This window comes from Streptomyces sp. SLBN-8D4 (assembly GCF_049739545.1).
Lineage (GTDB): Bacteria > Actinomycetota > Actinomycetes > Streptomycetales > Streptomycetaceae > Streptomyces > Streptomyces canus_C.
Genome location: NZ_JBMGQC010000001.1, coordinates 286363 through 344033, shown reverse-complemented (window position 1 = coordinate 344033; position 57671 = coordinate 286363). Strand labels below are relative to the sequence as shown.

General features: G+C 69.4%; 47 protein-coding genes and 6 pseudogenes (1 of these 53 running past the window's edge). 36 read left to right on the top strand and 17 right to left on the bottom strand.

Going from position 1 to position 57671, the window contains the following annotated elements:
- Positions 1-195: 195 nt before the first annotated feature.
- Positions 196-669 (bottom strand): winged helix-turn-helix transcriptional regulator, encoded by a 474-nt coding sequence (locus tag RKD20_RS01565; protein WP_424883118.1) that lies wholly within the window; start codon positions 667-669, stop codon positions 196-198.
- Positions 670-831: 162 nt separating this feature from the next.
- Between RKD20_RS01565 and RKD20_RS01560 the strand changes: the two genes are divergently transcribed.
- The 5 genes from RKD20_RS01560 (at position 832) to RKD20_RS01540 (ending at position 8074) form a co-directional block, all read left to right on the top strand.
- Positions 832-1743 carry an alpha/beta hydrolase gene (locus RKD20_RS01560; protein WP_424876014.1) on the top strand — a complete coding sequence of 304 codons (912 nt, stop codon included), beginning with the start codon at positions 832-834 and terminating at the stop codon, positions 1741-1743.
- Between the two features lie 75 nt (positions 1744-1818).
- Entirely contained in the window at positions 1819-2832 is a 1014-nt protein-coding gene (locus tag RKD20_RS01555) for an NADP-dependent oxidoreductase (RefSeq protein ID WP_424876013.1), read from the top strand.
- Between the two features lie 574 nt (positions 2833-3406).
- Positions 3407-4126: a beta-glucanase gene (locus RKD20_RS01550; protein WP_424876012.1), complete on the top strand. Its 720-nt coding sequence runs from the start codon at positions 3407-3409 to the stop codon at positions 4124-4126.
- Between the two features lie 1597 nt (positions 4127-5723).
- The gene (locus RKD20_RS01545; RefSeq protein WP_424876011.1) at positions 5724-7154 is read left to right on the top strand and encodes an endo-1,4-beta-xylanase; all 1431 of its coding nucleotides are present in this window, start codon (positions 5724-5726) and stop codon (positions 7152-7154) included.
- A 431-nt stretch (positions 7155-7585) separates the two neighbouring features.
- Positions 7586-8074: a hypothetical protein gene (locus RKD20_RS01540; RefSeq protein ID WP_424876010.1), complete on the top strand. Its 489-nt coding sequence runs from the start codon at positions 7586-7588 to the stop codon at positions 8072-8074.
- A 35-nt stretch (positions 8075-8109) separates the two neighbouring features.
- On the opposite strand, the gene RKD20_RS01535 is transcribed toward RKD20_RS01540, so the two are convergent.
- Positions 8110-9156 (bottom strand): LacI family DNA-binding transcriptional regulator, encoded by a 1047-nt coding sequence (locus RKD20_RS01535; RefSeq protein WP_424876009.1) that lies wholly within the window; start codon positions 9154-9156, stop codon positions 8110-8112.
- Positions 9157-9255: 99 nt separating this feature from the next.
- Here RKD20_RS01535 and RKD20_RS01530 point away from each other — a divergent pair, with 99 nt between their 5' ends.
- The 7 genes from RKD20_RS01530 to RKD20_RS01500 all read left to right on the top strand — a co-directional run bounded on the left by RKD20_RS01530 (position 9256) and on the right by RKD20_RS01500 (position 20317).
- Positions 9256-10554, top strand: a complete 1299-nt coding sequence (locus RKD20_RS01530; RefSeq protein WP_424876008.1) for an extracellular solute-binding protein — start codon at positions 9256-9258, stop codon at positions 10552-10554.
- A complete protein-coding gene (locus RKD20_RS01525; RefSeq protein WP_424876007.1) occupies positions 10551-11498 on the top strand; it encodes a carbohydrate ABC transporter permease in 948 nt (315 codons plus the stop codon). Before RKD20_RS01530 ends, RKD20_RS01525 begins: the two co-directional genes overlap by 4 nt.
- 26 nt (positions 11499-11524) lie before the next feature.
- Positions 11525-12391 carry a carbohydrate ABC transporter permease gene (locus tag RKD20_RS01520; protein WP_424876006.1) on the top strand — a complete coding sequence of 289 codons (867 nt, stop codon included), beginning with the start codon at positions 11525-11527 and terminating at the stop codon, positions 12389-12391.
- Entirely contained in the window at positions 12391-14478 is a 2088-nt protein-coding gene (locus tag RKD20_RS01515) for a DUF2264 domain-containing protein (RefSeq protein WP_424876005.1), read from the top strand. Before RKD20_RS01520 ends, RKD20_RS01515 begins: the two co-directional genes overlap by 1 nt.
- Positions 14475-17129 carry a discoidin domain-containing protein gene (locus RKD20_RS01510; protein WP_424883117.1) on the top strand — a complete coding sequence of 885 codons (2655 nt, stop codon included), beginning with the start codon at positions 14475-14477 and terminating at the stop codon, positions 17127-17129. The genes RKD20_RS01515 and RKD20_RS01510 overlap by 4 nt, the downstream gene beginning before the upstream one ends.
- A gap of 246 nt (positions 17130-17375) precedes the next feature.
- Positions 17376-19553, top strand: coding sequence for a glycosyl hydrolase family 95 catalytic domain-containing protein (locus tag RKD20_RS01505; protein WP_424876004.1), 2178 nt, complete (start codon positions 17376-17378; stop codon positions 19551-19553).
- A 74-nt stretch (positions 19554-19627) separates the two neighbouring features.
- Entirely contained in the window at positions 19628-20317 is a 690-nt protein-coding gene (locus tag RKD20_RS01500) for a polysaccharide lyase family 7 protein (RefSeq protein ID WP_424876003.1), read from the top strand.
- 14 nt (positions 20318-20331) lie between these two features.
- Here RKD20_RS01500 and RKD20_RS01495 read toward each other — a convergent pair whose 3' ends face one another.
- Positions 20332-22368 carry an ATP-binding protein gene (locus RKD20_RS01495; protein ID WP_424883116.1) on the bottom strand — a complete coding sequence of 679 codons (2037 nt, stop codon included), beginning with the start codon at positions 22366-22368 and terminating at the stop codon, positions 20332-20334.
- Positions 22369-22684: 316 nt separating this feature from the next.
- On the bottom strand, positions 22685-23188 hold the full coding sequence (locus tag RKD20_RS01490) for a MarR family winged helix-turn-helix transcriptional regulator (RefSeq protein WP_424876002.1): 504 nt from the start codon (positions 23186-23188) through the stop codon (positions 22685-22687).
- 235 nt (positions 23189-23423) lie between these two features.
- Between RKD20_RS01490 and RKD20_RS01485 the strand changes: the two genes are divergently transcribed.
- The 6 genes and pseudogenes from RKD20_RS01485 to RKD20_RS01460 all read left to right on the top strand — a co-directional run bounded on the left by RKD20_RS01485 (position 23424) and on the right by RKD20_RS01460 (position 28503).
- Positions 23424-23891, top strand: coding sequence for a cupin domain-containing protein (locus RKD20_RS01485; protein ID WP_424876001.1), 468 nt, complete (start codon positions 23424-23426; stop codon positions 23889-23891).
- 49 nt (positions 23892-23940) lie between these two features.
- Complete coding sequence (locus RKD20_RS01480) at positions 23941-24315, top strand: hypothetical protein (protein ID WP_424876000.1); 375 nt, start codon at positions 23941-23943, stop codon at positions 24313-24315.
- A 245-nt stretch (positions 24316-24560) separates the two neighbouring features.
- A complete protein-coding gene (locus RKD20_RS01475) occupies positions 24561-25505 on the top strand; it encodes an NADP-dependent oxidoreductase (RefSeq protein WP_424875999.1) in 945 nt (314 codons plus the stop codon).
- Positions 25506-26197: 692 nt separating this feature from the next.
- Positions 26198-27199, top strand: coding sequence for a DUF6192 family protein (locus tag RKD20_RS01470; RefSeq protein ID WP_424875998.1), 1002 nt, complete (start codon positions 26198-26200; stop codon positions 27197-27199).
- A gap of 3 nt (positions 27200-27202) precedes the next feature.
- Positions 27203-27616, top strand: coding sequence for a hypothetical protein (locus RKD20_RS01465; protein WP_424875997.1), 414 nt, complete (start codon positions 27203-27205; stop codon positions 27614-27616).
- 9 nt (positions 27617-27625) lie between these two features.
- A pseudogene (locus tag RKD20_RS01460) lies at positions 27626-28503 on the top strand (IS5 family transposase).
- Positions 28504-28506: 3 nt separating this feature from the next.
- On the opposite strand, the gene RKD20_RS01455 reads toward RKD20_RS01460, so the two are convergent.
- Both RKD20_RS01455 and RKD20_RS01450 read right to left on the bottom strand, forming a co-directional pair.
- Positions 28507-29484, bottom strand: coding sequence for a phosphotransferase family protein (locus RKD20_RS01455; RefSeq protein WP_424883115.1), 978 nt, complete (start codon positions 29482-29484; stop codon positions 28507-28509).
- 174 nt (positions 29485-29658) lie between these two features.
- Complete coding sequence (locus tag RKD20_RS01450; RefSeq protein WP_424875996.1) at positions 29659-30642, bottom strand: L,D-transpeptidase; 984 nt, start codon at positions 30640-30642, stop codon at positions 29659-29661.
- A gap of 237 nt (positions 30643-30879) precedes the next feature.
- On the opposite strand from RKD20_RS01450, the gene RKD20_RS01445 reads away from it, so the two are divergent.
- Entirely contained in the window at positions 30880-31485 is a 606-nt protein-coding gene (locus RKD20_RS01445; RefSeq protein ID WP_424875995.1) for a TIGR03086 family metal-binding protein, read from the top strand.
- Positions 31486-31582: 97 nt separating this feature from the next.
- Positions 31583-32116 carry a hypothetical protein gene (locus RKD20_RS01440; protein WP_424875994.1) on the top strand — a complete coding sequence of 178 codons (534 nt, stop codon included), beginning with the start codon at positions 31583-31585 and terminating at the stop codon, positions 32114-32116.
- Positions 32117-32132: 16 nt separating this feature from the next.
- On the opposite strand, the gene RKD20_RS01435 is transcribed toward RKD20_RS01440, so the two are convergent.
- The 6 genes and pseudogenes from RKD20_RS01435 to RKD20_RS01410 all read right to left on the bottom strand — a co-directional run bounded on the left by RKD20_RS01435 (position 32133) and on the right by RKD20_RS01410 (position 38987).
- The gene (locus RKD20_RS01435; RefSeq protein ID WP_424875993.1) at positions 32133-32969 is read right to left on the bottom strand and encodes a hypothetical protein; all 837 of its coding nucleotides are present in this window, start codon (positions 32967-32969) and stop codon (positions 32133-32135) included.
- 150 nt (positions 32970-33119) lie between these two features.
- Positions 33120-33578, bottom strand: a pseudogene (locus tag RKD20_RS01430) (transposase); the annotation flags it as partial.
- Positions 33579-33826: 248 nt separating this feature from the next.
- Positions 33827-34597 carry an NPP1 family protein gene (locus tag RKD20_RS01425; RefSeq protein ID WP_424875992.1) on the bottom strand — a complete coding sequence of 257 codons (771 nt, stop codon included), beginning with the start codon at positions 34595-34597 and terminating at the stop codon, positions 33827-33829.
- A gap of 581 nt (positions 34598-35178) precedes the next feature.
- On the bottom strand, positions 35179-36489 hold the full coding sequence (locus RKD20_RS01420) for a ThuA domain-containing protein (protein WP_424875991.1): 1311 nt from the start codon (positions 36487-36489) through the stop codon (positions 35179-35181).
- 79 nt (positions 36490-36568) lie between these two features.
- Positions 36569-37942, bottom strand: coding sequence for a ricin-type beta-trefoil lectin domain protein (locus tag RKD20_RS01415; protein ID WP_424875990.1), 1374 nt, complete (start codon positions 37940-37942; stop codon positions 36569-36571).
- Between the two features lie 514 nt (positions 37943-38456).
- Positions 38457-38987: a hypothetical protein gene (locus tag RKD20_RS01410; RefSeq protein WP_424875989.1), complete on the bottom strand. Its 531-nt coding sequence runs from the start codon at positions 38985-38987 to the stop codon at positions 38457-38459.
- Between the two features lie 285 nt (positions 38988-39272).
- Between RKD20_RS01410 and RKD20_RS01405 the strand changes: the two are divergent.
- Positions 39273-40116 (top strand): annotated as a pseudogene (locus RKD20_RS01405) (IS701 family transposase); the annotation flags it as partial.
- On the opposite strand, the gene RKD20_RS01400 reads toward RKD20_RS01405, so the two are convergent.
- Positions 40081-40236, bottom strand: coding sequence for a hypothetical protein (locus tag RKD20_RS01400; protein WP_424883114.1), 156 nt, complete (start codon positions 40234-40236; stop codon positions 40081-40083). The pseudogene RKD20_RS01405 and the gene RKD20_RS01400 overlap by 36 nt on opposite strands.
- 268 nt (positions 40237-40504) lie before the next feature.
- On the opposite strand from RKD20_RS01400, the gene RKD20_RS01395 reads away from it, so the two are divergent.
- From RKD20_RS01395 to RKD20_RS01385, 3 genes are all read left to right on the top strand, one after another.
- Entirely contained in the window at positions 40505-41941 is a 1437-nt protein-coding gene (locus RKD20_RS01395) for a carboxylesterase family protein (RefSeq protein ID WP_424875988.1), read from the top strand.
- Positions 41942-42010: 69 nt separating this feature from the next.
- Positions 42011-42394 (top strand): alcohol dehydrogenase catalytic domain-containing protein, encoded by a 384-nt coding sequence (locus RKD20_RS01390; protein ID WP_424875987.1) that lies wholly within the window; start codon positions 42011-42013, stop codon positions 42392-42394.
- Between the two features lie 21 nt (positions 42395-42415).
- Positions 42416-43336 (top strand): aldo/keto reductase, encoded by a 921-nt coding sequence (locus RKD20_RS01385; RefSeq protein WP_424883113.1) that lies wholly within the window; start codon positions 42416-42418, stop codon positions 43334-43336.
- 98 nt (positions 43337-43434) lie between these two features.
- On the opposite strand, the gene RKD20_RS01380 is transcribed toward RKD20_RS01385, so the two are convergent.
- Positions 43435-44370: a helix-turn-helix domain-containing protein gene (locus RKD20_RS01380; RefSeq protein ID WP_424883112.1), complete on the bottom strand. Its 936-nt coding sequence runs from the start codon at positions 44368-44370 to the stop codon at positions 43435-43437.
- Positions 44371-44499: 129 nt separating this feature from the next.
- On the opposite strand from RKD20_RS01380, the gene RKD20_RS01375 reads away from it, so the two are divergent.
- The 6 genes and pseudogenes from RKD20_RS01375 (at position 44500) to ykgO (ending at position 46379) form a co-directional block, all read left to right on the top strand.
- A complete protein-coding gene (locus RKD20_RS01375) occupies positions 44500-44787 on the top strand; it encodes an MmcQ/YjbR family DNA-binding protein (protein ID WP_424875986.1) in 288 nt (95 codons plus the stop codon).
- Complete coding sequence (locus RKD20_RS01370) at positions 44784-45047, top strand: MmcQ/YjbR family DNA-binding protein (protein ID WP_424875985.1); 264 nt, start codon at positions 44784-44786, stop codon at positions 45045-45047. The genes RKD20_RS01375 and RKD20_RS01370 overlap by 4 nt, the downstream gene beginning before the upstream one ends.
- Positions 44980-45561, top strand: a pseudogene (locus RKD20_RS01365) (oxidoreductase); the annotation flags it as partial. The gene RKD20_RS01370 and the pseudogene RKD20_RS01365, both read left to right, overlap by 68 nt.
- Positions 45562-45738: 177 nt before the next feature.
- The gene (gene rpmG / locus RKD20_RS01360; protein ID WP_424875984.1) at positions 45739-45903 is read left to right on the top strand and encodes a 50S ribosomal protein L33; all 165 of its coding nucleotides are present in this window, start codon (positions 45739-45741) and stop codon (positions 45901-45903) included.
- A 46-nt stretch (positions 45904-45949) separates the two neighbouring features.
- Positions 45950-46210, top strand: coding sequence for a type B 50S ribosomal protein L31 (locus tag RKD20_RS01355; protein ID WP_424875983.1), 261 nt, complete (start codon positions 45950-45952; stop codon positions 46208-46210).
- Between the two features lie 46 nt (positions 46211-46256).
- Positions 46257-46379, top strand: coding sequence for a type B 50S ribosomal protein L36 (gene ykgO / locus RKD20_RS01350; RefSeq protein ID WP_006130958.1), 123 nt, complete (start codon positions 46257-46259; stop codon positions 46377-46379).
- 208 nt (positions 46380-46587) lie between these two features.
- On the opposite strand, the gene RKD20_RS01345 is transcribed toward ykgO, so the two are convergent.
- Complete coding sequence (locus RKD20_RS01345; protein WP_424875982.1) at positions 46588-47559, bottom strand: helix-turn-helix transcriptional regulator; 972 nt, start codon at positions 47557-47559, stop codon at positions 46588-46590.
- 123 nt (positions 47560-47682) lie between these two features.
- Here RKD20_RS01345 and RKD20_RS01340 point away from each other — a divergent pair, with 123 nt between their 5' ends.
- The 3 genes and pseudogenes from RKD20_RS01340 (at position 47683) to RKD20_RS01330 (ending at position 50429) form a co-directional block, all read left to right on the top strand.
- Positions 47683-48369: an alpha/beta fold hydrolase gene (locus RKD20_RS01340; RefSeq protein WP_424875981.1), complete on the top strand. Its 687-nt coding sequence runs from the start codon at positions 47683-47685 to the stop codon at positions 48367-48369.
- Positions 48362-48940 (top strand): N-acetyltransferase family protein, encoded by a 579-nt coding sequence (locus RKD20_RS01335; RefSeq protein WP_424875980.1) that lies wholly within the window; start codon positions 48362-48364, stop codon positions 48938-48940. Before RKD20_RS01340 ends, RKD20_RS01335 begins: the two co-directional genes overlap by 8 nt.
- A gap of 191 nt (positions 48941-49131) precedes the next feature.
- Positions 49132-50429: pseudogene (locus RKD20_RS01330) on the top strand (LLM class flavin-dependent oxidoreductase).
- Positions 50430-50946: 517 nt separating this feature from the next.
- Here the strand turns inward: RKD20_RS01330 and RKD20_RS01325 are convergent.
- Positions 50947-52065: a fatty acid desaturase family protein gene (locus RKD20_RS01325; protein ID WP_424875979.1), complete on the bottom strand. Its 1119-nt coding sequence runs from the start codon at positions 52063-52065 to the stop codon at positions 50947-50949.
- Between the two features lie 7 nt (positions 52066-52072).
- Entirely contained in the window at positions 52073-53128 is a 1056-nt protein-coding gene (locus RKD20_RS01320; protein ID WP_424875978.1) for a ferredoxin reductase, read from the bottom strand.
- A gap of 87 nt (positions 53129-53215) precedes the next feature.
- Between RKD20_RS01320 and RKD20_RS01315 the strand changes: the two are divergent.
- From RKD20_RS01315 to pntB, 3 genes and pseudogenes are all read left to right on the top strand, one after another.
- Positions 53216-54357, top strand: a pseudogene (locus RKD20_RS01315) (PucR family transcriptional regulator).
- Positions 54358-54938: 581 nt separating this feature from the next.
- On the top strand, positions 54939-56495 hold the full coding sequence (locus tag RKD20_RS01310) for a Re/Si-specific NAD(P)(+) transhydrogenase subunit alpha (protein WP_424875977.1): 1557 nt from the start codon (positions 54939-54941) through the stop codon (positions 56493-56495).
- 6 nt (positions 56496-56501) lie between these two features.
- Positions 56502-57671: the 5' portion of a Re/Si-specific NAD(P)(+) transhydrogenase subunit beta gene (gene pntB, locus RKD20_RS01305; RefSeq protein ID WP_424875976.1), read on the top strand. Its footprint extends 297 nt past the window's final position; 1170 of the gene's 1467 nt are visible here — the first part of the coding sequence; the start codon lies at positions 56502-56504; its stop codon lies off the right edge, out of view.

Sequence of the window (57671 nt, the reverse complement as noted above, 5' to 3'; positions counted from 1 at the left end):
CTCGAAACGGTCCGAAGCAGCTGTGGCGGCGTGTCGGTGCCCCGGCCGTGAGCCCCGTGCAGCAACCCGCGGGTCATGACACCACCGGCACCGCCCCGGGTGGACGAAGGACCGCCGGGCAGCTGCTGTGCGCCGGTGAGCACCGCTAGCCCGCTTGGGTACCTAGCCCTGACGCTGCGGCAGTTGGCCTAGATCTCACTGCGCGGGTTTCATGCGGAACCCGGGCCCGGGGATGCTTTCGATGTCGTCGGCCTGGACGGGGTGGCCTTCTGAGCAGTGGATCTGGGCCTGGACGTGCCCGCCGCATCCGCGGTGCCGTGCCTCGACAGCCGGGCCTTCCGGATCGGCCCGGTAGCGGTCGCCCCACTGCAGGAGCCCCATCACGGCCGGCACCAGGTCCATGCCCTTGGGCGTGATCACGTACTTGGGCCGGCTGCGCGCGCCGGGTTCCTTGTAGGTCTCGGCGGCCAGGATCCCCTCCTTCACCAGCAGGCGAAGCCGCGTGGCGAGGAGGTTGCGGGGGCAGCCCAGGACCCGTTCGAAGTCGCTGAAGCGGGAGGAGCCGTACCAGACCTCGCGCAGGATGAGGATCGTCCACTTCTCGCCCACGATCTCCAGGGTCCGCGCGATCGAGCAGTTCGACGTGTCGCGGTCGAGGCGGGGGTCCAGGCCGGTGTCTGCCAGTGCATCGCTCAACGCATCCATGCAGTGATACTAACCGCATCTGAGTTTACTTTTCTATACTCAGACTCTAGTGTCGTCATCATCAGCACGCCACCATCAGCCACATCCGGCCCTCCCGGCCCGCCTAACAACTTACGGAGTGCCACCATGGCAGTCAGCCAGCAGGCGCACGAGTTCGCGGAGTTCCTCGCCGGCGTCAGCGCCAAGTCGGCCACGCCCGGTCTCGACCTGGCCGTGATCCGCGACATCGTCGACTCGAACCACAAGGCGTCCACGGAGCCGGAAGGCGTCACCTACGCCGAGGTCGACGCAGGCGGTGTGCCCGCCCTGTGGGCCATCCCCGACGGCGCCGACCCCGACAAGGCACTGCTCCACTTCCACTTCGGCGGCTCGGTCACCGCCTCGATGCACTCCGACCGCAAGGCCGCCGGCCACATCGCCAAGGCGGCCGGGGTCCGCTCCCTCGTCGTCGACTTCCGCCTCGCCCCCGAGCACCCTTACCCCGCGCAGCTCGACGACGCCGAGACCGCCTACCGGTGGCTGCTCTCCCAGGGCTACGAGCCCCGCAACATCGGCAGCACCGGCCACTCCATCGGTGGCACCCTCGCCGTCATGCTGCCGCTGCGCCTCCTCGCCAAGGGCGAGGCCACCCCCGGCGCGATCATCAGCGTCTCGCCATGGACCGACCTCACCCTCCAGAACCCGTCGGTCGACGAGAACGAGCACCACGACAAGATGCTCAGCCGGGCCACACTCGAACTGTTCCGCAGCGCCTGGCTGCAGGAACCCGGCGTCGACTTCGACGACCCCCGCATCAGCATCGCCGGCGCAGACCTCACCGGCCTGCCGCCCACCGCCGTCCACTACGGCCGGTTCGAGACCCTCGCCGACGACGGCGCCGCACTCGGCCGCCGACTCGCGGACTTCAAGGTCACCTCCGAAGTCCACGCCATGCCTGAGGGGCAGCACTCCTTCATCCTGGGTGCGGGGCGCGTGCCCGAGGTGGACCAGGCGATACAGCAGATGGGTCAGTGGCTCAGCCGGCACCTCGGCAACTGAACGCACCCGCTGCCCGCACCAACGCACCCACCGTGAAGAAACCCCTCAAGAAGATCACGCAGAAGGCTGACTGACATGAAGGCATTCGTCGTCGAGAAGTACGGCAAGGACGGCGCACGCGCCGCAGAGGTACCCGAGCCCGTCGTCGGGGACCGTGAGGTGCTGGTCAAAGTGAGCGCCGGCAGTGTCAACCCGCTGGACAAGATGGTCCGCAACGGGGAGTTCAAGCAGCTCCTGAAGTACAAGACGCCGTTCGTCCTGGGCCACGACGTGGCCGGCGTCGTCACGCGGGTCGGCTCAGCCGTACGCGGCTTCAAAGCCGGCGACGAGGTCTATGCCCGTCCGCGCGACCTGCGGATCGGCGCCTTCGCCGAGTACATCGCGATCGATCAGGACGACGTCGCACCCAAACCGGCCTCGCTGACCCTCCAGGAGGCGGCCGCGGTGCCGCTGGTGGCCCTGGCCGCCTGGCAGGTTCTCGTCGACCGTGCCCATGTGCAGCCCGGGCAGAAGGTGCTCATCCACGCCGGTGCCGGCGGCCTCGGATCCACGGTCATCCAACTCGCCAAGCACCTCGGCGCCACCGTGGCGACGACCGCCCGCACCGACTCCGAGGAGCTGGTCAGGAGCCTCGGCGCCGACGTCGTAGTCGACTACACCAAGGAGGACTTCTCGAAGGTGCTCTCCGGCTACGACCTGGTGCTGGACTCCGTGGGCGGGACGAACCTGGAGAAGTCGCTGACCGTCCTGAAGCCCGGCGGCCTGGCCGTCAGCGTCGTCGGCCCGCCGGACGCCGGTTTCGCCAAGCAGCTCGGCGCCCCCTCGTTCATGGGCTTGGTGATGAGCACCCTCAGCCGCAAGGTCCGCAAGCGGGCCAAGTCCCTGGGCGTCCGCTACCAGTTCTTCTTCATGCGGGCCAACGGCTCACAACTGCGCAAGCTCGCCGCTCTCTACGACAGCGGGAAGCTCCGACCTGTCATCGATCGCACCTTCCCGTTCGACCGGACGCTTGAGGCGATGGCGTACGTCGAGCAGGGCCGCACCAAGGCCGGCAAGGTCGTGGTGTCGATGGGGCCCGGCAACGACTGAGTGTGCCGCCATTCCGCACAGCGGCCGAACCGCTGCCCGTACGGCATGAGTTGGCAGACAGGTGTTCGCCGCGGCGATCGGCCTGTACCGGGCCGTCTCCGATGACCAGAGGGCGACGGTCGAGGCGGGCAAGCGGTTGGGGCGCATCATCCGCGGCCACCTCGGCGAGGCCCCCCTCACGGCGTCGTCGACTACATCGGCAAGGCCGCCTTCGGGCTGATCGGCGCGAGGTTCCCGATCGCAAGGTCCGCACCTGTCGCGTGGCTGCCGCGCCTGACCCGTGCGTCGGCCACCGGAACGGCAGCTGAACGCCGGCAACAACCCCTGCTTGAGGACCTCGGGCGCGGGCGTCCTCCCTCGTCTGAGTCCCGTCCGTCGCCACCGGCACCGTCCGGCAATGAGACCCGCGCAGGCGCGCAGCGGAGGGCGCTGGATTTGAGCCGCCGACTCGAACAGCGGCTCGTCACCCGGGAGGCTGAATTGCACGTCGAGTGCGGGCGGATGGCGCATGAGGGCGGACGGGTCAGGAGATGCAACGGGAGCGGGGGTGTTCCTGACAGCAAGGAGAGCGCATGTGAGTTCCGTCGTGTTCAGCGCCGATTTCTCCTCGGAACGCCAGTGGGTCGCGGGCCGGTCCTGGGCCTATCCGGACGGAGGGCCCACCAACCAGGACGACAACAAACTCGATCACCTCACGCCGGACCCCGCCTACTCCCGGCTGGGGACGTTCAGGGCCCGGCGCAGGGCGGACGGCTTGTGGGACGCCGGTCTGCTGACCACCGAGGGCAGCGCCGAGGGATTCATGGTGCGCACCGGGGATCACCTGGAGACCACGGTACGGCTGCCTACCGAGCTGGGTGCCTGGCCTGCCGTCTGGACCTGGCGGGACGGCGGCAACGAGGTCGACGTCTTTGAGTACCACCCCGACAACCCTGACCTTCTGGAGCTGACCAACCATGTACGCAGGGTCCAGAGGTATGTCCGTCACGACGTGGTGCGTCCGGGGGCCGTCCTCGATCTGGGAGTGACCTTCGGCCGGCGCAGTGTGGTGTGGACCCTCGACGGCGAGCGGATCTTCGCCGACGGACGGGGCGTGGGCTCCGGCTGGCAGGCCTACCTCATCGTCAACCTGTCGGTGTGCGCGGGCCGTTACCATCCCGCCCCTGAACCCGAGACTGCCGAGATGTCCTACGAGGTGCGCCGTCTCGTGGTCACCAGGCCGATCGGGGGTTATCCGTCGGACGTCCCGTCCGAGGTGGACCGGCCCGTGGACGGCCCAGCAGAGGAAGCCTGACCCGGATCACGCCCAGATGGTCAAGGCTTCCGAGTCCCTGAGCACTAAACGATCAATTCCAGGAGGTGCCTGCGGAGGGCGTGGGGGTGGGCGGTCAGGCGTCGAGGATCCGCCGACCGGCCACCTCTCCGGCGTGGGCCGGCGGTTTACGCCTCGGCGGAGCTCGCGTGCTCTTGGTGCTCGTTGGAAATCACGGTGCGGAGACGTGTGCCGCGTCCGTTCGGTTCCTGGTCGCATCCGACCGTCGTCACAGCCTTGAAGACCCGGCAAGCCACTAGCCCAGGCCACCCGGTAGGCGCGGAGAACGGGAGGTTGGAGCCGAGGTGGTGCGACGCCCAGTTTCCTGGGACGTCGCCGTCCTGGCAGGCTGGCGACGATCTCGGGGATGTGGGTACGTACGGATGTGAGCCAATAGGGGACCGGCTGCACCATGACCGACCGCCCCCGCGCCGCGACCCACCGCTCACGCGGGTCCTCTCGACGATAGGTCAACTGGGCAGGCGGCGCCCGGCGAAGGCCACACTGATGAGGAGGGCCCGTCCGCTCTGGCGTGCAGCTGGCCGAGATGGTGGGCGAAACCCTCAACTGCCGTCCCGGAAACCTCTGGTGATGCGGCTGTGGACCACGACGAATACCGCCGGCTCCTACGGCGGCGCGGGATGCGCCCCCGCGATCGCCCAGCGATCCGAAACGACGCGACGACCATCTGCTCGATCCCGCGCCCGCACGTACAGAGGCTTTGTGAGAGCCAGCAAACGTATCCGAGGGCCTCCTTGGGGTGGGGCGGGGTGGGGCGGCGCGAGGGTGGCGTTGGCGAGCTGTGGAACGGCCGAGCCAAGCAGGGAGGGCTTCTCGAAACATTCGAGAAGTTCATGGATCCTTCGACGCACAAGCTAGGAAGGTGGGGTCCCTCGGTCAAGGGGTCGCAATTCTGCCTGCAAACGGTTCTCCTCTTTGGGGTGTGGCCGGCTGTCACATCGATCGGCAGCGCCCGGGAAGGAAGCGGTATCTCCGCTATGGCCCAAGGGGCTTGAGCAGGGCTGGATAGGCGAGGTGGCGGCGTTCGCGCGCTTGCCCTGGTCGCTGGATTGGGCCTTGCGGTGTCTGTCGGCGGTGGCGCCGGGGGGCCCGTTGTCCGGCCTGACGCGTCTTCGAATGTTTCGAACAGGAGGATGAAAGTTTCTCCGTCGAATCCATTGACGATCCACCGTCAATGCATCAATCATCCCTCAACGAGAGCCGACCGCGGTCCGAAATTTCGAACCGCATTGGCCGTGCGCGAACTGTGCTGCACCACGGCGCCACGCACAACTGCACGGCATATCCACGCACCACAGCACCTGCGCCACCCCGTTTCGTTCCGGTGAGGTCCGCACCGGCGCAGCTGGCTCTTCGTGCAGTTGGAGGAGGTACGCGACGCCGAGTGACGGCCCCGGCTGAGCCGCGATGGAGTACCCCCGTGCCCATGTCCGTGCCAAAGCGTTCCGTGCCGCCCAGGTTCCGGCCGGCCCCGTCCGTCCATCCGCCGAGGGGGAGCGGTCCACCCTTTCCCCCTGCGCTTCAGTCATTCCGTGATGTCTGTTTTGGAGGCACAGCCATGGGTTTGTTTGCCCTTCCCGGACATGGTGTCCGCTGGAGAATCCGCAGTCTGCTGCTTGCGGTGCTCGTCGGCGTCGTCAGCGCAGTCGCCGCACTGGTTACGCCGCCCACCGCGCACGCTGCCGAGAGCACCCTCGGCGCAGCGGCGGCGCAGAGCGGCCGCTACTTCGGCACCGCCATCGCGTCGGGCAGGCTGGGCGATTCGGCCTACACCGGGATCGCGGGACGTGAGTTCAACATGGTGACGCCCGAGAACGAGATGAAGATAGACGCCACCGAGCCGCAGCGGGGCCAGTTCAACTTCAGTGCCGGTGACCGTGTCTACAACTGGGCCGTGCAGAACGGCAAGCAGGTCCGCGGACACACCCTGGCCTGGCACTCTCAGCAGCCCGGCTGGATGCAGAGCCTCAGCGGCAGCACACTCCGCCAGGCGATGATCGACCACATCAACGGCGTGATGAGCCACTACAAGGGCAAGATCGCCCAGTGGGACGTCGTGAACGAGGCGTTCGCCGACGGTAGTTCGGGCGCTCGGCGGGACTCCAATCTGCAACGCACCGGCAATGACTGGATCGAGGTCGCCTTCCGCACCGCGCGCGCCGCCGACCCGGCGGCGAAGCTCTGCTACAACGACTACAACGTCGAGGACTGGACCTGGGCCAAGACCCAGGCCATGTACTCCATGGTCCGAGACTTCAAGCAGCGCGGCGTGCCGATCGACTGCGTCGGCTTCCAGTCGCACTTCAACAGTGGCAGCCCCTACAACAGCAACTTCCGCACCACCCTGCAGAACTTCGCCGCCCTCGGCGTCGACGTGGCCATCACCGAACTCGACATCCAGGGCGCCCCGGCCTCGACGTACGCCAACGTGACCAACGACTGTCTGGCCGTCTCGCGCTGCCTCGGCATCACCGTCTGGGGTGTGCGCGACACCGACTCCTGGCGATCGGACCAGACGCCGCTGCTGTTCAACGGCGACGGCAGCAAGAAGCCCGCCTACACCGCCGTCCTCAACGCACTCAACGGTGGCACGACCACGCCTCCTGCGGATGGCGGACAGATCAAGGGCGTCGGTTCGGGCCGCTGCCTTGACGTTCCCAACTCCAGCACCACCGACGGCACCCAGCTCCAGCTGTGGGACTGCCACAACGGCACCAACCAGCAGTGGACGTACACCGCCGCCGGCGAGCTCAAGGTCTACGGCAACAAGTGCCTGGACGCCGCCGGCACCGGCAGCGGCACCAAAGTCCAGATCTACAGCTGCTGGGGCGGCGACAACCAGAAATGGCGCCTCAACTCCGACGGGTCGATCGTCGGCGTCCAGTCAGGCCTCTGCCTCGACGCCGTCGGAAGCAGCACCGCCAACGGCACCCTGATCCAGCTCTATTCCTGCTCGAACGGCAGCAACCAACACTGGACCCGCACCTGATGAGCCCTGCGACAAGCGGAAGGGTGGATCGATGACGGCCTGACGTGAGGCTTTCGTCGTTCCTTCAGGAAGACATGGCAGGTCGTCCCGGGTCACCGTCGTGCTGGCGGCGACCCGGGCGACCGGCATGGTTGCCGCCAACGGCAGGGCACCGAACGCCTCTCGGCAGGGCACCGAACGCCTCTGGCCCGTGCACCGCGGCCGCCGTCAGCGAAGTCATGCCCGAGTCGAAGCCGAGGTTCTGCGCCGGCTACTCCCACCGGAGCGCAGCACGCACGTACGGGATCCCGCCCAGCACCCCCGCTGGGGCCACCGCTCGCGACCCGGATACCGAAAGAAACTGCTCGCGCTGCGGCAGTAGCGGATTGGCCCGGGACACGGCCAACGGTTCGGATACCGTCCGAGCGAGAGGTCTTCACCCGGGGGATGGAATGAACGCAGAGACCGTCACCGCGATATGCGCGGTCGTGATCGCCGTCGCGTCGCTGGTCGTCTCGGTCTACCAGACGCACGCCACGCGGCAACACAACCGCCACTCGGTGCGCCCGGTACTCCAACTCCATCGTGGCTGGCCGGTGGGAGGCAGGGCAGGGATCCGCCTCGTCAACTCCGGCCTTGGGCCGGCGATCATCGTCGAGACCACGCTCACCGTCGATGACGAAGTGATCGGCGCCTGGGACGCACCGAGTGCCGACCGTGTCCGCGACCGCTTGTCGGTGCGCCCGTCCGCTGTGACCTTCAACCGCGGCGAGGTCATCGCCACCGACTACGAGCGGTACTTGTTGAGTGTCGCGAGCTACGACCCTCAGGACCACACCGAAGTCGAGAACCTGATCAATCGGCGGCTCACACTCACCATCCATTACGAGTCCCTGTACGGCGGAGAGAACTACACAGCCGTACTGCGCCCCATCCCGTGACCGAGGCCGCCGAGTCAGTGGTGTCATCGGCGAGCTCAGCGTGGGGGAGGACCGCTGCTCTCCCGCACCACCAGTTGGGTCGCCACCTCCACCCGTGTCGTTTCCGGCTGTTCCCCGGCAAGGAGCCTGAGCACCATCCGGGCCGCGAGCGCGGTCATGTCGGCCAGGGGAGTGCGGATCGTCGTCAGTCGCGGGGTCACCCAGTCCGCGAAGGGCAGGTCGTCGAAGCCGACCACACTGACGTCTGAAGGGATGCGCAGGCCCAGTTCGGCCGCGGCCCGGTACGTGCCCAGCGCCTGGTGGTCGCTGCCCGCGAAGACGGCGGTCGGGCGCTCGGGCAGGCTCAGGATCTCCAGGGCGTGCTGATGGGCGAGGCCGTGGGTGAAGTCGCCGTAGCGCACCAGATCCGGGTCGAAGGGCAGGCCCGCCTCCGCCAGTGCCGAGCGGTAGCCGTCGACCCGGGCCCGTGAGGTGAGCCGGCGCTCCGGGCCGCTGATGATCGCGATCCGCCGGTGTCCCAGTTCGAGGAGGTGGCGGGTCGCGGCCAGGCCTCCGGGCCAGTTGGTCGCGCCCACCCACGGTGTGCCGGGCGGGGGTTCGTCGATCGGTGCCACCAGCGCGTACGGGATGCCGAGCCGACCCAGCTCCTCCTGCTGCTCGGGTGTCAGTTCGGGCACCACCAGGATCGCTCCGCGCGTGGAGCGGGTGGCCAGCGAGTCCAGCCACTGGCGGGCGCGCCTGGTCCGGCCATGGGTGGAGGAGACCACCAGGCCCATGCCCGCGTCGTGCAGCACGTCCTCCGCGCCCCTGATGAGCTCGACCGCCCAGGGGCTGTCCAGCTCGTTGATGACGAAGTCGATCAGCCCGCCGGGCGGGGCCGCGGTGGCCGCCGGACGGTGTTTCGCCAGGTAGCCGTGCTGCTCAAGCAGTCGCTGCACCTTGGCCCGCGTCTCCGCCGATACATCGGATCTATGGTGCAACACCTTGGAGACGGTGGACACCGATACGCCCGCCTGCTCAGCTATTTCGGCCAGAGTGCGCGGTCTTCTCTGATCGGATCCTGTCCGAACCGTTGACGTCATCGGATGTATCTCCTACGTTTCCGGGCGGTCGGCACATTGCGAAAACTATCGCAATCCGTGTCCTGCGAGTAAGGCTCCTCGGCGCAAAGGTGGGACTCGATGAAGAGATGGCACGCCGTTTCCCTGGCCGCGGCCGTGGCTCTGGTGCTCTCCGGCTGCGGGGGGACCGGAGGTGGCGGCAGCAGCTCGGGCGGTGGGAAGGGTGAGTTACTGGTCTGGGTGGACAACACCCGCATGCCCGCGGCCCAGCAGTACAAGAAGGCCCACCCCGACCTGAAGATGCGCATCGTCACCATCCCGCCGGACGCGGGCTACGTCCCCACCAAGATCTCGCTCGCCAACCGGACCAAGAGCGGCTGGCCCGATGTCGTCTTCCTCACCAACCCGGCCGAAGCGGCGACGCTGACCAGCCAGAAGTTCGGCTTCGCGGCCCCGCTCGACGACCTCGTACCGGTATCGGTCCGCGACGGGTTCGCCCCCGGCGCCCTGGACACCTGCACCTTCGACGGCAAGACGTACTGCCTGCGCAACGACATCGCCCCCACCGTGCTCTGGTACGACGCGACGCTGATGAACAGGTACGGCTACCAGGTCCCCAAGACCTGGGCGGAGTACCAGCGGACCGGGCTGAAGGCGGCCAAGGAGCACCCGGGCGTCATCGTCGGGGCGGTCAACGGCAAGTACGGCGCCGGTGCCTACTTCGGCAGCAGCGGTTGCCCCACCCGCGACACGCTCAGTCTCACCAAGGTCCACATCGACCTCTCGCAGCCGGACTGCACCCGGGTCACCGACCTGCTCCAGCCCCTGGCCGAGAAGAAGGCCATCACCACCGTCGGACCCATCGATCCCGCGTTCTCCAAGTTCGGCAAGGGCGACAAGATCCTGATGCTGCCGGGTCCCGCCTGGTTCGGCGACTTCATGTTCGCCCCCGCCTTCAAGGTGCCCGAGGGGCGAATCGCGGCCGCTGCCATGCCCACCTGGCCCGGCGAGTCGAAACCGTATGCCGGACAGGTCGGCGGCGGCGCCTTCCTCGTCTCCGCGCACGCCGGCGACCGGACCAAGGACGCGACGGACCTGGTGCGCTGGATGACCACAGACATCGGCCTCCAGGCCAAGCAGCCCACCTACCCCGCCTTCACGGCAGCCGCGAAGAAGTGGGGCGAGGCCAAGTCGAAGGACCCGTACTACGCCTCCGACCCGATGCCCGCCCTCACCGCGGCGGCAGGCGCGCTGCGCCCGGGATTCGGCGCGGTCCGCTACGAAGCCGACTGGCAGACCAGCTTCAACGACACCCTGGGCAAGGCGGTGGACTCCGGCGGCAACCTGCGTACAGCGCTGGCTGGTTGGCAGGACAAGCTGGAGGCCGCGGCCAGGACCAGCGGGTACACCGTCGGATGAAGACGCTGACGACCCCCCGTCCGCCCACGGTCAGGGCCGTGCCCCCGGCGCGGCTCCGCCGCGGGCGCCGCCCCGCCCGTGCCGCCGTCGTCTGGATCCTCGTCGGCCCCTACGCCCTGTTCCTCGCGGTGTTCGGACTGGCACCCGCCGGATACGCCCTGTGGACCTCCTTCGTCCACGACGGCTCCTTCTCGGGCGCCCGCAACTGGTCGGCCGTCTTCGACGACTACCGGCTCGGTGACGCGGCCACGCATGTGACGACGTATCTGCTGCTGTGGCTGCCGATCCTGCTGCTGACCGTCCTGTCGCTCGCCTTCACCCTTCACGCCCGTCCCGGCCGCACGACGCGCGCCCTCCAGCTCGTCTACTACCTGCCCGGCGCGGTCACCGGTTCGGCCGCCGCCCTGCTGTGGCTGTTCATGATCAGCCCGGACAGCAGCCCTTTCTCACCCCTGCTCAAGCTGATGGACATCGAGAGCGCCACGGACGCGCTGTCCGGGGGCAGCCTGATCGCCCTGCTGACCGTCATGGGTGTCGCGGTGCACGCCGGCGGCTGGATCGTCGTCCTGTACGGCGCGCTCAACGCCCTCCCCAAGGACGTACTGGAGGCCGCGCAGGTCGACGGCGCCTCGGCCTGGCGGACCATGTGGCACGTCAAGCTCCCGATGGTCCGCACGTACGTCGCCTTCGTGCTGATCTCCAGCTTCGCCTCCGGCAGCCAGGTCTTCGTCGAACCGACCGTGCTGACCACCGCGGCCCCCGGCCAGATCAGCCCCACCTGGTCCGTCAACCAGCTCGCCTACGTCTACGCCACCCAGGACGGCGACTTCGGCAAGGCCGCCGGGCTCTCCCTGGCCATGCTCGCGATCGGGCTGCTGGCCGCCTGGATCGTGATCACCCGCACCCGCATGTACGCAACGAACTCCACGGCTCCCGGTGAGTGAGGCGATGACCGTTCATGAGTGAGGCGATGACCGCTGTGTCGCGCGGCGCCCGCGCCCTGTTCCTGCTCGGCGCGGCCGCCTTCTTCGGACTGCCCCTGCTGTGGCTGCTGCTCGCTCCCACGCGCACGGCCGACGACCTGACCACCGGCTCGCCGCTCGACTTCGGCTCGCTGGGCCAGGTCGGCGAGGCCTGGTCGCACCTGACGTCGTACAACGACGGCGAGATCACCCTGTGGATCGGCAACTCCGTCATCTACGCGGCGTCCAGTGTGGCGCTCGCCCTGCTGCTCTGTGTGCCCGCGGGCTATGTGCTCGCCAAACGCGACTTCGCAGGCCGCCGTGTGCTGCTCACCCTCTCGGTGGTGACGATGATCATGCCCCCGGCGGCGCTGGTCCTGCCGCTCTACCTGGAGATGTCGGCCCTCGGCCTCACCGGCACGGTCTGGTCGGTGATCCTTCCGCTGTCCTTCTACCCCTTCGGCGTCTACCTCGCCTTCCTGCACTTCCAGGCGAACCTGCCCGACAGCCTGCTGGACGCCGCACGCGTGGACGGGGCGAGCGAGCTGCGCCTCTTCTGGTCGGTCGCGCTGCCCCTGGCCCGGCCGGCGATCGCGCTGATCGCCTTCTTCGGCTTCGTCCGCTGCTGGACCGACTTCTTCCTGCCCTTCGTAATGCTCTCCGACGACCGCACCTTCACCCTCCAGCTTGGTCTGATGTCCCTGCTGCAGTCCACGGGCGCGGTCAACAACTCCAGCGGCTTCGCCGACCTGGACATCCACCAGCCGGAGGCGGCACTGGCCGGACTCGTGGCGTGCGCGCCGCTGCTGATCGGATTCATCCTCGCCCAGCGCTTCCTGCGGACCGGGCTGCTGGCCGGGGCGGAGAAAGGCTGATGGATCCCCTGACCGAAGCAGACGCGTACACGGAACTCGCCGCGCAGGTACGGGATTTGGTGCGACCTCTCATCCCGCACTTCAGCGTCGGCCGAGCTCGCGTACGACTCGGCGTGAACACCGCCATCCACGACGACACCGCGGCCGAACTGGAGGCGTTCGCCCGGCCGTTGTGGGGCCTGGCCCCACTCGCGGCAGGCGGGAATGCCGTACCGGACGGGGAACTATGGGCCCGGGGCCTCGCGCACGGCAGCGACCCCGCGCACCCCGAGTACTGGGGCGAGCCGGGCGACCGCGACCAGCGCATCGTGGAGATGGCAGCGATCGGATTCGCGCTGGCGCTCGCCCCCGAGCAGTGGTGGGACCCGCTGAGCGGCCGCGAACGGGACCGGCTCGCCCGGTGGTTGCGCAGCGCGCTGCCCCGCGAGACCCCCGACAACAACTGGCACTTCTTCCCCGTGCTGGTCAGCCTCGGTCTCGACCGGGTCCAAGCGTCCTACGACCACTCGCTGATCACCGCACGCCTCGAACGCCTGCACTCGTTCTGGCTCGGCGACGGCTGGTACGCCGACGGCCCCACCGAGCGACGCGACTACTACGTGCCCTGGGCGATGCACTTCTACGGGCTGCTGTACGAAACGCTCACCGGAGGTGACCGCTTCAAGGAGCGGGCCGCAGGCTTCGCCGGCGACTTCGTGCACTGGTTCGCGGACGACGGCGCCGCCGTCCCGTACGGCCGCAGCCTCACCTACCGCTGGGCCCAGGCCGCCTTCTGGGGCGCGCTGCCCTTCGCGGGAGTCGACCTGCTGCCCTGGGGTGTCGTCAAGGGATATCTGCTGCGCCATCTGCGTTGGTGGCGCGACCGGTCCGTGACCGGACCGGACGGGCTGCTGTCCATCGGCTACGGCTATCCGCAGCCCGCCCTCGCCGAGCAGTACAACGCGCCGGGTTCGCCGTACTGGTCACTGAAGGCGTTCCAGCCCCTCGCGCTGCCCAGGGACCACGCGTTCTGGACGGCGGCCGAGGAGCCCCCGCCCGCGTCGCCCGCCGTCAGTACCCAGCCGCACGCGGGGGCGGTGCTGATGCGCGCGTCCGGTGACGTCACCCTGCTCGCCGGCCGCCAGCACCATCCCTGGGTGCGGCACGGGGCCGAGAAGTACGCCAAGTTCGCCTACTCGACCCGCTTCGGCTTCAGTCTCCCAGGCGGCACGCTCGGCCTGGAACAGGGCGCTCACGACTCCATGCTGGCACTGAGCGACGACGGGGGAGCGCATTACCGGGTGCGCGAGGAGCCCGTCGCCCCGCAGACCACCGCCGACACGATCGGCAGCACCTGGCGACCCTGGCCCGACGTCGAGATCACCACCTGGCTTACGGCCGCCCCGCCCTGGCACCTGCGCACCCACCGCATCCGCACCGGCCGCACGCTGCACACCGCCGAGGGCGCCTTCGCCGTCGACCGGGACGCCGGCACGGAACCCGAGACGGGGCCCGGCCACGCCAAGGTGTCGGCCCCGGCCGGACTCACCGGCCTCCGCGACCTGGACGGCCTGCGCGAGGGCGAGGTCGTCGACTGCCTGCCCGGCACGAACGTCCTGGCCCGGCGCACCGCGCTGCCCATGCTGACCGGACACCTCCCGCCGGGCGAGCACTGGTTGCGCTGCGCCGTGCTGGGCGCGCCCGCGGGACCCGAGGCCGAGACGGCCTGGCGGCAACCCCCGACAGCCCCGGCGCTTTCGGCGCCCTCGACGCCTGCGGGACCCGGGGCGCTTTCCGTTTCTGCTCCCTTGACGTCTGCGGGGTCCGGGTCGCTGTGCGCATCCCCGGCAGCTCCCTCGACGTCTGCGGCACCCGGGGCACTTTCCCCACCCCCGACGGATCCCTCGACGCCTCCGACACCCCGGTCGCGCTCCGCACCCCCGGTGCCGTCGGCATCCCGGACGTCCTCGGCATCCCCCACGCCTTCGTCGCCCCCGGCACCCTCGTCACGCCTGACGCCCTCGTCACCCCCGGCGGCTTCGAGGCCCCCGGCACCTCCAAGACCCCCAACACCTCCGGCACCCCCGACGACTGGAGACGGGACATGAGACTCAGACACCTGTCCGCACTGGCCGCCGTGACCGCGCTGCTGACCTTCCCGGTCCAGGCGCAGGCGGCGCAGCCAGGCCACACGTACCACGTCGCCCCCCAGGGCAACGACCACGCGCACGGCACGCAGGCGAGCCCGCTGCGTACGATCGGCGCCTGCCTCGAACGCGTACGCCCCGGCGACACCTGCCTGATCCACCGCGGCACCTACCGCGAACAGCTCACCCCGCCCTCCGGCGACGAGGGCGCCCCGATCACCCTCGCGGCCTACGGCGACGGCCCGGTGACTGTCGACGGGACAGAGCGGGTGACCGGCTGGAAGGACGTCGGAGACGGACTGATCTCCGCTGACACCGACCTGCCGCCCGACCCCGACTTCAACGCGGTGTTCCTCGACAACTCCCGTGCGGCAGAGGGCCGTTGGCCCAACTCGGGACCCGATCCGCTGAACACCACCTGGGCCGAGGCCGATACCACCTCCACCGATCAGCACATCGACGACACCGACCTGCCCGACGCCGACTGGACCGGCGCCACCGTGCACCTGTGGGCCGGCTCCAACCCCTGGGCCCAGCAGACCGGCACGGTCACCGCCACCGCACCGGGTCAAATGGACTTCAAGGGCGGCAACTACCGCTGCCCTCCGCTGTGCATGGGCAACCAGACCTACCGCAACTACTACCTCGTCGGGTCGAAGGCCGCCCTCGACCAGCCGGGGGAGTGGTACTACGACGAGACCGCGCACCGGCTCTACCTGGTGCCCCCGAAGGGCGGGATCGCCGGTCACACGGTGACCGCCAAGCACCGGTTGTGGGGCGTGGACCTGAGCCACAGCTCGTACGTCACCGTGCGCGGCCTGAACCTGCGGGGCACCTCCCTGCGAACGGGCCCTTCAAGCAAGGGAGTTGTGGTCGATCGGCTGCACGCCACGTACATCTCCGAGTTCTCCACCCTGCCCATGCCGCCGGACAGTGATCTCGCGATCCCGCCGTTCGAGGGGCACATCGTCGCCTCCCGCATCCTCGACTCGGGCGTCCAGATCCTCGGCACCGGCAACACCCTCAAGGACAGCGAGATCAGCCAGTCGGCCGGAAACGGCGTCCTCGTCCGCGGCACCGGCAACACCGTCACCGACAACTACATCCACGACGTCGGCTGGATGGGCAGCTACACCCCCGGCATCGAGATCAACGGCAACGGCCACACGGTCACCCACAACACGATCCGGCGCACCGGGCGAGCGGCCATCGACACCGCCTGGCAGCTCAACGGCACCGAGTTCCACGACAACCGCATCGCCTACAACGACATCTCCGAAGCGATGCGCACCTCCCGCGACGGCTCCCCCTTCTACGTCTGCTGCAGCCTGAACGCCTCCGGCACCTCCATCGACCACAACACGGCGCACGACGCCGACGGCCAGAACGGCTACTACGTCGACAACTACTCCGGGCACTTCCGGCTGCACCACAACGTCGCCTGGAACACCGGCAGCCGGGGCGTCTTCTTCAACGGCCACACCGGTCCCAGCATCGCCAACGAGGACCACAACTCCAGTTACGGCGTGGGCATCAACGTCGCCTCGTCCGCCCTCGGCGGCGCCACCGACGCGTCCGGCTCCTACCTCAGCAACATCATCGGACCCAAGCCGGTCACCGCGACACAGACCGGCAACCCACTGCCCGTCGTCCGCTCCAACCTGATCAGCGACAAGCCCGGCTACACGGACGCCCTCAACGGCGAACTGTGGCTGACACCCGGCTCACCCGCCATCGACGCGGGCGAAACGATCGACGGCATCACCACCGACGTCCAGGGCACGGCTCCCGACCAGGGCGCCTACGAGTACGGCGCGCCCGTCTGGTCGACCGGCTGCGATCTGCCGGGCTGCCGACTGCGAGTGCGGCACGGCAACTGGACGGCCACGGCGAGCGACGGCACCAACGCGTCCGCCGTCACCGACGGAGACATCAACACCCGCTGGACGGGCGCGGCTCCCCAAGCCGCGGGCCGGTACCTGACCGTCGACCTGGGTGAGAGCAAGACCTTCGGCCGGCTCTCCCTCGACGCGGGCCGCGACACAAGCGGCCAGCCGTACGGCTTCTCGGTCTCCGTCAGCCGCGACGGAACGCACTGGGGCGAACCGCTCGACCGGGTCTCCGGCCGCTCCTTCACCCAGGACGCGGTGTTCCCCCGGCAGACCACCGTGCGCTACGTGCGGATCACCCTCACCGCGAGCGGACCGGTGCCCTGGGTCGTCAACGACATCCGGCTGTACGGCGACGCGCCCGACGCCGCCTCGACCCTCCAGGCCGAACAGGCGACCTCCGCACGAGGAGTACAGCGCGGTACGGCAGCCACCGGCGTCCTCGGCTCCGGCGACTGGGTGGGCTTCCGTACGGCGAACCTTCACGGAAAGCACCTCACCGTGCGCCTCAACTCCACCTGCGCCCAGGGCTGCTCGCTCCAACTGCGCCTGGGCACACCGGACGGTCCGGTGGCCGCGGTAGTGCCCGTCACGGGCACCGGCACCTGGCAGGAGCAGACCGTGACCCTGAGGCGCGAGGTCACCGGCACCCACGGCCTCTACCTGGTGGCGAAGGGCACGGGCCGGGTCTCCGCACTCGACTGGCTGACCATCAGACCCTGATCCCCGCCTACCGGTCGGGCAGTGGGACACGGAACTCCGCTGCCCGGCCCCCGCCGAATCCGAGTCCACAACCAGAAACCAGAAATGGGAGGCAGTCAGGTGACCGCGCCAACAGGGGACGGGATTTCTCGAAGAGGTGTGATCGGCACTGCAGCCGCGGTAGCCGCCGGCGGCTGGGCAACGGGTTCCGGCACCGCCTGGGCGGTGCCCCGGGAGCCCGCCGGGGCGGAGGATGTACACGAACGCATGGTCAGGGCCGCAGCTCTGCGCTGGCGGCGGATGCCCGGCGACTGGAAGGACGGCCCCTTCCTCGGCAACGGTCTCCTCGGGTTGCAGGTCTACCGAGGTGCGACGGCCAACTCCGTCAAGGTCATGGTCAGCCACAGTCAAGTGCAGGACCAGCGACCGCAGTGGCGCGCTCCCTACGGCTTCTCCCGGCTGCCCATAGGCCATTTCGACCTCACTCTCGCCGGTGAGGTGTCCGGAGTCGACTGGACCCTGGACATCTGGGACGCGGAGTTGCGCGGCACCGTCACCACCACCCGCGGCAGTGTCCGCTTCTCGATGCTGGTGCACAACGCCCGTACCGCGCTGCTGATTTCCACCCGGCCCAGTGCCGGCGAGGAGACCGCGGCCTGGTCGTTCACGTGGCTGCCCGCCATTTCACCCCGTGAGAAGGACAAACCCGCGGACTACACGGGCAACCCCGACCCCCGCACCGGATCCGCCGGCACCACCCACTACGTCGAACAGCCGCTGATCGCGGGCGGCGGATGGACCACCGCCTGGCGTGAACGGCGCGTCGGCAGCGGCAGGTTGCTGGCCGCGCACATCGTCTACGGCTTCCCCGAGGACCTGTCACGCACGACGGAGCGGGCCGTAGCCGACGTAGCGCGCACGCTCTCCGCGGACCCGGACGAGCTGGTGCGCGTCCACCGCGCCTGGTGGCACCGCTTCTACCGGCGCAGCCTGGTCTCGGTACCGGACAAACGCATGCAGCACTTCTACTGGATCCAGCTCTACAAGGCCGCCTGCGCCACCCGGGCCGGCGGGCCCTCGATGTCCGAGTGGGGACCGTGGTACCCGGAGACCGGCGGCAGTTGGAGCGCCGTCTGGTGGAACCTCAACGTACAGATCGCCACCTGGCTGATCCAGGGATCCGGTCACCCCGAACTCGACTCCGTCACCTCCACCTTCAAGAACTTCGAGAAGTACCTGCCGCTGTCCGTCCCGCCGGAGTACCAGGACGGCGCCACCTACGCCCTCGCCCACCCCTCGGACTGGATGCTGCGCCCCGGAGCCAAGACGGTCGGCATCCCCGGCACCGCGACGAAGACCGACAACAACGGCAACCTCATCTGGGCCATGCACAACGTCTGGCTCAGCTACCGCCACACCATGGACGTGACGATCGTGCGCGACGTCCTCTACCCGATCCTCGTGAAGGCGGTGAACTTCTACGACCACTTCCTGTACGAGGGCAGCGACGGCAAGCTGCACCTGCCGCTCACCCGGTCGCCCGAGTGGGCGGACGCCACCGACTGCACCTACGACCTGTCCCTGATCCGCTGGGGCTGCGCCACCCTCCTCGACTGCCTGCGCGTTCTCCGTACGGACCATCCGCGCGCCGGGCGCTGGCGCGAGATCCTTCAGCGACTGGTGGACTACCCGCGTGACGAGACCGGCGTCATGATCGGCGCCGGGAAGCCGCTCACCGAGTCCCACCGGCACTTCTCGCACATGCTGTGGCTCTTCCCCCTGCACGAGCTGGACTGGGACCGCCCCTCCGACCGGGACACCATGCGGACCACCTTCGACCACTGGGTCAAGGACCGGAGCCTGTGGGCCGGTTACAGCTACGCCGCCGCCTCCTCGATGGCCTCGCTGATGCAACGCCCCGAAGAGGCCCTCGACTTCCTCACCTTCTTCACCGACGGCAACGTCATCAAGAACGCGTGGATGACCGCGAACACCATGTACGTGGAAGGCGGGAACCTGGCCCTCGAGAGCCCCCTGACCGCGGCCCAGTCCGTACTCGACATGGTCGTGCAGAGCCACGGTGGCGTCGTACGGATCCTCCCCTCGGTGTCACGGCGCTGGACCGACGTGTCGGTCCAGGCCCTGCGCACCCAGGGCGCGTTCCTCGTCGACGCCGACCGATCAGGTGGCCGTACCCGATGGGTGCGCGTGCACAGCGAGGCCGGCGCACCGCTCGTTCTGGACCACGGCATCGACGGTGCCATCGACGTACGGGACGAACGCGGGCGGCGGCTGCGGTACCGGGAGACGGTGCCCGGTCGCATCGAGATCCCCCTCGACCGGCACGAAACAGCCGTCGTCCTGCCCCGCGGTACTCACCCGGACCTGCGTCCGCGGGATGTGCCGGCCGCCGGTGACGCAAAGCCCTGGGGGCTGCCGGACTGATCCGTGGGACCCCAGGCGATGACCGACGTGATCAACCGCTCCACTCCGCTCACTGCTTCGGAAAGGGACACGCCATGAACAGAAGATCCGTCTTACGGACCGGTGCCGGTCTGCTGGCCGGCAGCGCCGCGCTCGCCCTGCCGTCCGCCGCGCTCGCCGCCACGGCACCCGCCGTGCCCGACGCTTCCCCCACCGACGGCTGGACCAGGACCTCGTTCGCCTACAGCTGGCAGAAGCCCTGGAACCTCGACCTCAGCGACCGGCACAGCTACAGCGGCGGCGTCGACCGCATGTGGGTGTACGCCACCGACCAGCCGTTCCAGGAGGGGAGCTCCACAGACCCGCGCACCGAGATGCGCTGGAAGGTCGACTACACCACGGGCGACCGTATGTGGGACGCCGACGTCTACCTCCCGTCCGGCACCGACGGGGCGTCCTTCGTCCAGATCCTGCGGAGCGTCCACCCCTCGGGCACTCCGGCCACCGACATCATGCTCAACATCTACAAGGCCAACGGTGGCACCGTACGCCGCTACGACGGCACCGTGCTCAAGACGGGGGCGTACGACACCTGGTTCAACGTGAAGATCGCCCACCATGCGACGACCGGGACCGGCACCGTCAAGGTCTACTTCGACGACTCCCTCGTCCTGACCGTCGACGACCGGGGCCCCGCCACCCGCTACTTCAAGAACGGCGTGTACAACCACGGTTCCGGCCGCGCGGAGGCCCGCTTCCGCAACATCCGCTACTGGACACGGTGATCCGTCAGCCGGTGTCAGGAGTGCGGCGGGGTCGGCGTGGACGTCGTGGCTGGTTGCCGCAGCAGTTGTTCGACGAGGCGTTCCTTTGCCACGGCGAGGTGGCGCCGGTAGGTGCCGTAGGGCACCCCCAGTCGTCGGGCGGCGGCCTTGTGGGTACGGGAGGCCGTGATGTAGGTGGCGGTGAGAGCCTCGTGTGCCTTGACGCCCGCGGGGTCGATCTGCAGTGCGTCCAGGGCGGTGATGATGGCGGCCCGCAGGTCGGCGGCCGGGTCGGGTGAGCCCGGCGGCACGAGATGGGAGTGCAGCAGGACACTGGTCGCGAATGCGCGGGGGGTGTGCCAGGTGCGCAGCGCCTCGAGCACGCCCTCCGCGAACTCGGCGCGCGCCGACTCATCGTCCGAGCCACTCGTGCCGGCAGTTGCGGGCCATAAGGGTACGGGCGTGACCGCCGCGCGTGCCCGGTGTCGAACCCACTGCTCCACCGGCTGCCGTCGCCAGTCCCGGCCGAAGACGTGCTGTCTCCGCCCGCCGACGTCCACCGCCGCGACCTCCGGCATCCCGGCCTCGGCGAGGTAGCGCCCCCAGCGGTCGGCGTCTTCGAAGACGGTGAAGGTCACCGCGCGTCCGTGGATCCTCATCTCCTCGCCGATGGCGCGACGGCTGATGAGCTCTATCAGGGGCGAGGGTCGCTGGTGCCCGCCGGATTGCACCGCGAAGCGGCGGATGCCCAGGTGTTCGCCCGGCCGCAGGGGAGCGGCCGCCTCTACGAAATCCCAGACTGCTGCGATCACCGGGTCCTCGGCGCGGTCCTCGGGCAGGGGCGAGTCCAGCCGCAGAATGGCCATGAATGACACGGGTGCGGAGGAGCCCGCAAGGCGGAGGACGCGAAAGGCCTCCGGCTGCCGGCGCACCCAGTGCGCGACCGCTGCCGCCGATGCCGGTCCCTCCGCTTCCTCGGCTATGCGCAGCACGCCGGGCACGTCTTCGGCCCGGAGCGGGATGTCTTCGATGTGCGGGTGCGTGCGGTAGTTGTAGAGATCGTCCGGTCCGCCCTGGTTCCGGAAGAGGAACATCCACTCCGCGACCCGCAGCAGCGCGTCGTCCTCGGCAGCGCCGCGTACGGCCTGCAGGCCCGCGAGCGAGATGCGGACGCGGACGTCGTCGTAGCGCTCGGGGTCCCGCCAGCGCAGGTCGGCTGCGAGGGTCGACCGCACCGCGTCGTGCGGATGCAGCCCTTCGGGAGTGGCCTCGATGTAGGGGAGTTGACGCAGCCAGGAGAACACCGTGTCGGTGTCCTCGTCACCCAGCACCGCGCGCAGCAGGGGCTCGCGAGTGACGTAGGCCTGCGCGACGACCTCGAGCGCGCGCCGGTGGACGACGCTGGGCAGGTCGCCCACGAGCCGCTCGACCAGGGTCGTCAGAACGTCGCCGGTCGGCTCCCACGGTGCGCCGGGTGCGGCCGGGGGCACGGAGGCGGCCAGGGAGAGGGCGAGCGGGCTGCCTCCGGCGAAGGCGACGAAGGCTTCGCGCTGCTCGGCGGGGACCCCCCGCGTGGCGAGCAGGGTGTGGGACTGGGCGGCGTCCAGCGGCCGCACGGCCAGTGCAGTGAACAGCTGCGCCCATCCAGGGTCCAGCGACCATTCGGCGTCGGGCGCGACTCTGCTGGCCACAACGACGATCGCATGGTCGGCGAGCCGCAGCAGGAAGGTCTCGCGCAGCCACGCCTCCAGGGGCTGACACCGCTCGAAGGTGTCGATGAGCAGCACTGTGCCGGGCTCGGTGCACGCCGGAGCGGCGGCCTCCTCGAGTCGGCGCGGATCGGAGTCGAGGAACCGTCCGTCCACGTGCACCACACGGCGGCCGGTGAGCTCGGCCTGCCGGGCGGCGTAGCGCACCAGAGAGGACTTGCCGATGCCGCCGGGACCGTGAATGTACGCGACGAGCGGAGCGTCCGCCGCATCCGACAGCATCCGGTCGAGCACCGCCTGCTCCGGCTCCCTGCCCACCAGCGCACCGGCTCGAGCCTCCGCCAGCCGGCCCGCCAGACCCACCGCTCCCAATCCAAGCTCCTCTCAGTAGACCCATTCTCATGGAAACAGCATGGCGGGACAGTCACTACGGAGCCCGGCTCCTTCGGTAGGCCGAGGCCAACTCGGGGGTGCGGTGGCGACGTTCAGCGAGCTCGTGCTCCGAGGTGCGTCGGCGGCGCGTCCTTGCCCGCGACGACATCCCCGATGCGCAGAAGTACGCGTGCCGGCCGACGGGGGCGCTCCTGCGCAGCATGCGGGCCGGCGCACCCGAGGCTTGCGGTAGTTGGGCGGCACGATGGCCGGGATGGTGATCGTGGACCCGGCTTGTACGGTCGCCCTACGCTCCACCTCTGCGGCGGCGAGACGCGGCCGAGCGAGGCGGTGTCGAGCGCATGTGGTCGCGCACCGGCTTCAGCAGGCCGGCGAGAGCCTTGACGTCGTCGCGCGACAGCGGCTCGAACAGGAGGCCGCTGACCACCTCGATGTGACCCGGGAGCACCTTCGCAAGCAGCTCGCGCCCGGCATCGGTGATGGTGACGGTGATGCTTCGCTCGTCGTCCGGCGAGGGGGCGCGGACGACCAGTCCCTCCTTTTCCAGCAGACCTACTTGGTACGTCAGGCCGCTGCGGCTGTAGACGACGCCGTCGGCCAGGTCGGTCATGCGGTGGCTGCCCGTCGGCGAGTCTCCGAGGCGCGCCAGCAGTTGGAACTGCACATAGCTGAGATCACCGGTCTCGCGCAGCTGCTGCTCGACCGCATGCCGGAGCAGGCTGGTCACCTCGACGAGATCGAAGTAGGCGCCGAGCTGCACAGGGTCGAGCGACGGCGGCGAGTCAGGCATGACCGGAAGTCTACTGCTTCGAATTCGAAGAGTGTGGAGTGCCGCCGTTCCAGCCACCTCCTGGGGATGACGCGAGGGTCTCGTTGGCCGCCCGAGGTCGTGACCTGGTGGGTGCACGGTGTGGGCAGTGCTGGGCCCGACTGAGCACCGTAGAACATGGCGATCGGGCAGTGGTGCCGCGCAGGGTTGCGGAAAGGAGGACGGCGCCGCCGCCCACGGATCCCGAGGACCGGCCATGAGCATCCCCTACCTCGCCCAACGTGAGGACCAGCAGCAGCTCGAGTGGATCGGCGGGAGCGTCTTCAGTGTGCTGCTCGACGCCGAGGCGACCGGCGGGCAGTTGACTGTCGGCCGTTTTGACGTGAGCAAGGGCGAGGCGCCGCCGTTCCACGTGCACAACAAGGAGGACGAGGTCTTCCTGCTCCTGTCCGGTTCGGCGCTGGTGTGGGCCGGCGACGAGGAGCACGAGTTGCGGGAGGGTGGCATCGTCTTCCTGCCCCGGCGCATCCCGCACGGCTACCGCATCACCTCCGAGAAAGCGGACCTGCTGCTCATCTCGACCCCTGGAGGGCTGGAGAAGATGTTCCGCCACGCGGGCCGCGACCTTCGTGAACCACGCCCGGAGGGCTTCGAGATCACCCCGCAGCTGCTCGCCGAAGCCGCGGAACTGTCCGGCAACGTCGTCCTCGGCCCTCCCCGGTGACGGCGCCACAGCCCGGCCACGGGGATGAAGCCATGAGCGCGATGCCGGGATGAGCACCACCACCGCGTGGAGCTCCGTGTCCTTGGCCGTCGTGAGCGCCGGAGTGGGCTGCGCGCGTCCGACGCGTCTGCTCGCGGACTGCGTCGCGGAGGCTGTGTGCCGGTCACGGGCAGCCGGTGGTGCGCGCGCCGAGGCGGAGGCGCTGGAGTTGCACCGGCTGACGGACGACCCTGCTCGGCGTTCCGCCCACGGCCGTGCCGACCTCGATCTGAGGGAGGCGGTCGTGGCGGTCCTGGCGGCCGACGGGCTTGCGGTGGCGACCCCGGTGCTCACCGCGTCCCCGAGCGAGGTGTTCGACTCGTTCTTCGCTGTTCTCGGTGACGGAGTCCTCTCCGGCGTGCCGGTGGTGCACGCGCGCGCCTGACCGACGTGCACGCCGACCCCGTGCCCACCGTCGTCGGGGCCCCGCCGACTGGCGCGCCACAGCTCGGAGCGACGCGGCGCGGCTGCGCGCCCGCATCGGCCAAGCCGCCGCCGAACTCGCCGCCGCGATGCGCTCGCACCGGCAGGGACCGAAACCACTTGCTTCGAATTCGAAGCAGATGTACCGTCATCAACAGTTGCTTCGAATTCGAAGCAATGCCGATCGCAGTGAAGGTGAGAACCGAAATGAAGGCAGTACGTTTCCACGAGTACGGCGACCCCGACGTCCTGCGCTACGAGGACGTGGAGCAGCCCGTGCCCGGAGTCGGTGAGGTCCGGATCCGCGTCGCCGCGACCTCGTTCAACTCCGTCGACGGCAACATCCGCGGCGGCTTCATGCGCGGCCCCATCCCGGTGGAACTGCCCCACACCCCCGGCCTCGACGTCGCCGGTACGGTCGACGCGCTGGGTGAGGGCGTCGACGGCATCGCGGTCGGCGACGACGTCATCGGTTTTCTGCCGATGGACGGTAACGGAGCCGCGGCGGAGTACGTCCTCGCACCGGCCGGCGTCCTGACCCCGGCGCCCAAGAGCGTCCCCCTGGCCGACGCCGCCGCGCTGCCGGTGGTGGGCCTGACCGCGTATCAGGCGCTCTTCGACCACGGCAAGCTGACGGCCGGGCAACGCGTGCTGATCAACGGCGCCGGCGGCGCGGTCGGCGGTTACGCCGTGCAGTTGGCCAAGAATGCCGGTGCCCACGTCATCGCCACGGCCGGCCCGCGCAGCAGCGAGGCGGTCAAGTCCGCCGGCGCCGACGAGGTCATAGACCACACCACCACCGGCGTGACCGCGGCGGTGACCGAGCCTGTCGACGTCGTGCTCAACCTCGCACCGGTCGACCCTGCCGAACTGGCCGCGCTGGTCGCGCCGGTCCGCCCGGGCGGCGTCCTGGTCAACACGACGGTGTGGATGCCCGCACCCTCCGACGAGGAGCGCGGTGTGCGGGGCATCGACCTGTTCGTCCGCAGCGATGCCGAACAACTGGCGAAGCTGGTGGCCCTGATCGACCGCGGCGAGCTGCACGTCGCCATCGCCGAACGGCTGCCGCTGGCCGAACTGCCGACGCTGCACGCCCGCGCAGCCGAAGGCGCGGTACACGGCAAGGTCATAGTCGTCCCGCCCACCGCCTGACATCGAGCCCCGCCGAAAGGAAGGGTCATGGCACTCCGCTTGGGCCCCGAAAATCGCCGCGGCACTGGCCCCTATGGCAGGCGCGATGGCGGACGCCACACCACCGGCCGTAGGCGATGTCGCAGCGCGCCGCGCCATATGGGAGCCGATCATCGGCGCGCGGGGACGGCCCAGCACATTCCGGCCGACGCGAAAACGAGCGAGCACCACGGGACCGCCGGCGACGGCACCCGGATCAAGATCGCGATAGTGCCGAGCACCCACTGCTGTGGACCCGCCTCGACCACCGGGATGTGCGGAAGTTCTGGGGAGACCAGGGCTTCGCCGGCCGTCTGGTCGGCTGGACCCGCCTGATCCTCGGGCGCGAGCCCGAGATCGTCCGCAGAGACCCTGGCCGGCGCGGCTTCCAGGCGCAGCCGAAGAGGTGGGTGACGGAGCACCCGCTGTCGTGGATCGGCGTCGCGGAACGGTGTTACGGAAACGCCGTAGCCGAACGCTTTGCGAGCATCCTGAACACCTCTTGTTTTGCGGGAGATTTGGGGCGTCTGGCTGGTGCTTCGAGCGCCCCCTAGTCCACGCTCTGCCCCGGCGTGTCGCGCTCGCGTCGCGGTGGACGGTGACCGGGGCCGGCGGGCCTTTGACCGGTCACGTCGTGGTGACCGGGCCGGGCCCGGGCGAGGACGGTGGTCATCATGACCGACGTGGCCGACCGGATCGGGAACGTCACCCGGCAGCGTTACGAACAGCTCGTCGGCCAGGCCAAGGAGCTGATCGCGCAGATCGCCCGCGCCCTGGGTGACATGGCGTTGGAGATCGAGCCGATGAGGTCGGTGGGCGGGTCGATGCCGAACGGCACGGACGACCTGTTCACCGTGACGGAGGCGTTGCAGATTTTCGCGGACGACATAGGTGTCGAGCGGCGGACGGTGGAGGACTGGCGTTACACCGCGAACCGGTGGCCGAAGGAGCGCCGCGTGGAGGGGGTGTCGTTCACGGTCCACCGCATCCTGGCCTCGGTGGTCGACGAGGACGAGCGGTGGGCGGCGATGGAAGACGCGCCGTTCAACCCGCGCACCGGGGCGAGGCAGTGGACGCCGGACGGTGCGAAGCGGGTCGTAGGCCAGCGGGTCGACCGGCCGGTGACGGTGGATGAGAAGGTCCAGGCCGTGGCCGACCTGACCCGGGACGACGAGGTCGCCGCCCAGGTCGCCACCGATCTGCTGAAGCGGCCGGCGGTGACCGAGCACGTCACCCCGGCTGAGCGGGTGCGGGTTGTCACGGAGCTGACCAGGGACGACACGGTCGCTCAGGAGGTGACCACGGGACTGTTGCGCCGCCCGGCCGTGGCCCGGACGGCGATGCGGGACGACACCGCCCGGATGCTCGTCAACCGCGCGCAGTTCGACAACTCCAACGAGACGCGCGAGCGGATCCGGGAGCGCACCCCGGCGGTCCGCGCGATCGAGCACACCATCGAGTACCTCGATCTGGTCGGTTCCTGCCACGGTTTCGTGGCCACCCTGGGCCGGCTGGTCCCGCAGATGCGAGGACAGGAGTTCACCGAGGACGAGCGCGAGACCGTGCGCCGGCAGATCGGCCGGGTCCGTGCCGCGGCGGACTGGCTCGAAGGGGCGCTGGACAACGGCGAGTTCACCCTGGACGAGCAGCTCGTGCAGCTCCTCAAGGGCGAGTAGGCCATGCCGCGACGCCGGGAGGCCCGGCCCCTTGCCGAGCACTACGGCGACCTTGTCCGCGTCGCCTTGATGGAAGCACGCCCCGCGGGCCTGCACACCTACCAGCTCATCGCCGCCACCCGCCTCACCCGATCCCAGGTCGGCCGCGGCATCCGGCACGTCCGCGACGTCGTCGCCACGGAGAACCTGACGCCGATCACCTGGACCCGCCGGGACGGGTTCATGTTCTCCGACGACCCCGCGGACTGGATCGAGTACGACAAACGGCAGTTCCGGCAGATTCTGGGCCGACTCACCCGGGTGATCACGGGCACGCTCGATCCGCACCTGGCCCGCTACCCCGACGACGAATGGGCCCAGCTCGCCACCCCCCAGCTCACCGGGGTCCGCGCCACCCTCGCCCAGCTGTCCAAATAACCCCAGTCCATTACCGATCACCCTGCCGAGCCCGCTGCCGCCCGTCGCCGCCGCTACCCGTCCGACACCTCCGTCGCCGAATGGGCCCTCCTGGAACCCCTGTTGCCCATCCCGGCCTGCCAGACCAAGACCGGCGGCCACCCCGAGAAGTGGCCGCGGCGGGACATCGTCGACGGCATCCGCTACATCGTCGACAACGGCGCAAAGTGGCGGGCACTGCCTGCGGATTTCCCTCCGTGGGAGACCGTTTACGGGTTCTTCTGGAGGTGGAACCGAGCCGGGGTCGTCACCTACATCCGTGACCAGCTCCGCCGCAGGATCCGTACCGGCAAGGGCCGCTGCCCCCACCCGGTGACACTGATCGTCGACTCCCAGTCGGTCAAGGGCGCTCCACCGTCGGCCGCGACAGCCGGGGCTACGACGCCGCGAAGAAAATCAACGGCCGCAAGCGACATATCACCGTGGACACGCTCGGCCTACCCGTGATGATCACGGTGACGCCCGCCGACATCCAGGACCGCGACGCCGCCCGCGACGTGTTCTGGCGCCTGCGCCTCACCCAGCCGCAGATCACCCAGGTCTGGGCCGACCGCGGCTACGCCGGCGACCTCGTGGACTGGGCCCGCGATCGCCTCTGGCTCACCCTGCACATCGTCTCCCGGCCCAAAGGCACCAAAGGCTTCGTGGTCCTGCCCCGCCGTTGCAAAGTCGAGCGCACCATCGGCTGATGCATGAACGCCCGCCGCAACGCACGCGACTACGAACGCCTCCCGCAGCACTCCGAAGCACACCTGAACTGGGCACTCATCACCATGATGACCCGACGACTCACTCGCAAAAGCCCCCGCACCGACTGGGCGAAACAGCCCGGTATGTCCCCCCGATGACTTCTAACACCCTGAGACCATCGCCAGCGCCTGGTTCAAGTGGTGCTCGGCAATTCCCTGCATGAACGCCCGGTCGGGGAAGTCTCCGTCGAGCAGCCGAAGCGGCCCCGCCGTCAGGGACAGATGCTGGGTGAGCTTATAGAGAGCCAGCCGGTCCTCGTCGAGGTCCTCCACTGCCAACCGCCGGTATTGGTCCTCGGAGTGGCGGAGCCGCAGGAACACGTGCTCCCACTCGACGTCGAAGTACAACAACTCCTCGAAGTCGATCACGACCGGGTTACCGTCCCGGTCCACCAGCACGTGATCCAGCCCCAACTCGCCATGGACAACCGAGTACTCGGCACGCGGCCGCACCGCCGCGGCGAGTTCACGCAGCCGCTCCTCCAGCCTGCCGCGAGCGTCCGCGATCCTCCGGTCACGGGACCCCGCCTCGGCGAGGCAGCGCAGCGCGAACTCAAGCGCTGCCTCCTCACACGACGCCGCCCTGGACCTTCCCCCCTTGTCGATCTGGGCCACCTTGCCGAACGACGGCGCTCGATGGCGTCGCATCGCCGCCAGGGCATCGGCGAGGCGGGCCATCGTCGGCTCTGCGGCGCGCGGGTCGCGGTTGAACAGGTCCATCAGGTCCTCGCCGGGGAAGTCCTCCACGATCGCCAAGTCGGCCGGGTAGTGAGTGCGGTCCCGGTCGACCAAGTGGACCTCGGGGACCCGCAAGCCGAGTGAGGCCAGGCGCGCGTGGCTGGCCTCGAACAAGTCAAGCCCGACACCGGGCGAGAACGGGTCGGTGAGATCGCCATCGCCCTCAGCCACCGGCCAGTAGTTCTCCGACTTCTCCCACAGGTAGGCGACCGCCGTCGTGGCATCGTTCATCGTGAGGCGGTACACGCCCTTCGTGGTGCCGCCGGTGAGCCGCTCGACCGCCTCCAGCTTCCGACCGCCACCCAGTGCGGCCCTGGCCGCCCCCGCCAACTGGTCCCGCATCACTTCCCGTGGTGCTACGTCCACGACCCACCTTTTCAGCTCGGCAACTGGGGAACCCTACGCGAGCCACTACTCAAGCCTGAATCCTTTTTGCGGAGCCTCAGTCCTCTGCCCACCCGCCTTCAAAAACACCTACTTACCCGGATGCGGTGACGCACCAGAAGGCCACGCGCGTCAAAGGGTGGCGGTCGTCCCCTCGCCGGAGGCGCTGCCCGCGAGCCACTGGTCCCATCCCAGGTTGAAGTCCGCGTAGCCGTTGTCGGCCGGGGCCTTGCCGCGGGGTGAGCCGGTGATGGTGATGGGGTCGCCCTGCTTGACCTGGCCGTAGAACCACTTGGCGTCCGACAGGGACAGGTGGACGCATCCGTGCGAGCCGCGGGCGCTGCCGCTGCCCGGGTTCGGGTCGCCGGTCGAGTAGTGGACGTACGTGCCGGACTGGGTGAGGTGGATGTCCCAGGGCAGTGTCAGGTCGTAGAAATTGGGACTGCTCTTGTCGCAGCTGATTCCGACGCTGCAGGAGGTCATGTGGACCTTCTCCTGCTTGTCGATGACCGCCATCGTGCCGTCCCACGTCGGATACTCGGCGCTGCCCGCGTTGATCGACAGGGTGCGTACCGGCGCGCCGTTGCGGGTCACCTTCATGGTGTGGCCGGTCACCGAGACATCCGCGCGCACGTCGTCACCGATCTTGAAGGTGTGCGTGTAGTTGTGCACGCCGTAGCGTCCGTTGCCGTTGCTGACGCCCGTCATGTCGGCATCGATCTTCACCGTCGTACCGGAGGGCCAATACGTCTTCGGGCGCCAGTCGGCGCGCCTGTCGCCCATCCAGTGCCAGGCGCCGACCACCGACTGTGAGGCACTCACCTTCATGTGCTTTTCCACTGTGGCCCGCGCCTTGGCCGCCACAGGGTTCGTGAAGATCACCGAGATCGGCATGGCCACGCCGACCGTGGTTCCCGTCTGCGGGGTGATCGTCTCGAGCAGCATCGGCGGACCCGCCGGCTTCGTCGGTGACGGAGAGGCGCTCGCACTCGGCTTTGCCGACGCCTTCGCGTCCCCGCTCGCCTTGTCGCTGCCGCCCCCGCCGCAGGCGCTCGCGCCCATCAGTGTCACACCCGTGACGAATGCGATCCATATGCTGCTCTTGCGCCGTCCCACGAACTGCCCCGGTCTGCTCGCTCTTCGGCCCTGACGGGCCCATCTCCCTGTCAGACAGCGAGGGCGTGGGCCGCAGTTGCACGCGTCGCGTAAAACGTGTCCCAAGGCTCAGCGCCACTGGTCCGGGCCGTCCTCCCGTCGCAGACGTCCTTGGTTCCCGTGTCGTCACGGGCCGAGAGTGGACGCATGACACCAACGTTCACCACAGTGAGGGCACCACGAAAAGGGGGCTCTCCGATGAGCGATGGCATGATCTCCAGCGGTTGGGACGTTCTGGACGCTTCCCACGATGCACTGCGCACGGCGGTTGGCGCCATCCCCGCCGACGGCTGGCACCTGCCGACACCCTGCGAGGACTGGACCGTCGCCCAGGTCTTCCAGCACGCCGTCGGCGACCAGATCGGCTTCGCCGCCGCCCTGACCGGCGAACCCGGCCCCGACTACAACCCGTTCGCCCCGACGGGCGAGATGGAGGGACTGGACCCTGCGGGGTTCCTGGAGGACGCCCTGGCACGTGCGGCGACGGCATGGGCGGGGGTCGACCGGGGCGCCGCCGGGGTGCCCACCCCGGTGCCGCCGCACAAGATGTCCCCGTGGTCCGGCTCGGCAGCGTGCGGGCTGGACGCGGCGGTCCACGGCTGGGACATCGCCCAGGCGACGGGCCGGCCGTCGCCGCTCACGCCCGAGCTGGCCCGCCCCCTTCTCGAGGTCGCCAGGGAGATCGTCGAGCCGCTGCGCCCATACGGCGCGTACGCCGCCGCCCTGGCCCCCGAGCGGGGCGACGACGACGTGGCGGTCCTCCTGCGTTACCTCGGCCGCGACCCTCGCTGGAGCGCCTCCTAGCGGGCGCTGATCGGGCCGTTGCTGCCCAGGCCTGGCCTGCCTCGAGCCTGCCTCGAGACAGGTCGAGGGGCGGCCTCGGAGACCTGACCGGCAGGCGTTGTGCGGGATCCTGTTCGTGCTCCGCACCGGTGCCCAGGGGGAGTACCTGCCGCGGGAGCTGGGCTTCGGCTCGGGCGTGACGTGCGGGAGTCCCCTGGCCGCGTGGAACGGGGCCGACGTGTGGCCGCTGGCGGTGATCGATTCCTCCCTGGGCGGCCGGCCCGAGGCGGCCCCAAAGCGGGCCAGCCCGGTCGACCGTGCAGGGATGGGCGGCAGGCACCACGTCATCACCGACGCCCAGGGCATCCCGCTCGCCGGACAGCTGACCGGCGGCAACCGCGACGGCGTCACGCGGTTGCTGTCGCTACAAGGTTTCGCCGGTGGCCGGGTGGCGGGCCGGTCCTGGTGCCGGCCCGGCGCGCTCCTCGCCGAGCGCGACCAGCCCCACCCCTCCGGCCCGGGCATCTTCCGGTACGTCGTCGAAAGGAACGATCGCCTGACTGCACGGCTTCCGCCGCGTGCGCATCCGCTGGGACCGACGCGACGACCTCCACGAAGCCTTCCACGCCCTTGCCACCTGTCTCCAAGGTGACCGGTGGCCTGCCGGTTCAGGGGCGGGGAGGGGTTCCGAGGAACCGGTGGAGGGAGGTCGTCATGCTGGTGACGAATGTGTCGCGGGTCGGTTCGTCGAGGTGGTCCAGGGAGAGGTAGGGGTTGAGGTCTTCCAGCTCGACAAGGAGCAGGTCCCCGTCCTGGGTGCGGCAGGCGTCCACGCGCTGGATGCCGTGGTCGAGGGTGTTCCAGTCGATGAAGCGGCGGGCGAAATCGATGTCGGCTTCGGTGGGCCGGTAGGGCTCAAGGACCCAGCGCCGTTCGGGGTCGGGGGCGTGAAGGGCGTACTGGAAGGCATCGTCGACGTAGTAGAACGACACTTCGTAGCGAAAATCGATGCGCGGCTGAACCAGGATGTCGCCGTGGGCGAGGCCGGCCAGCTGTTCCTGAGGCACGAAGCTGAGGCCGATGGAGTCCGCCCCTGCCTTCGGCTTGACCACGTACTGGTCGGTCTCGGGCAGGCGGCGGAGGTCCTGGGGCCGGTCGATGGTGGGGATGACGGGGTATCCGGCTGCGGTCAGGTCCAGCAGGTACTGCTTGCCGGCCATGTCGGCCCGGCCGGACAGCGGGTTGTAGACCCGGGTGCCGCGCGCTGCGGCCCGGTCCCGGAAGGCGTCGTATTCCTTCTGGTAGTGCAGCACGGGGCCGCTGTTGCGGACCACGACCGCGTCAAAGGCGTCCATCAGAGCCGCGGCGTCCAGCGGATGGCACAAAGCGACGTCGAAGTCGTTCCGCAGCCGAGACGACAGGAAGATGTCCTCGTCGCAGTAGCGCCGCCCCCGCGCCTCGTAGGCGAGGTCGGTCACGAACAAAACGCTGGGGCGGCCGGGCACGGGGCATCTCCTGGGTCGGTGGCCACCAATCTACTCAGACCACCGAACTCCCAGCACCGGGCCGGTCCCGCCCGTCCGACCTGTCAATGACTCGCAGTAGTTGCAACGGCGCACTGGTATCGGCTGGCGTGGGCCGCCAACTGGCCCTGACAAAGCCTCTGAACGGCGGTGGGTGATCAGGCAGACGGCGAGTCCGAGGAAGGCCTCGTGGATGTCGTCGCTCGTTTCCAGCGGATGCGCAGGCGGCGGAAGCCGCGCAGCCAGGAGATCGTCCGCTCGACGACCCAGCGGAATGTACCCGGACCGGTGCCGTGCGGCCGGCCTCGCTCGGCGAGGAGCGCGCCGGGCCGGCACCAGGACCGGCCCACCACCCGGCCACTGCCGGGATCTTGTCCAGCAGCGGCAGCAGTTGGGTGACGTCGTTGCGGTCGCCGCCGGTCAGCGACACCGCGAGCGGGATCCCCTGGCCGTCGGTGATGAGGTGGTGCTTGCTGCCCGGGCGTGCGTGATCGACCGGGCCGGGTCCGCTTTTGGGCCCCGGCGTGCGGCCCGGACGTGGGAGGAGTCGATCACCGCCCGCGACCAGTCCAGCTGGTTCTTCGAGCGCAGCCCACGTCGTGCCCGAGCAGAAGCCCCCCCTGGGGCAGGCCACACGGAAATGGTGCGACATGAATACGGGTGGAAATCGCGAGAAGAAGGCACGCTTCCTCGCCAACAAGCGCAGTAGCTCAAGCCTTGCCGACTGACCACTTCCATGCGTTCACTGGCATTGCCTGTTCCCGGCGGCGGCAACCGCCCCGAGATTCGGGGCGGCGACCTTCATTTCCTGCGGTCTCGGCACCTTGCCGGCAGACAACTCATGCGTACGGGTCGAAGGGGATTCCGCCCGGCTTGGCCTTGTTGAGCGTGTCGTTGAACCTGGAGTCCTGGAGCGGGAGGTTGGCGTTGCCCCAGTCGGAGCCGTTCAGGACGGTGCGCAGGTTGGGTGCGAGGCTGTCCCAGGTGAGCAGGTTCTCCTGGTGCCAGGCGCCGGTGTCGTTCTCCGCCGACTCGCCCCACTTGGCGAAGCGGAAGGCGTGGGTGCTGGCACCGTCCTTGTGGTAGACGGCCATGACCCGCCGACCGCTCATCGGAACGTCGGCAATCGGGTGGGTGCTGAAGCCGCCGTGCCGGGAGGCGGACAGGTATGACGGTGTGTCCGCCCCTTGCTCGACCCACACGACCATGCACTCCCAGTCGTGCCTGTGACCGATGCCCGGAGACGCCTCGTCCTTCTCGAAGTAGCTGGCGTAGATGATTCCGCACCAGCCGTTGTTGCACTTGGCCCGCGAGTAGGTGTTGGCGTGGCCGAGGTGGTCGCCGCGGCACTGTCCGGTGATGGGGCCGGTCGGCTTCAGGCCGCCGTTGAGGGTCCCGCTCGCGTCGATGGCGGCGGCCGGGTAGCAGGAGTCCGTGTCGTAGTCGTACACGGGCTCGAAGTACTTCTGGAATGCGGTGGCGTTCTCGGGCAGGTTCTGCAGCACGCCCGCGGAGGCGCTGCCCGTCAGCGTGGCAGCGAGAGCCGCGCCGCTGCCTGTGACGGCGACGGCTCTGGCGAGCCGGAAGGTTCTGCTGGTGGTTCGAGGCATGGGGGTCTCCGTGGCGATGTGACGATCGCGGACATGACATCCGGCGTGTGCAGACAGAGACTGGCAAGCCGAGAAGCTGATGGAAGGGCTTTCCGTCGAACTCGTGGCGGCATTTTTCCGAACTGATCGACTCTCGCCTGTGGTTCGGTGGGCGCGGACGGCCAGTCGGCTTGCCCGCAGGCGAAGTCACACGCGCCCGTGGCGTGCCGGCCGAGGAGGAGGCCCTCGGCGGCGCCCCAGGTCCAGCGTCTCGCAGCGAGCTGACCCACCCGGGCCCACGCCGAAGGGATCGCTTCGCCCGGCCCGGTGCTCTGGTGGCCGCTCACCGGAGTGTGATCGAACTGTCGGCTCGGCGGCTGTTCTGCGACAACTCAGGCTGCACCGGGGAGAACCGCTGCGGGCCTGAGGGAGGTGACTACCCCGGGTGGGTGGAGTCGAGGTGCTTGGTTCGTACGCTACCGGTGAGGGTGCGGAGTTCGTACGCGACCGGCTTGAGCATGCCCGGCGCGGAGGGTGCCGCACGTGGTCACGGCCTCACCTCCTGAGCGTCGGTGACCTACAGGGCGCCAACGCTGTGTGGCTCAGGACTGCGCAGCGAGCTGGAAGGCCTGCGCGGCCGAACCGTCGCAGGTCCGCTGAGTGAGCTGGACACTGTTCGTCGCCGCTGCGGCCGCCGTCAGACACTTGCCGCTGTGCCGGGCGACGAAGTGATAGCGCCCGCTTGTCTCACGCACGGGCTGCCATTGCTGATTCGTGCCGCCGGAGTAGGCCCACAGCTGCAACGGCGCGTTGTCCGCCGTCGAGCGGTTGGTCACGTCGATCACCTGAGCGGGGTTGCCGCGGGCGGTGATCTGCATGTACCCGCTGTCGGTGCTCCGGAACCGGTACTGCTGCGCTGTCGTGCCGTTGCAGGTGTACTGCTGGACGGCCGTCCCGTTCGCGGTGGCTGCCGAACGGGCGTCCACGCACGTGCCGTTGCCGCCGTTCTGCACCGTGTGCCAGGCGGTCTCGGAGATCTGGTCGCCGGTCGGCGGGGTCGTGGTGCCGCCCCCGCCCAGCCACTTGAGCCCGTCCAGCAGGAACCGGTTCTGGCTCGCGCTCGCGAACGTCGAGGAGAGCCGCGTGTTGGTCGTGTAGTTCATCGCGTTGTGGCCGAAGTTCGCGTACAGCATCCTGTACTTCGTGTTGGTCCACAGGATCGGGTAATAGCCGCTGTACCAGGACTGGTTGGGGTCGGTACCGACCGGGAAGCTGCTGGGGTCGATCGATGCCAGGATCTTGATGTCCGGGTTCTGCCGCAGATCCTTGGACCAGCTGTACCACTCGCTGACCGACGAGGTGAACGTGGCCGGCAGGTTCACGGTGGCCGGGCTCGTGTGGTCCTCCACCTTCAGGGTCACCGCGGTCGGCCCCCAGGTGTTGGACGCGAAGTTGCCCGAGCCGAGGAACGTGTTGTGGTACCAGGACCAGCTTGCCGCGTCGGTCGTGAACGCCGAGACATGGAAGCCCATGAAGCCGCCCCCACCTCTCATGTACGCCTCGAAACCGGAGCGTTGGGCGGATGTCTGCGGCAGATCATCCAGGAACAGGACGACTTGATAGGCGTTGACCCCGCCGTTGGCGAGGAGGTCCCAATTAGTACTGGCCGTGTAGGTGAATCCGTTGGCGGCCGCCTGCTGCGGGAACCAGACGTTCGCCTCCTTGTCGAAGTCGATGTGCGCCGCGTCGTAGGTGCCGCTGTAAAGGGCGAGGACCTTGAACGGGGTCGCGGCAGTGCTCGCCTGTGCGACGGGTGGTGCGGCCGCGAGGCCCAGCAGCGTGGCCAGCAGGAGCAGGAGCAGGAGCAGGACCCGCAGGAGCGCGCGGGTGGAGCGGGATCGCACGGTGCTCATCTTCTGGTCGATCCTTTTCGTGTGGTCTAGGGGCAGTTGCTCAGCGGGGAGTGGGGGGAAGGGTTGCGGAGTGCGTACGTCAGCCGGTGTACCGGGCGAAGATGCTGGTGAACTGCCAGTTGCTCTGGCTCACGCCCGAGCATGTGTCGTCGTTCGGGTAGGCACCCGGGCAGGGGCGGTCACGGTTCGCGGACCAGAACGTCAACCGTGCCAGGTGATGGGCCTGGGCGTAGCTGAGGATGGTCTGGAAGTCGGCGGGGGTGACGGTCTCGTTGTCGTCGGTGATGCCGTTCATCGACGAGATGCCCATGGCGCGGTAGGCCGCGTCGTCGCTGTAGCCGTACGCGTTCTTCAGCGCGGTCTTCAGTCCCTCGGCCGCCCGCTGGGTGAGAGTGCCCATGTTCTGTCCCGCGCCGCCGAAGTCGAACGGCATGATCGTCCATGCGTCCACGGTCAGCCCGGACGAGGCGGCCCGGTTGATCAGACTCGTGTCAGGACCGCTCTGCCCGGTGCCGATGGTGACGTACACCTTGAGGCCCGGGTTGTTGGCCTTGACGGTCTTGAGCGCGTCCACGGTCCGTTGCTGCACGGTGCCGTTGCTGTACGCGTCGGCCTCCAGGTCGATGTCTATCGCCTTCAGCGTGTACGCGCCGATGACCTTCTGGTACGCCGCCGCCAGCTCGCCGGCGCTGGAGCAGGAACTCTCCAGCTTGTTGCCGCTGTAGCCACCGAAGGACGGGACGACATCGCCGCCGTTCGCACGCACCGTGCTGATGGTTTGCTGGTCGACTCCGCCGGTCAGTGCCCGGCCGCCGTCCCACTGCGGGTTGCAGTAGCCGTTGCTCAGGACGAACGCCAGCGTGAACCACTTCACGCCTGTCGCGTTCATGACAGTCGGAGGGCTGGGCGGATTGCCCCAGCCGTTGTAGAGGTAGGGCGCCACGGCCATCGGCGCGGAACTCGGCGGAGTCGTGCCGCCGTCGGCGGTGGGCGCGTTCCACTTCTGGTTGGCGGCTCCGGTGCAGGTCCATATCTGGGTGCGGGTGCCGTTGGCGGAGGAGTTGCCGGTGACGTCCAGGCACTTGTCGGCGGCCGGGTTGACGATGTCGCGCGCGGTGCTGACGGTCCACTTCTGGTTGGCGCCACCGCCGCAGGTCCAGAGCTGGAGCTGGGTGCCGTTGGCCGTCGAACTGCCAGTGACGTCAAGGCACTTGCCGAGGGCCCGGATGGTGCCGTCGGAACCGACCGTCCACTGCTGAGCGGCGGTGCCGTTGCAGTCGTAGAGCTGTACGGCCGTGCCGTCGGCCGAATTCGCGCCGGCGACGTCGAGGCACTTGCCGGCCAGGCCGGTGATCGTGCCGGTGGCGGCAGAGGCGGAGGGGGCCGCGAGTGCGCCAACGGCGGTGAAGCCGAGCGAGAGGGCGAGAGCACAGCGCAGGGCCAGACGTTGCATGGTGAGGGGCCTTTCGTCCTGGAGTGGGGGTGGACGCCGCCTAGGTGAGGGAGGGCGGTGAGAGGTGAACGTAGGTGTTCACGTATGTGTGCAAGGGATGCATGCATGGAAGGTCTGCTGGCTGGTGAACCTAAAGGTCTACACCAAAGCCGTCAAGAGTTGCGACAGGGGAAGTCCGTTATGGCATCGCTGAGTTGAGAAGTTGTAGGCGAAGCAGGGAGCCACCCTGGCCACGGAGGAACTGAGGCCGGAGTGCCGGCGTTCTCGAATCCGTGCACGCCGGGGCGGATTCGTCGTGATCGTCGGTCAGCCCTGGAGCCGGTTGACCGCCTGCTTGGCCTCCAGCCGACCCACACCGGTCTGCTGCCGGGGCCCAAGTCAGCGGCGAGCGACACGGGTCCTGATGCCTGGTACTCCAGCTGTAGATCGCGATCTTGTGTCTTCCGGCGGCGAGAGTTGAGCGCGTGCCTCTCGGCAAGAAGAGCGCCTCGACCTGGTCGGAGGCGCCGTAGTGTTACGTGTTCTGGCATGCCTTGGCTTTGAAGTCCGCTATGGAGACGGTGATTGCGGATTCGTCGCCGTTGTCCGAGACGCTGTCGTATCGGACCTTTCCTGGGGTGAGTTGATCCCGGTCGGCCAGGGTGAAGGAGATGCTGCTCGCTGAATGCGAGTTGTCCTTGGTCCAGCCGTAGAACGCGTAGGTGGTCTTGGCGGTGAGCGGAGCGAGGGATCTGGTCGCGGTCCAGCCGGCAGCAGGAGAATCGAGTGTCCAGGTGGCGAGACCCTGCGTGAGGGGGCGGTCGGCGGCCCATGAGCCGACCGTCACCTGCTTGTTGACGTCGTCGCCGTCCACGTAGAGGGTCGCACCATCGATCTGGTGTCCGCAGATCATCATGACGCCGAGCAGATGGCCGTCGGCGGACACGGAGATGCCGGCGACGGCGTCGGCGGGAACGGTGCATCCTGAGGTTGCGGCCAGGGCCAAGCCGGCCGCGACGGCGCCGACGAAGCGCCGGAACGCCGGACGTGAAGTGAGTGACCACATGATGCTCAGCCCCTGCCCGGGGTGCGCGTGAGGCCCCCTGCTCCCGGATGGTAGGGGGCGACGGCGTCTGGCCGCAGTGTCGCCACTGACCCGTTTTACGCTTGTTGTTGTCTTGTAGTCGCTTGAGTGAGTCGGCCCGATCACGGTACCGATGCCCCAGCACCTTCTGCTCAACGATCGGCGGCATGCCAAACGGATGCGACTACCGATGATCATCGGTGTGTGAAAACAGAAAATCAGGTGGTGGCCGCAGCTGACAGCTTGGATCCAGCCCGCTGGCAGGACATGTTCGAGGCTCTGACGGACCGTATCGCGGGACGGTTCACCCGAGTCGAACCACGGCGGCGGGCACGGGAGTTCGTGCTCGGGCTCTTGTCGGACCTGCCGCGCAAGTATGGCTGGACGTTGGCCGAGCACGCCGGCGATGCCACCCCGTACGGCCTGCAGCATCCGCTGTCGAGGGCGAAGTGGGATGCCGATGCGATTCGGGACGATCTGCGCGGCTTCGCCATCGAGCAACTACATGATGAGGACGCGGTGCTGGTGGTCGATGAGACCGGCGACCTGAAGAAGGGCACCGCCACCATCGGCGCCCAGCGCCAGTACACCGGCCCTGCTGGGCGCATCGAGAACAGCCAAGTCGCCGTCCGCCTCGCCTATTCCAGCCGACGCGGGCACGCGGCGATCGACCGGGAACTGTATGTGCCGCGCTCGTGGATCACGGATGCAGCCCGCTGTCGGTCCGCCGGGATTCCAGAGGACGTCGGCTTCGCCACGAAGCCCGCGCTCGCCGTGTGATCGACCGGACCCTGGAAGCCGGGATCCGTGCAGCCTGGGTGGCCGCAGACGAGGTCTACGGAGGCAATCCGCAGCTGCGGAGCGCGCTGGAATCCGCCAGGTCGGCTGCGTCCTCACGGTCGCCCGCGCTCACCAGATCGCCACCCGGGCGGGCAAGACGCGGGCCGACGCACTGGCCGAGAAGCTGCCGAAACGGGCCTGGCAGAAGCTCTCTGCAGGCGCCGGAGTCAAGGGACACCGCTACTACGACTGGACCCTGGCTGACATTGCCGACGACCAGCCCGGTCACCGCCATCTACTCGTTGGCCGCAACCGGAGCAGCCGAGGACGACGATGCCGGGGGAGGGGATGGACCGTCGATCTCGTAGCTGGACTGCGGCTGGCCTCCCGCGCCTAGGGACCGGGGCGGGTGACCGTACTTCTCGCGCCTGGACTGGTAGCTCATTGGCAGCGTCAGCGGGAGCAGCGAGGCGAAGTCGTGCGCCGTCGCGTTGTCGTCGAGGGTTGCGTCATCGGGGTACGTGCGCTCGTCGAGTTCCTGTGCTGCTCAAGTCGCCCGGATCGCGGAGCAGAGAAGTGTCCCCTGCCGACCATCAGGTGACCGCTGTCCGTCGGGTGATGTGTCGGGCCACAGCAAATGATTTAAGGACCGTCCCCCTAAGCAACCCAGCAGCCGACACACCGCGCGACATATCCCGACCGCGCCGGAAGGACACGACATGACCGCCACTGCACCCACGGCCCCGACTGCACCAGGGGTGCGGTCCTGGTGGGGAATCCCGTACGCCACTGCCGAGCGGTACCGCCGCCCCGTGGTCGAGGACTTCGATCCGGACCTCCCCTACGACCGCAAGGGCGTCGTCTCGATCCAGCCCGACAGCGGTGACTGGCTCGAAGCGGACAGCGGAATGGGCGAGGACTGCCTGAACCTGAACGTGTGGGCCCCCGAGCGGCCGGCCGGCAAGGCGCTCCCAGTGACCGTGTACATCCACGGCGGCGGATTCGAGTACGGCGCGAACACACAGATCACCTCGAACGCCGCCGGTCTCGCCGCGACGGGGCGCGTGGTGGGCGTGTCCATCAACTACCGGCTCGGCGCCCTGGGCCCGCTGTCGCTCTCGCAATACGGCGGGAAGCTCGACGAGGCCAGCAACCTCTTCCTCCAGGACATCATCGCCGCGCTCACCTGGATCCAGCGGAACATCGACCACTTCGGCGGAGACCCCGACAACGTCACCGTCTACGGCCACAGCGGCGGCGCCTACTCCTCCCTCGGACTGCTCGGCGCCTCCTCGGCCGACGGCCTGTACCGGCGCCTGGCCGGGTTCTCCGGCGGGCCCGCCCGCAGCATTCCGGCCTGGTGGGCCGAGGAACTCGCGCACCTGTTCGTCACCGAACTCGGCGTCGCGGACAACCCGGAGAAGGTGCTCGACCTCGACCCGCTCGCCCTGCGGGACGCCCTGCGCAAGGTCCTCCCGACGGACCTCGGAGTCCGCGGCGGGGTGGACAACAAGGCCACCGGCGTCGTCCTGGACATCGGGCAGCCCGGCGCGGTGGTGCACGCCCACCCCATGGACGTCCTCGCCTCCGGCGCGCACCGCGACGTCGACATCCTGCTGAGCATGGCTAGCGACGACATGGGCTGGTGGGTGGCGAACGACCTCGACCGGTTCGACCCGGGCACCATCGACCGTGTCGTCGACGAGGTCGCGGGGTGGCGCATTTCCCGCTCCCGCGCCAAGAAGATCGTCGACGCCTACGACCAGGGCGGCCGTACCCCGGCCGAGGTCCGCGCCGCGGTCATGGCGGACTACCTCTTCGCGATCCCCGCCGCCCGCGGCGCTCTGGCCCACGCCGCCGCCGGCGGCAACGCCCACCTCCTCCTGATCGGCCCCGCCGAAGGCGCGCCCGCCGTGCACGGCACCGAGATGTACGCCCTGGTCGGCCAGGAACAGCCGGGCCGCAGCGCGGAGCAGGCGGAGCGGGACACCCGTATCCGCGACATCGTGCTCGACTTCGCCACCGGCGAGCAGTCACGCCTCTGGCCCGCCGTCACGGACGAGCCCACCTCGGAAAACGTCGGCAACCCTCCCTTCGAGGGCACCGCCCACTACCAGCAGGTTCTCGACCTGTGGGAGGGCATCGACCGCCCCTGACGACCGGCGGGCGATTACGGAGCAGCGCACCAGGGGGCGAATGGGGGCGAACAAAGTGAGGAACTCGGCATGAGCCAACCGACAACAGCAGTGACCGACGCCGCCGCACCGGCGACCATGCGGGCCGTCGTAGTCACCCGCCCCGGCGGCCTCGACGCCCTGGAGATCAAGGATGTCCCGGTGCCCGTCCGCAAGCCCGGCTGGGTGCGGATCAAGGTGAAGGCGTTCGGCGTCAACGAGTCCGAGGTCACCACCCGCAAGGGCGAGTCGGACGCGGTGGTCACCTACCCGCGCGTCCCCGGCATCGAGGGCGTTGGCGTGATCGACGAGGCCGACGAGGACAGCGGGCTGCGGCCGGGCCGGCCGGTGGCCACGATGATGGGCGGCATGGGCCGCGCGTACGACGGCGCGTACGCCCAGCTACTGCGCGCCTGGAACGCCACCGAGGCGTAGGGCGTGAGCGTCGATTTCCACATGTGGGCCGGGGCGATGGGCTACGGCCCCGGTGACGAGGAGGCGGGCATTGCCGCCATCCGCCGCGCCCACGACCTGGGCGTCACCTTGTTCGACACCGCCGAGCTCTACGGCTGGGGCACGGGCAACAACGAGGTTCTGCTCGGCAAGGCGGTAAGGGACTTCCGTGACGAGGTCGTGCTGGCCACGAAGTTCGGCTTCGCGCAGACCGAGCAGGGCCTGGGCCTCAACAGTCGCCCGGACAACATCCGTACAGTCACCGACAACAGCCTGCGCCACCTGGGCGTCGACCAGATCGACGTGCTTTATCAGCACCGCGTCGACCCGGACGTGCCGATCGAGGACGTGGCGGGCACCGTCAAGGAACTGATCGACGCCGGCAAGGTCAAGTACTTCGGCCTCAGCGAGGCCGGTCCGCAGACCATCCGCAAGGCGCATGCCGTCCAGCCGGTCTCGGGCCTGCAGACCGAGTACTCACTCTTCGAGCGAGAGGTCGAGCAGCTCTTCCCGGTCCTGAAGGAGCTCGGCATCGGCTTCGTGCCCTATTCGCCCCTCGGCCGCGGCTTCATCACCGGTACCGCGAAGCCCGCGGGACAGTACGACGCCACCGACATGCGCAACACCGACCCGCGCTGGCAGCCCGGCAACTTCGAGAAGAACGTCGAAGCCGTGGCCCGACTCGGCGACCTGGCAGCCACCAAGGGCGTCACCGTCTCCCAGCTGGCCTTGGCCTGGCTGCTGGCCCAGGGCGAGCACATCGTCCCGATCCCGGGCACCCGGAGCGCGGCCCGCATGGAGGAAAACGCCCACGCGGCCGACGTCACCCTCACCGAGGCCGATCTCGCCGCGATCCACGAGATCCTCCCGAACGGCGGATTCGGCGCCCGCTACGCCGAAGAGCATGTCCCCACCTGGGTCTGACCCAGCCCGAGCGGGCCTCCGAGTCGATCAGGAGTCCCGCGGCATGAGCCCCCGTCGTCCGGGCTATCAGGGGCCCTCGGGCCGACGCCACGCTCCGCTCACGCGTGGGTCGTGGTGTCGCGGGCCGCGTAGGCGGCCGGGGTGAGGCCGGTGCGGTCGCGGAAGAAGCGGCCGAAGTTCGCGGGATCGCTGAAACCGAGGTGGACGGCCACGGTCCGGGCGTCCCACCGGGCAGCTCCCAGAAGGCGCCGGGCTTCCAGGAGGCGCCGCTCGTCGATGAGCTCGCGCACCCCCTTGCCGGTGGCGTCCCGGGCGGCGCGGCTGAGGGTGCGGACCGAGCAGCCGAGAAGCTCGGCGTAGTCCGCGGCTTGGTGCAGTTCGCGGAAGTGCAGCTCCAGGGCGTCCAGGAAGCGTCCGTACCTGTCGGCACGGCCGGTGCCGACCGTGGCCGCTGCGGCGGGGAGGAGGCCGGGGGAGTTGGCCAGGCGCAGCAGCAGCGATTCGAGCAGGCTGCGGCGCAGGGCGTGGTGGACGTCGAGGGGGCGGCGCCCGAGTGCGCGGTGTTCGTCCAGGAGCTGGAGCGCCGTCTGCTGGAGCCAGGCGGCGTCGTCGGGGTGCGGGCTCAGCACGGCAGGCGCCTCGTGCGCGGTGAGCGGGGCCAGGAGTCGGGCGAGGTCGGGCCGCAGTACGTCGGGTTCGAACAGGATGAACGGTCCTCGGGCCGAGCCGGGAGGGTGCCAGCACTGCGCATGCCCAGGGCGCACCCAGAGCCACTGGCCGGGGGCGACGGTCTGCGTGACGTAGTCGACGTCGTGCGCCAACTCGCCCTCGGTGACCAGGATCAGGTAGTGGAAGGTGGCCCGGCCCGGACGGGGCGGGTTCCACGGCCAGTCGTCGTGCCGGGCGAAGAACTCCTCGATGGTCCTCACCTCCAGCCCGTACGGAGTACCGACCGGGGGCTGGAAACCGTACAGCCGAACCTCGGCCGGTCCGGCCTGTCCGCCCGGCCTGGGGTGTCTCTTGTCGACCATCACGTGTCCGCAGCCTACCGCCCTCTTGGTCGGCATCGCGGGAAGGATGGGGCGTGCCGCCGCGGCCGTGCGGCGCGCCCTCCGCCTCCTTCGACACCGTGATCCGTCACCACCTGAGAAGGCCCACAGTCCATGAACGGATCGACCCTGCAGAAGACCGCCGCCGACTGTGCGGAGGACCTCCCCGGAACCCGGATGCAGCACCCCTTCGGCCCCGGCGGTGAGGTCTTCAAGGTGGGCGGCAAGGTGTTCATGCTGTTGAGCGAGGCCCCGGGGCGTCCCGTCGTGATCCTCAAGGCGGACCCCGGCGACGTCCACGCCCTGCGGGAGCAGTACCGCCTCGTCGTCGCCCGCCTGCCGAGGGCCGCGCAGCCCGTCGCCCCGCACACCTACGGAACCTGCACGCGGACGGCCCCGTGAGTGCGGCCGGTGACCGGCTTCAGGACACCGCCCGCCAGGCGGCACTCGCCCTCCCCGACGTCAGCCACGGATACCCCTTCGCCCCCGGACTCGACGTGTACAAGGTCGCGGGCAAGGTGTTCCTGATCGTCACCGACGACCCGGACGAGCAGATCATCACGGTCAAGTGCGAACCCGAACACGCCCGCGCATCAGCAGGGCGGCCGGCCCACTGCCCGGCGGCCCGAGCATCTTCGCCGCGCCGTCCGCGGGAACCTTGAGGACCTCGGCCTCGATACGCTCGACGTGGTCAACCTCCGGCTCGGCGACGCTCAGGGACCCCGGCCCGGCTCGCTCGCCGAGCCCTTCGAAACCCTCGTCGACCTCCAGCAGCAGGGCCTGATCCGGCACCTCGGAGTGAGTAACGCGACGGCGGAACAGGTCGCCGAGGCGCAGGCGATCGCGCGGATCGTGTGCGTGCAGAACATGTACAACCTCGCCTACCGGCAGGACGACGAGCTCATCGACGAACTCGCCGGGAACGGCATCGCCTACGTGCCTCTCTTCCCGCTGGGCGGCTTCACCCCGCTGCAGTCCACGGCGCTTTCTGCCGTGGCCACCCGGCTGGGTGCGACGCCGATGCCGGTCGCCCTGGCCTGGTTGCTGCGGCGGTCGCCGAACATCCTGCTCATTCCCGGCACCTCGTCGGTGGCGCACCTGCGCGAGAACGTCACCGGCGCGGGACTCGCGCTCTCCGACGACGAAGTCGCCGAGTTGGACAAGATCGGCCATTAGCAGGACGCCGCCCGGCCCAGCGCGAGACGAAAGGGCAGCGGCGGTGTGACAGGAACCTCACTCGCCGCTGCTCGCTGCGGCAGCCGGCCATCGGGAATGACCCGCTGGACGGCCTTGTTACAACCACTGCATGACATGACCGAGTCAAAGCACTCGGTGGTGGTGGAAGGAGTCCTCATGGCACGCAGCACCACGCGGCCCGTCGTCACGCTCAGGTCGACGGCCGGCACCAACGTCACCTACGTGACGCGCAAGAACCGTCTGACCAACCCCGACCGGCTGGTCGTGCGCAAGTACGACCCGGTGGCCGACAAGCACGTTCTGTTCCGCGAGGAACGATGACACCCGCCTCGGTCGTCGACCGAGGCTTCGCAAGGAGGCACCACCCATGAGGTCCGGCACTCACCCCGTCTCCCGCCCCGTTGTCTTCCGCGACCGTGCGGCGGGCTTCCAACTGCTCACCCGCTCCACCCTCGACTCACAGCGCACGGTGGAGTGGGAGGACGGCAGAACGTACCCGGTCGTCGACGTGGACATCTCGTCCGCGAGTCACCCCTTCTACACCGGTACTTCGCGGGTCGTGGACACCGCGGGCCGAGTGGAGCGCTTCGAGCGCCGCTACGGCCGTACCGCCGCCGTCCGTCCCTGACGGCCCGAGCCGTCTGACCCCTGCAAGGCCCGGCAAGGAGGCCGCTATGAAGGTACGCAAGTCCCTGCGCTCGCTGAAGGCCAAACCCGGCGCTCAGGTGGTGCGCAGGCGTGGTGTGACCTTTGTGATCAACAAGAAGGACCCCCGCTTCAAGGCTCGCCAAGGCTGACGCCACCGCGCAGCACCTCAACGGCCCGGCACCGCACTCGCGGTGCCGGGCCGCTTCCGAATGTGCAGTCGGCGAGGACGGACGCCCCACAGTCGTCGATCCGTCGGAGCACCGGCGGTCTCCTGCACAGGTACGGTCAGGTCTGGATGCCTCTCGCCAGACGGCGACGTCAAGTAGCCAGCGGGTAGGGGCCGTTCGCGATGCGCGCTCAGGGCTCGTCCGTCACGGCGGCAGTGAATCGCGTGGCGAGCACTTGCACCGCCGCGCGCAGTTCCTGCCCGCCCTCGACACGGAAGGCGAGCGGCAGCTGCGCCAGCCACTCCTGCGCGTACATCGTCGGATTCCTCGTGCTGCCGACGAGCACGCACCCGTCTCCCGACGGTTCGAGCCGTCCCATGGGCGGGCGGATAGACGGCAGCACCTCGGCCATCGGGGCGTCGAACACGACCCGCGTGGGAAACGTCCACCCCTGGCCCAGGTTCTCCTCCAGCGCCGCCACCGGGTCGAGGCCGTCGGGCATCTCGAAGCGGTGGGCGGTCTCCCGGACCGCGCGGACCCGGTCGATCCGGTAGGTGCGGATGGCGTCCGCGTGGTGCGAGTGGCACAGGAGGTACCAGCGGCCGTAGCGGACCACGACCGCCCAGGGATCGACCTCGGCCTCCCACTCGTTCCCGGACTCACTGCGGTACGTGACCAGCACGCGGCGTCGCATCGCACTCGCCGCGACGAGCGTGCTCGTGAGGGCGGGATCCGCACGGGACGCGTGACGGTCGGGCGCCGCCGACGCGTGCTCGCGCAGGGCGGCCGCCTGCCGGCCGACGCTCTCGGGCAGCGCCCGGATCACCTTGCCCAGGGCGGTGCCGACGAGGTCGTCGGCATCGGGGTCGGCGGCCGACGGCTGACCGTCGAGGACCGCCATGACCAGGCCCAGCGCCTCGGGCTCCGTGAAGACGACCGGCGGTAGCCGCGCCCCACGCCCCAGTCGGTACCCGCCGTAGGGGCCCCGGGTCGAGTGAACCGGGATGCCCGCCTCGCGGAGGATGCCGACGTAGCGGCGTGCGGCCCGCTCGGTGACACCCAGGGAGGCGGCAAGCTCTTCGGCCGTCACTCCCGCGGTACGGGACTGGAGGATCTCGAGGGTGCGCAGGGCTCGCGCGGTGGGACTGAGCTCGGTCGGCACCCGAGCAGATTAGGTGGTCACGAGATATACCGGAAGTGGATTGTCCGGAACCAGTCATAGCGTGAGGGGCACCGACCTCACGGCTTCACGGCTTCACGGCTTCACGGAAAAGAGAACTGATCCATGGACATCCTGCTCATCGCCGGCCTGTGGCTCGACGGATCCGCCTGGGACGACGTCGTGCCCGCGCTCGAGGAACTCGGCCACCGACCGGTGGCGCTCACCCTGCCGGGTCAGGGTGACGGAGCCGGGTCCGCCACGCTGGAGGACCAGGTCGCGGCGGTGCTGGCCGCCGTGGACGCGGCGCCGGAGAAACCCATGGTGGTCGGGCATTCAGCCGCCTCCACCCTGGCCTGGCTTGCCACCGACGCGCGGCCGGAGCGGGTCGCCAAGGTGGCCCTCGTCGGAGGCTTCCCATCCGCCGACGGGCAGCCGTACGCCGACTTCTTCGAGACAAAGGACGGCGTGATGCCCTTTCCCGGCTGGGGCCCGTTCGAAGGACCGGACTCCGTCGACCTCGACGAGGAGACGCGCAGCCGCATTGCCTCGGCGGCGATCCCCGTGCCTGAGCAGGTAACCAAGGGGACGGTGCGGCTGACGGACAAGCGGAGGTTCGACGTCCCGATGCTGCTCGTGTGCCCCGAGTTCACCCCCGCCCAGGCCCGGGACTGGATCGACGCCGGTGACGTGCCGGAGGTCGGTCGCACCAGGCACCTGGACTTCGTCGACATCGACTCGGGCCACTGGCCGATGATCACCAAGCCGGTCGAACTCGCCCGGCTGCTGGCCGCGGCGGCCGCCGATGTCTGAGCCCCGGCCGTACCAAGTCCGCCCCCTGGACGCCTCCACCTGGGACGCCTTCGCCGAGCTCGTCGAGCGCAACAACGGTATCTACGGCGGGTGTTGGTGCATCAGCTACCACCCGGAGCGCGGCCGCCACGGGATCAACCACCGCGAGGCCAAGCAGGACCGCGTACGTACCGGCCGCGCCCACGCCGCGCTCGTCCTCGACGAGGACGGCACCGCACAGGGGTGGTGCCAGTACGGCAGCCCCGAGGAACTCCCCAACATCAAGCACAGGCGCGCGTACGACAAGGACGCACCGCCGCGGCCGGACTGGCGGATCACCTGTGTCTACGTCGACAGGAAGCACCGCGGACGGGGCATCGCGCGGACAGCGCTGGAAGGCGCCCTCGACCAGATCGCCCAAGCCGGAGGGGGCGTAGTCGAAGCCATCTCGGAGGTGACCGACGGGCGCGAGGCGCAGGGCCGCTTCCTGTTCAGCGCGACCGTCGAACTTTTTGAGGACTTCGGATTCACGCGCGGTCGACAGGTCGGCAAGCACGCGTGGTTGGTGAGCCGGGTGGTCGATCCGGCGTGAGGTCGACACGCCCGCCGAGCGGCAACCGAGCCGCATCAGGCAGTGCTCGGCGGCGGTGCGAGTGCGGCCGCGACTACGGCGGCGATGTCGACCGTGCCGGCGGAAGGGGGTGAGTGGATACGTCCGGCGAGGATGGCGAGCCAGGGCAGAAGCGCCGATCTGCACCTGGCTCGCACCCCTGAGCAGCTGCGGTGCTCGTCGCGCAGCCGGCGGCGGGCCACCACGAGGCGGCGTGGCGGCTCCCGCACAGCAACCCCCGGGCGGACTTCGACCTGCGGCACTGGATCGAGCTGGCTCAGCTCGCCGAGAGCGCCAAGTTCGACTCGCTGTTCCTCGCGGACGGCCCGGCCCTCATCGGAACCGGTGAGTTCCGGCCGCCGGGCCAGCTCGAACCGCTGACCCTGCTGACCGCGCTGTCCCAGGCGACCAGCAGGATCGGCCTCATCGCGACCGTCTCGTCGACGTACAACGAGCCGTACAACCTCGCCCGCCGGCTCGCCTCCGTCGACGACGTCAGCCGCGGCCGCGCAGGCTGGAACATCGTCACCTCGGCAGGGGCCGACGAGGCCGCCAACTTCGGCCTCGACAACCGCCCCGGCCACTCCGAACGCTACGCCAGGGCCGACGAGTTCCTGAAGGTCGCCAAGGCGCTGTGGGACAGCTGGGAGTCCGAGGCCGTCGTCGCGGACAGGACCACCGGACGCTACGCCGACCCCGAGCGGCTGCACCGGCTCGGCCACGAGGGCAGGTACTTCAAGGTGGCCGGCCCGCTCAACGTCGAGCGCCACAGGGTTACCCGCTGCTCGTCCAGGCCGGCTCCTCGGAGGACGGCAAGGACTTCGCGGCCCGCCACGCCGAGGCCATCTTCACCGCGCACACCACGTACGAGCGCGCGGCCGCCTTCTACGCCGACATCAAGGCCCGGACCAGAGCCGCGGGCCGCGACCCGGACGGTGTGATCGTCCTGCCCGGCATCGTCCCGTACATCGGGTCGACCGAGGCGGAAGCCCGCGCGCTCGCCCGGCAGTTCGACGAGCTGCGCGTCCCGGAGTACGGGCTGCGCCAGCTGGCCGCCGTGTTCGAGACCGAGCCCTCGGTCTTCCAACTCGACCAGCCCCTGCCGGACTTCATTCTCGCCAGGCCCAAGCTGGAAGGTACGCAGAGCCGTTCCGACCTGATCATCGATCTCGCGGTGCGCGAGCAGCTGACGGTCCGGCAGATCATCTCCCGGCTCGGCGGCGGGCGCGGCCACTTCGAGTTCGTCGGCACGCCCGAGCAGATCGCGGACACGATCATCGCCTGGTTCGAGGGTGGCGCCGCGGACGGGTTCAACATCATGGCTCCCGCCCTGCCATCGGGCCTCGCGGCCTTCGTCGAGCACGTGCTGCCGATCCTGCGTGGCAAGGGGCTGTTCCGCGAGGAGTACGAAGGCACGACACTGCGCGAGCACTACGGGCTCCCGGTCCCGGCGAACCAGTTCCATGGCTGACCCGCTCGCGACTCCCAACCCGGATCTGCCAACTAGCCGGCGCCGGCCGCCGACAGCGCATGACTTGAATAGATGTCATCGCCGGTGGGTGCGGCAAGGCAGGACGCGAGGTTCAGGTGACCGAAGTCCCTCTGAGAGGAGAACGTGAGGCCGCGGGGGCGCGGCCGGTAGAACGAACCAGCGCCACAACTGGGTCAGGGCCCTTCGCACCGGAGGGGGTCCTGACCCATGGCCGCAGTGGACAACGGACAGCAGCAAACCCCGTTCACGACATCGGCTCACCCGCCCACTCCGCCAGCAGCGCAGGGGCCGGACACAGGTCAGCGCGCTACAACACCTCGCTGGGAGCTGTGTGCCGGGGCGCCTGGCGCACGCCCAGGCAGCGCAGCCGGACACCGGGCTGCCTGGATCACGTGTCGTACGGTCTGATGTCGCGGCCGCTCACCGTCCGCAGCGGATCTCACCGCACCCGGCGGTGCCGCCGGCAGGGCCGAAGGATCCGCACCCGTACCGGGAGTCAGGCCGCGACGAGCTCCTGCTCGCGGTCCGGGATTTTGACCGCGGGCTTCTTGTTCGGCAGCGAGAGCCGGAAGACCTTGTGCCACGCGGAGAACACCTGCTTGGGCAGCGACCCGGTGACGTACTCCAGCTCGTACTTCTCGAACAGTGCGCGCACCTTCACCGCGACCTCGGCGTACCGGTTGCTCGGCAGGTCCGGGAACAGGTGGTGCTCGATCTGGTGCGAGAGGTTGCCGGTCATGAAGTGCATGGCCTTGCTGCCGCTGATGTTCGCGGAGCCCATCATCTGGCGCAGGTACCACTGGCCGCGCGTCTCGCCCCTGATCGACCGGCGCTCGAAGACCTGTACGCCCTCGGGGAAGTGCCCGCACATGATCACCGAGTGGGACCAGATGTTGCGGACCAGGTTCGCGGTGAAGGTGGCGGCGAGCGTGGGGAGGAACGACGGGCCCGACAGCAGCGGGTGGATCACGTAGTCCTTGAGGACCTGCTTGCGGATCTTGCGGCCCACCGCCCTGGCCCGCGCGCGGAACTCCGGGTTCTTGCGGCGGCGCTTGTTCAGGTTCTTGCCGAGCTCCAGGTCGTACGCCGCGATGCCGTACTCGAAGAAGCAGGCGTTGAGGAAGTTCCACAGCGGCTGGCCGAGGTGGAACGGGTGCCACTTCTGGTCCTCGTCCACGCGCATGATGCCGTAGCCGAGGTCGTTGTCCTTGCCGATCACGTTGGTGTAGGTGTGGTGCAGCTCGTTGTGCGAGTGCTTCCACTGGTCGGCCGGCGAGACGTGGTCCCATTCCCAGGTGGTGGAGTGGATCTTCGGGTCCCGCATCCAGTCCCACTGGCCGTGCAGGATGTTGTGGCCGATCTCCATGTTGTCCATGATCTTCGCCACGGACAGTCCGGCGGTGCCGATCAGCCACGCGGGCGGGAAGATCGAGAACAGCAGTACGCCCCTGCTGACCAGTTCGAGCGTGCGCTGCGCCGAGATGACCTTGCGGATGTAGGCTGCGTCTTTCTCGCCGCGGCCGGCGATCACCTCGTCGCGGATGGCGTCGAGTTCGCGGCCGAGTTCCTCGATCTGCTGCGTGCTCAGGTGGGCGGTGGGGTCGATGGCGGTCAAGGTGCTCCTACCGTTCGATGTCGCAGGGGCCCGCCGCGGCGGACACGCAGGTCTGGATGAGGACGCCCGGCTCGGCCTCGGTGATCTCGCCGGTGCGCAGGTCGCGGACGGCGCCCGCCTTGAGCGGGGTGACGCAGCCGAAGCAGATGCCCATGCGGCACCCGGAGGGCATGAGCACGCCGGCCTCCTCGCCGACGTCCAGCAACGGCGTGGCGCCGTCCGCGTCGGCGGTCTTGCCGGTGGTGCTGAACGTGACCTCGCCGCCGTCGCCGGCGGCGACGATGCTCGGGCGGAAGCGTTCGGTGTGCAGGCGCTCTGGGACGCCGTGTTCGGCCCAGTGCTTCTCGGCGGCGTCGAGCAGGCCCGCGGGCCCGCAGGCCCAGGTCTCGCGCTCGGCCCAGTCGGGCACCAGTTCGTCGAGACGGGCGATGTCGAGCATGCCGTCCGTGTCGGTGTGCACCTCGGTCAGACGCAGCTTCTTGTCCGCGACCAGCTCGTGCAGATCGCTGCGGAAGATCACATCGTGCGGCTGCGGCGCGGAGTGGACCATGACGACGTCGTCGAACTCGGTGTCGCGCAGCATGCCCATCACCGGCGTGATGCCACTGCCGGCCGTCAGGTAGAGGACCTTGGCGGGCTTGGTCTGCGGCAGTACGAAGTCACCGGTCGCCTGATCCAGCTGGATCAGCGTGCCCGGTTTCGCCCTGCGGACCAGGTGGTTGCTGACCTTGCCGTCCGGGATCGCCTTCACGGTGATCGTGACGCGGCCGTCCTGGCGGTTTGTCGGCGAGGTGATGGAGTAGGCACGCCACAGGCGCACCCCGTCGACGTCCACCCCGATCCGCACGTACTGACCGGCCGTGTGGCCGCGCCAGCCCCGTCCCGGCCTGATCACGATGGTCGCGGCGTCACCCGTCTCGGGGTGCACGGCCTCGATGCGCCCCCGCAGGTCAGCGCCCGCTCGCAGCGGGCTGACCAGGTCGAGGTAGTCCGACGGCAGCAGCGGCGTCGTGACCATCTCCAGCAGTTTCCACGCCCTGCCGCGCAGGGCCACACTCGTCATGACTCCAGCTTGCTGTGCCTCAGGGCGTAAAGTCCTGACCGCAGGACGTAAATCTGGTCGGCTGAATTGTTCGCAGGGAACAAAACCATGAGCCATGCAATCCAGAGGGCCAGCGAACTGGCCCTGGACGAGACGACGGTCACTGTCCTTCGGACCTCGCTGAAGGCCACCGCGGACGAGATCGTCCAGGCGATCATCGACGAGGTCCCTCCCTACGCCAATGCCCTGTCGGGTCGTATGGGCGGCACCATCCGCCGGGCCGTGCGTACCGCCCTGGGGCACTACCTGGACCTGGCGAGCGGGACCGCCACGGGCGGTGACGCCGGTGACGCGGCTTATGAGCTGGGTCGTGGCGAGGTGCGTGACGGCCGTTCGATGGACGCCCTGCTCAGCGCCTACCGCGTCGGTGCCCGCGTGGCCTGGCGATGCCTGGCGGCGGGTGCCGTACCCGCGGGTCTGCCCGCCGCCGAGGTCGCCAAGTTCGCCGAGCTGACCTTCGCCTACATCGACGAGCTCTCCGCCGCGAGCGCCGCGGGCCACGCCGACGAACTGGCCGCCCAGGGCCGGGCCCACGAGCGCCACCTGGAACACCTGGCCCGCGACCTTCTCGCCGGCGCGAGCCCGGATGTACTGCTGGTCTCCGCGCAACGGGCCGGATGGCAGCCTCCCGTCTCGCTGACCGCGGTCCTGCTGCCCGCCGCCCAGGCCCGGCCCGCCTACCGCACGCTCGACCCGACCACCCTCGTCGTCGACGATCAGCCGGACGCCACCGGCGTGCTGCTCGTCCCCGACGCCGACCGCCCACATCTGTTGCGGCAGCTGACCGATCGCAGCGCCGTGGTCGGCCCGGCCCGGCCATGGACGCGCGCGTCCGCCTCGTACGCCCGAGCCGCCCGCGCGCGCGCTCCCTCTCCGCCGACATCCGCGACACGGAGGACCACCTGCCCGAGCTGGTGCTGAGCGCCGACGTGGACGCGTTCGCAGATCTGCGTGCCCGGGCGCTCGCACCGTTGCGGACCTTGCCGGTCGCGACCGCACGGCGACTGGAGGAGACGTTGCGGGCGTGGCTGTTGCACCAGGGCAGGCGGGAAGAGGTGGCGGCGGCGTTGTTCGTCCACCCCCAGACAGTCCGGTACCGCATGTCGCAGCTGAGGGAGCTGTTTCCGGATCTCGCATCGCCGGACCGGGTCCTTGAACTGACGCTGGCGGTCGGTCCTCGGGTCGGCTGACGAGTACTTCGACCGTCCGCGACCGCCTCCGCGAGCGGTCCGGGAATCGTGCGTCGTTCTCGGCGTCATCAGCCGGCCGGTGTCGCTGCGGGCGCGGCCGGCTTCCAGTCCCTGGCTCGGGGCTGCGCGAGCTCGTTGCCGCTCAGTGTCGGTGCTGGAGGGCTGTTGGGCGGCGTGGAGGCAGGCGGTGATGGCGGGGCCTTCCTGAGCGGTGGCCCGGGAGAGTGCCGGGACGGTGCGCAGGATGCGGGGAGCCGGCCGCGGTACGGCGACGCCTGCGTGCTCCTGGGCGAGATCGGCGGATGGGAAGGCGATGCCCGCACCGGTGGAGACGAGCCGGTCGTCGCCGGTTGCCGGATCGTCGGACCAGCCACCGGGGCTGGGCACAGCAGCCCTCGCTTCACGTCGACTCCCGTCTTCCCTTCGGCAGCGCGGGGCGAAGCGCATCGCCGCCACGTGCTCTACGCGCTGTCGGCCGTGCTCGACCGACGGGTTAGGTACCGGCGATCACGGGGCAGGACGTCGTAACCCACGCACCGCAGATCTCCCTTTCGCACCTCCTTTGACGAGAGATACAGGACATGTCTGCTGAAGAAAGCGCGCACCATCCTCCTCGCCGCGTCGGCGTCGTCGCCGAGTCCGTCTCCGGAGAGACACGGGTCGCGGCGACCCCGGCGACGGCACGGCTGCTGCTCGGCCTCGGCTACGAGGTCGTCGTCGAGTCCGGGGCCGGAGAGGCCTCGGGCTTCGACGACCAGGCGTACGCCGACGTCGGCGCGGGGATCGCCGAGGCCTGGGAGGCGGACGTCGTCCTGAAGGTGAACGCCCCCACCGAGGCCGAGATCCGCCGGTTGCGCAGGGGCGCGGTCGTGGTCGCCCTGCTGGCCCCGGCGCAGAATCCCGAGTTGCTCCAGGCGCTCGCCGATGCCGGGGTGACGGCCCTGGCGCTCGACGCCGTGCCGCGCATCTCGCGGGCCCAGTCGATGGACGTGCTGTCCTCGATGGCGAACATCGCCGGTTATCGCGCGGTCATCGAGGCCGCGCACGTCTTCGGACGGTTCTTCACCGGTCAGGTCACCGCGGCGGGCAAGGTGCCGCCGGCGAAGGTACTGGTGGCCGGCGCGGGCGTGGCCGGTCTCGCGGCGATCGGCGCCGCCTCCAGCCTCGGGGCGATCGTGCGCGCCACCGACCCCCGCCCGGAGGTCGCGGACCAGGTTGCGTCGCTGGGCGGCGAGTACCTGCCGGTGAACGCCGTGCAGGAGGCGAGCACCGACGGCTATGCCAAGGCGACCTCCGCCGACTACGACCGCGCCGCCGCCGAGCTCTACCACGAGCAGGCCGGGGACGTGGACATCGTCATCACCACGGCGCTGATCCCGGGGCGGCCCGCGCCGCGGCTGCTGACGGCCGAGGACGTGGCCGTGATGAGGCCCGGAAGCGTCATCGTCGACATGGCCGCCGCGATGGGCGGTAACGTCGAGGGCACCGTGCCGGGCCGGATCGTGGTGACCGACAACGGCGTGACCCTCATCGGCTACACCGACCTGGCCTCCCGGCTTCCGGCCCAGGCCTCGCAGCTGTTCGGCACGAACCTGGTGAACCTGCTGAAACTGCTGACCCCTGGCAAGGACGGGCAGCTGACGATCGACTTCGACGACGTCGTGCAGCGGGCGGTGACCGTGGTGCGGGAAGGTGAGGTCACCTGGCCGCCGCCCCCCGTCGCGGTCTCGGCCGCACCGGCCGCCCCGCCCGCGGCCGCACCCGAGGCGCCCGCACCGCACCAGTCGGGACTGACGACCGCCCGGCGCTTCGGCCTGATCGGGCTCGGAATGCTCGCGATGTTCCTGCTCGTGGCCTTTGCTCCGGCCCAACTCGCCGGCAACTTCACGGTGTTCGCACTGGCGGTCGTGATCGGCTACTACGTCATCGGCAAGGTGCACCACGCACTGCACACCCCGTTGATGTCGGTGACCAACGCGATCTCCGGGATCGTCGTGATCGGCGCCCTGCTGCAGATCGGCCACGAGAGCCGGATCGTCACCACGCTGTCCGTCGTGGCGATCCTGCTGACGAGCGTCAACATCTTCGGAGGTTTCGCCGTCACCCGCCGCATGCTGTCCATGTTCTCGAAAGGCTGAGTCGAGATGACTTCTTTGACGGCTTCCCACGCGGCCGACCTGGTCGCCGCCCTGCTGTTCATCCTCAGCCTGGCCGGTCTGTCCCAGCACCGCACCTCCCGTGCCGGCGTCGTCTACGGCATCGCCGGCATGACTCTCGCCCTGGTGGCCACCGTAGTCGTCGCCTCGCGCAGCATCAGCGCCGGAGCGGTCGTGCTGATCGTGCTGGCCATGGCGCTCGGTGCGGCGGTGGGCCTGTGGCGGGCCCGGCGCGTCGAGATGACGCAGATGCCCGAACTCATCGCCGTCCTGCACAGCTTCGTCGGCCTGGCCGCGGTGCTGGTGGGCTGGAACAGCTACCTGGAGGTGGAGTCCCACGGCGCGGCGCAGGACCTGATCGGTGCCGACCTGCTGGGCATCCACCACGCCGAGGTGTTCATCGGCCTCTTCATCGGCGCGGTCACCTTCACCGGCTCGATCGTCGCGTTCCTGAAGCTGTCGGCGCGCATCAAGTCCCGGCCGCTGATGCTGCCGGGCAAGAACGCCCTGAACGTCGGGGCGCTCGTGGCGTTCGTCGCGCTGACCGTGTGGTTCACGATCAGTCCCAACCTGCCCCTGATGATCACGGTGACCGCGCTGGCCATGGCGCTCGGCTGGCACCTGGTCGCTTCCATCGGCGGCGGCGACATGCCCGTCGTCGTCTCCATGCTGAACAGTTACTCGGGCTGGGCGGCGGCCGCGGCCGGGTTCCTTCTCGACAACAACCTGCTCATCGTCACCGGCGCGCTGGTGGGCTCCTCCGGCGCCTACCTGTCGTACATCATGTGCAAGGCGATGAACCGCTCATTCCTCTCCGTCATCGCGGGCGGTTTCGGTATCGAGGCGCCATCCGGCGGCGCGGAGGAGCAGGGGGAGCACCGTGAGGTGCGGGCCGCGGAGGTGGCCGAGATGCTCGCTCAGGCCCGCTCGGTGATCATCGCTCCCGGCTACGGCATGGCCGTCGCGCAGGCCCAGCATCCCGTCGCGGAGCTGACGCGGCAGTTGCGCGGGCGGGGCGTCGAGGTTCGCTTCGGCGTCCATCCCGTCGCCGGGCGCCTGCCCGGTCATATGAACGTGCTGCTGGCCGAGGCGAAGGTGCCCTACGACATCGTCCTGGAGATGGACGAGATCAACGACGACTTCGGCGGCACCTCGGTC

Bases quoted from the DNA above. Each gene is read 5' to 3' on its own strand.
- RKD20_RS01560 (WP_424876014.1), top strand. From the start codon at position 832: ATGGCAGTCAGCCAGCAGGCGCACGAGTTCGCGGAGTTCCTCGCCGGC.
- RKD20_RS01555 (WP_424876013.1), top strand. From the start codon at position 1,819: ATGAAGGCATTCGTCGTCGAGAAGTACGGCAAGGACGGCGCACGCGCC.
- RKD20_RS01545 (WP_424876011.1), top strand. From the start codon at position 5,724: ATGGGTTTGTTTGCCCTTCCCGGACATGGTGTCCGCTGGAGAATCCGC.
- RKD20_RS01540 (WP_424876010.1), top strand. From the start codon at position 7,586: ATGAACGCAGAGACCGTCACCGCGATATGCGCGGTCGTGATCGCCGTC.
- RKD20_RS01535 (WP_424876009.1), bottom strand. From the start codon at position 9,156: ATGACGTCAACGGTTCGGACAGGATCCGATCAGAGAAGACCGCGCACT.
- RKD20_RS01530 (WP_424876008.1), top strand. From the start codon at position 9,256: ATGAAGAGATGGCACGCCGTTTCCCTGGCCGCGGCCGTGGCTCTGGTG.
- RKD20_RS01525 (WP_424876007.1), top strand. From the start codon at position 10,551: ATGAAGACGCTGACGACCCCCCGTCCGCCCACGGTCAGGGCCGTGCCC.
- RKD20_RS01520 (WP_424876006.1), top strand. From the start codon at position 11,525: ATGACCGCTGTGTCGCGCGGCGCCCGCGCCCTGTTCCTGCTCGGCGCG.
- RKD20_RS01515 (WP_424876005.1), top strand. From the start codon at position 12,391: ATGGATCCCCTGACCGAAGCAGACGCGTACACGGAACTCGCCGCGCAG.
- RKD20_RS01510 (WP_424883117.1), top strand. From the start codon at position 14,475: ATGAGACTCAGACACCTGTCCGCACTGGCCGCCGTGACCGCGCTGCTG.
- RKD20_RS01505 (WP_424876004.1), top strand. From the start codon at position 17,376: ATGGTCAGGGCCGCAGCTCTGCGCTGGCGGCGGATGCCCGGCGACTGG.
- RKD20_RS01500 (WP_424876003.1), top strand. From the start codon at position 19,628: ATGAACAGAAGATCCGTCTTACGGACCGGTGCCGGTCTGCTGGCCGGC.
- RKD20_RS01490 (WP_424876002.1), bottom strand. From the start codon at position 23,188: ATGCCTGACTCGCCGCCGTCGCTCGACCCTGTGCAGCTCGGCGCCTAC.
- RKD20_RS01485 (WP_424876001.1), top strand. From the start codon at position 23,424: ATGAGCATCCCCTACCTCGCCCAACGTGAGGACCAGCAGCAGCTCGAG.
- RKD20_RS01480 (WP_424876000.1), top strand. From the start codon at position 23,941: ATGAGCACCACCACCGCGTGGAGCTCCGTGTCCTTGGCCGTCGTGAGC.
- RKD20_RS01475 (WP_424875999.1), top strand. From the start codon at position 24,561: ATGAAGGCAGTACGTTTCCACGAGTACGGCGACCCCGACGTCCTGCGC.
- RKD20_RS01470 (WP_424875998.1), top strand. From the start codon at position 26,198: ATGACCGACGTGGCCGACCGGATCGGGAACGTCACCCGGCAGCGTTAC.
- RKD20_RS01465 (WP_424875997.1), top strand. From the start codon at position 27,203: ATGCCGCGACGCCGGGAGGCCCGGCCCCTTGCCGAGCACTACGGCGAC.
- RKD20_RS01455 (WP_424883115.1), bottom strand. From the start codon at position 29,484: ATGCGGGACCAGTTGGCGGGGGCGGCCAGGGCCGCACTGGGTGGCGGT.
- RKD20_RS01445 (WP_424875995.1), top strand. From the start codon at position 30,880: ATGAGCGATGGCATGATCTCCAGCGGTTGGGACGTTCTGGACGCTTCC.
- RKD20_RS01425 (WP_424875992.1), bottom strand. From the start codon at position 34,597: ATGCCTCGAACCACCAGCAGAACCTTCCGGCTCGCCAGAGCCGTCGCC.
- RKD20_RS01420 (WP_424875991.1), bottom strand. From the start codon at position 36,489: ATGAGCACCGTGCGATCCCGCTCCACCCGCGCGCTCCTGCGGGTCCTG.
- RKD20_RS01415 (WP_424875990.1), bottom strand. From the start codon at position 37,942: ATGCAACGTCTGGCCCTGCGCTGTGCTCTCGCCCTCTCGCTCGGCTTC.
- RKD20_RS01410 (WP_424875989.1), bottom strand. From the start codon at position 38,987: ATGTGGTCACTCACTTCACGTCCGGCGTTCCGGCGCTTCGTCGGCGCC.
- RKD20_RS01395 (WP_424875988.1), top strand. From the start codon at position 40,505: ATGACCGCCACTGCACCCACGGCCCCGACTGCACCAGGGGTGCGGTCC.
- RKD20_RS01390 (WP_424875987.1), top strand. From the start codon at position 42,011: ATGAGCCAACCGACAACAGCAGTGACCGACGCCGCCGCACCGGCGACC.
- RKD20_RS01385 (WP_424883113.1), top strand. From the start codon at position 42,416: ATGTGGGCCGGGGCGATGGGCTACGGCCCCGGTGACGAGGAGGCGGGC.
- RKD20_RS01375 (WP_424875986.1), top strand. From the start codon at position 44,500: ATGAACGGATCGACCCTGCAGAAGACCGCCGCCGACTGTGCGGAGGAC.
- rpmG (WP_424875984.1), top strand. From the start codon at position 45,739: ATGGCACGCAGCACCACGCGGCCCGTCGTCACGCTCAGGTCGACGGCC.
- RKD20_RS01355 (WP_424875983.1), top strand. From the start codon at position 45,950: ATGAGGTCCGGCACTCACCCCGTCTCCCGCCCCGTTGTCTTCCGCGAC.
- ykgO (WP_006130958.1), top strand. From the start codon at position 46,257: ATGAAGGTACGCAAGTCCCTGCGCTCGCTGAAGGCCAAACCCGGCGCT.
- RKD20_RS01340 (WP_424875981.1), top strand. From the start codon at position 47,683: ATGGACATCCTGCTCATCGCCGGCCTGTGGCTCGACGGATCCGCCTGG.
- RKD20_RS01335 (WP_424875980.1), top strand. From the start codon at position 48,362: ATGTCTGAGCCCCGGCCGTACCAAGTCCGCCCCCTGGACGCCTCCACC.
- RKD20_RS01320 (WP_424875978.1), bottom strand. From the start codon at position 53,128: ATGACGAGTGTGGCCCTGCGCGGCAGGGCGTGGAAACTGCTGGAGATG.
- RKD20_RS01310 (WP_424875977.1), top strand. From the start codon at position 54,939: ATGTCTGCTGAAGAAAGCGCGCACCATCCTCCTCGCCGCGTCGGCGTC.